Consider the following 57,671-nt stretch of genomic DNA (forward strand, 5'->3'; position numbering starts at 1 on the left):
CACCTGCGTCTCTTTGTTCTTGTTGTCGCTGGTGAACCAGTTGCCATGATCGCTGATCACGCCTATGGAGAGTACGATGCCGTCGATTTCGTCGCGTTCCAACTCCGTGAGCGCGTGCCGCAGCAGTTCGTCGTAAGGCTCGATCAGGAAGTCGCCGTCGGAGTTCTCCAGAATGCCCATTTGTGTTCCGTCGGATCGGCGGAACTTCTGCAATCTGGATGCCGCCAGGGCGACATACGCTCCTTGCTTGGCTTTTTCGATGGTTTGGGGACCTTTCCTCATCCCTCTTTCGACGCCCACGCGTTTGCACTCGACCATGGCGAACGGCTGACTGGCGAGCTGATAGATGTCGATGGTGTCGTTGGAGGTATTCGGGTACGCGTTGACAATGGACGGGAATTTCTGGTTCACCGTGTCGTCGAAGACGGTCGCCGCATTGCGTATGGAATCACCGGCGAAGGGACGATTGCTCTTTTTCTGGGCGCCGTCGCTCAGCAATCCGCTGACGGCCGCCTCAAAATCGTTCCTTTCGGCTGCCCGTGCGGTTCGGTCATCGCCACGATGAGTGATAGTGGCCAGTTTGGTGGCCGCATGCAGCGTGAACTCCACGTTGTGCCCGATGGAGGGATTCGCGTATTCGCTGAGAGAACGTTCGATGGCGGTGTTGTACTCCAATCCGTAGTCTTTCAGCAGATAGAACGTGATGATTTCCAGAACGGTTCCCAATGCCCGTCCGGCGGTTTTCTTGGCGTCTTTGCGGTTGGCGAATTCCCTGCCGGCAAGTGCCTCCTGGATGCTGTCGATGGATTCGTATGACATGATGGCCGTCCCCCTCTTCGGAGCCCCGATCTCCGATGATCGTATAGGTTGCTCACGGATGTGTGCGTAGTCAATTGTCCCATACCATTAGGGTGGCGCGTGGCCTTGCGTGTCCAACGGATGAAGCGCGTCGTCGAACCGACCAACGGTGGTGCGAAGGACAATGATGCGCCGCCGGCCGGCACCGTGTTCGCGAAGTCCCGCGCCACCAAGCGCGCCCTGCACGCGTGACGGTTCGCACGGCAATGTAACCCCGCGCCGGTAAGCGGCGCGGATGAAACGGAAGGCCCGACGGTTCACAACGAACCGTCGGGCCTTCCGCGAAGGAGAGAGAGGAAGAAGAAAGGTTGTTCAGTTATGGTTATGGGGCCGGAAGGGGTTCGGCCTCGCCGGTTCGCTCTTGTCCGTCCGATGGTCTGTTCCGTCGTGGCAGCCTGTCGTTCGCCGGTGACTACATATAACCGCGTGAACCTGTATGCGACGATGCGGGACCCATGGAAGACCAATGCGATTCACTGGGAAAAGCCGGCAAGTCGCATTGGTCTGTACCTTAGCTTCTCTCCTCCCATTCGTGCCGTCATAGGCAGTGAGCCATATACAGCGGCAGATACAGCCTGTCGCCGTCCACGCGCATGGGGCGGGGATGCAGAACATATTGCGTTCCGATACGTTTGTCAAACTTGGCTTTGAACTTATCGAGGGAAACGGTCTTATACCGTTTCGTGGACTTGACCTCCACCGGGCAGATACGGGCCTTCATCGCGGCGTTTTCATATTCGCCGACCAGTAGGAAGTCGATTTCCATCCGGTCCTCGGCTTGGCGTGAATACCGCGAGTAGAAAAACAGACGATGACCGGAGGCGCGCAATTGCTGAGCCACCACGTTCTCTACCAACATGCCCTCATTGACTTCCAGTTTGCCGAACAGCACATCCCGATACAGTTCGTTTGATGTGTATGTACGGTCGGCGAACACGTGCGTGACCAGTAGGCCGGTATCGCCCATGTAGCATTTCATGGATGAATCCTCGCTGTGAAGGCTGAGACCCACATGTGGGTCGGTTGCGTTTACGCAGCGATTGACCAGATATGACTCGTCCAGCCAGAAAAAAGCGTCGCGGTATTCTCTACCGCGTGCGTTCTCCCCCAGGTCGGCCAAGGTGAATTTCTTCTCGTGTTTGGACAGTTGACTGGGAATCTCGTCGAAGATGCGACGGACCCGTTCTTTATCGGATCCCCCATATTTTTCGATGTCTTGCGTATACAAGCGCAGAATCTGCCGCTTCGCCCGATCCGCTTTGCCCATGTCGGCTGTATCGAGATAACGCTCCACGGCCTGTGGCATGCCTCCGACCAACATGTATTCGCGGAAGAGACGTTCGGCCTTATTGTCCAGCAAAGGGGATAGCGCGCGGCGTGAATCGAATGAATGTCGTACCGCCTCGGCGAGGAGCTCCTCCCCCTTTGCCCAAAGGAATTCCTCGAAGTCCAGTGGGAACATGCTGACGGATTCCTCTTCCGAGGGGATCAGGATGTCGTCGACGTTTCGTTTGATTGAAATCAGTGAGCCGGTCTCCATGAAATCGTATCGACCATCTGCCACGAGATGCTTCACCGCGCTACGGGCGAAGGGGAACAGCTGCACTTCGTCGAATATGAACAGTGTCTCTCGCTCGTACAGGCGTACCCCGTAATACACGGAGAGGTCCATGAAGAGAGCGTCGAGGTCATCCATGTTGTTCAGGAAGGAATCTTTTACGGCCTGCGGTGCCTTTTGCCAATCAATCAGCACATGTGACCGGTATTCGTTGCGGGCGAATGTCTCGGCGATTGTGCTCTTCCCTACGCGTCGGGCTCCTTCGATCATCATCGCGGTGGAGCCGGCCGACTCGTCCTTCCAGCGTTTCAGTGCAGCATAGATTTTACGCTTGAACATATCGGCTCGCAATCGTTGGGAATATTGGAATATGACGACTATCATATCACGATTCCTAACTTAGGACGATGGAAAAATTGCACGAGTCTCAAGTTGAATATTTGCTCTATCTGCACGAATCCTAAGTTATGAGATGTCAAACAGGCAAACCAAAATCATTTCGTTCGGATGTCCTATGCGGTTCGATCGTCGCCATGATGAGGAATCGTGGCCGTTTGGTGGTCGCATGCAGCGTGAACCCCGCGTCGTGTCCGATGGCGCGATCGGCGAATTCCCTGCCGGCAAGTGCCTCCTGGATGCTGTCGATGGATTCGTATGACATGATGGCCGTCCCCTTCTTCGGAGCCCCGATCTCCGATGATCGTATAGGTTGCTCACGGATGTGTGCGTAGTTATTCGGCCTCGCCGGTTCGCTTTCGTCCGTCCGATGGTCTGTTCCGTCGTGGCGGCCTGTCGTTCGCCGGTGACTACATATAACCTCGCGAACATGTATGCGACGATGCGGGACCCATGGAAGAGCGATGCGATTCCCCGAGAAATCCCTGCAAGCCGTTGCCGGTCCGCACTGGGGAGACGTTTGACGATTCTATCGTCGCAGACACCACTTCCATGCCGGAACCACTTCGATGGTGCCGGCCGGCACGGTCACCAGACCTTCCTCTTCCAATGAGATCAGGGTTCCCGTGGAGAGACCGGCGTTGCGCATGGCGGCGTCGAGGTTGCCGATTTCGCTGCGGAATTTGGCGCTCAGATTCTGCTCGGCGAAATCGGTGACCGTCGTGGCATCCAAGCCGGTCTGCGCGGCTACCTGAATCAGTTGATACGGTTCGCCGGTCGCCTCGTCGCCGACGACAAAATCCACTTCAGGACAATTCGCAGCCGAATACGTGGCGATGGTGTTGCTGCGGTTGCCGCCGTATCGTCGTTTCAGTTCCACGAACACGGCCGTCTCCAGTCGCTGTCCTATAGCCATGTGGTTCGCCGGGGCGACGGCCAACGACAATCCCGGATCCACTGCGTAGACTTTGCTGGAGGATCGTGGATTGTCTTTGATGGAGAGCGTGAAATCGCCGACCTTGAACAGCAGATGGGCATCTTCGAAGTCGTCGAGGAGATCGTAGAGTTTGTTCCCCGAAATCGGCACTCGCATGCCGCGCAGCGCCTTGACCTGGGCGTTCACCGAGAATTTCAACCCCGTGGAGCGCAGTGCGCTGCGTGAGAAACGCGTCGCTACGCGCAATGACGTGGTCTCGAATCGTTCCAGCACGTCCTTGGTGACGATTTCATCCGCGTATCCCTGCAACAGACGCATGCGATCCAATGCGCCCATATGCTGAACTGCGGGGAACCCTCCGACGTTCAGGTATTCGGCGAAAGCCGTCTGCAGCGGTCGACGCACCGAAGACGGATATTCTCCGCCGATGTCGGTCGTGTCGATGTTCTGGAAGAGACAGTACTCCCGGAAACTCAGAGGCCACATCTCGCGGGATAGCGAACGGCCGCGGAAATTGGTGGGGATGTCGGAGGAAAGGAGCTTCGACGATGATCCGGTCAGCACGATGGTGACGTTATGCTGTTCGGCGACCCTACGCACGAAGTTCGTCCAATACGGTGCCTCCTGTATCTCATCGAACAGCAGATAGCATCCGTCAAGCGCCTCGGGCACCATGCGATAGTATTCGTCCAACAGGTCGGCGAGTGTGTGGTCGGAGAACGGCATGATGCGGTCGTCATCGAACGAGAAGTGGAGTATTCGGTTGCGTGGCACCCCGGCTTCGATGAGACGATTCATCAGCTGGTACATGGCGTAGGTCTTGCCACACCGGCGCACGCCGGTGATGGTATGTATCACATTGTTGCGTGCGGGGGCGGGGACGTCGAGTGTCGCGCTTGGCCTCTCGATGTACGTGGGGACGGCGAAGTCCAGATACTCGGCGATCAATGACGACAACGACATGGCGGACCTCATTCTTCACTGATATTCAATGAAGATTATACCGTATCTTCATTGAATATCAGCGAAGATATGACATCTGTTCCATCGGTTACGACATATATGTCAACATATCTATACTGTGCCCTATGGCTGAGGAACCTTGGAACGACGAACCGCATGACGACGGCGACGCCGGTTTCGCACCTCCCGAAGAGGATTTCGGCGGTGCGGACGGCGGCTTCGACGAACCCGCCGACGGTGCAGGCGCCGGTCGCGCGTACGACGGCGGCGACGAGCCCGCGGACCGCCCCTACCGCGGCGGCGACCGTGGCGGTCGCGCGCGCCGCGGGAACGGTCGCGGCTACGTGCCCGGTGCGACCGGCACGCCGGTGAGGGACGCGTTGTTCGACCGTGTGCCCCCGCACGACGACGACGCGGAGATGGCAGTGCTCGGCGGCATGCTCATGAGCAAGGACGCCATCGGCGAAGTCTCCCAGATGATCGAGGTCACCGACTTCTACCAGCCGAAGCACCAGACCATCTACGAGGCGATCATCAACCTGTTCTCCGCCTCGCAGCCCGTCGACGCGGTGCTCGTGGCGAACGAACTGCTCAAAAGCGGCGAACTGGAGAAGGTCGGCGGCACCGACTACCTCCATTCGCTCGTCGCCTCCGTACCCACCGCGGCGAACGCCACGTACTACGCCGAAATCGTGCATCAGCGCGCGATTCTCAGGAACGTGATCGCCGCCGGCACCAAGATCGCGCAGCTCGGCTACTCCGCCGAAGGCTCACAGGCGGAGGACGTCGTCAACCTCGCGCAGGCCGAAGTATACGAGATGAGCGTCGGCAAGGTGCGCCAGGACTACGCCGCGATCGGCCCGGTCGTGCACGACGCGCTCGACCAGCTCGACAAGCTCCAGCAGGGACTCGTCAACAAGGGCGTGCCCACCGGCTTCCGCGACATCGACGACCTCACGCAGGGCCTCCAACCCGGCCAGATGGTCGTCGTCGCCGGCCGCCCCGCCATGGGCAAGTCGACGCTCGGCATCGACTTCGCCCGCGCCGCCGCCCTCCACCACCACATGACCACCATCGTGTTCAGCTTGGAGATGAGCAAGGTGGAGCTCGCCCAGCGCATCATCTCCGCCGAGACGAACATCCCGCTCGGCGCCCTGCGCCGTGCCGACGAGATCACGCCGGAACGCTGGAACACACTGAACGGCTTCTGGTCGAAACTCGACGACGCCCCGCTGTTCATCGACGATTCGCCGAACATGAGCCTCATGGAGATTCGCGCGAAATGCCGCCGGCTCAAACAGACCAATGATCTGAAACTCGTCGTCATCGACTACCTGCAGCTCATGACCTCCGGCAAGCAGGTCGAAAGCCGCCAGCAGGAGGTCTCCGAGTTCTCCCGCGCGCTGAAGCTCCTCGCCAAGGAGCTGGAAGTGCCGGTCGTGGCGCTCTCCCAGCTGAACCGAGGCCCCGAAATGCGCAACGACAAGAAGCCGCAGCTCTCCGACCTGCGTGAATCCGGTTCGATCGAGCAGGACGCCGACGTGGTGTTCCTCGTGCACCGACCCGACTTCTACGACAAGGAGGACCGCCCGGGCGAGGCCGACATCATCATGGCGAAGCACCGTAACGGACCGACCGAGACCTTCCACCTGGCGTTCCTCGGCGCCACATCGAAATTCAAGGACATGCCGCAGGACTACAACTCCGGCGGACAGGGGGTATGAGACACATGGCATGGAATTCGTTCGCCACACCCGCCATCGGCAAAGGCGTACGCTGGGCGTCCCGCCTGCTGCACCACGGCGGATCCGCATTCCCCGGCAAGGTCATCGAGACCATCGACCCGGGCTTCCTCGCGCGCACGCTCGGGTGTCTTCCGCTCGGCGTCGTGCTCGTCTCCGGCACGAACGGCAAGACCACGACCACGCGCATGGTCGCCTCGATGCTCTCCGACCTCGGCCTCAAGGTGTTCACCAATCCGACCGGCTCGAACTTCACGCGCGGCGTCGTCTCCGCGCTGCTCCAGCAGGTCACGCTGGGCGGCCGTCTCGACGCCGACATCGCCGTCCTCGAACTCGACGAGGCGTACGCCGTGCACTTCGTCAAACAGGTCAAACCCCGCTACGCGCTCCTGCTCAACGTGATGCGCGACCAGCTCGACCGCTTCGGCGAAATCGACAACACGGCGCGACTGCTCGGCGAAGTCGCCAAGACCACAACCGGCACCGTCGTGCTCAACCGCGAGGATCCGCGCATCGCCGCGCTCGCCGCGTTGACGCCCGCAGGCACGCAGGTACGCTACTTCGGCTTGTCCGACGAGTTGAAGAAGCTCTTCCCCTCCGACGACGACATGGCCACCACCGTGAGCGTGGAAGGAGAGGCCGCCGAGACCACCCCCAGTCGGTCTGCGACCGACAGCCCCCGCCAGCGGGGGCGAGAAGAGAAGGCCGAGACGGTCCGGAAGTCGGAGGATGAGGGCGAGGCGGTGGAGTTGCCGGCGGACGTGACGTTTACGGCGTTCGGCGACCATCGGGCCACGTTCCGGTTGGACGGCGACGAGCACACGACCGACGTGAAGCTCGAAGGCGTGTACAACCTGTACAACGCGGCCGCCGCGCTCGCCGTCGTGCGCGCGGTCGTCGCCGACGCGCCGCGAGCGCGCACGGCGGCTGCGCCCGCCGGCGGCGAGGCGTTCCGCGAACGTCTCAGGCACGTCGCCGACTCGGGCACGGACGCGCTCATCCGCGCGGTCGCCCGCGTCACGCCCGCGTTCGGTCGCGGTGAGGTCATCGAAGCGGCCGGCAGTCCGGTCGAACTGCTGCTCGTCAAGAACCCGATGGGCTTCCGCCTCTCCCTGGCGAGCTTCCCGCCCGAAGGCGCGGACACGATGATCGTCATCAACGACGAATACGCGGACGGTCGCGACATGAGCTGGCTGTGGGACGTGGACTTCACCTCGCTGCGCGGGACCGGCGTCGCGCAGGTGTCCGGCGTGCGCGCATGGGACATGGCGCTGCGCCTCGCCTACGATCAGGTGCCGGTCGCCGCGACCGACACCGACATCGAATCCGCGCTGAACCTGTTCGTACACGCGAACCCGGGCACGCCGAAACACATCTACTGCACGTACACGGCGATGCTCAAGGTGCGTGCCGCGCTCGGCCGCATCGCCGACGTGGCGGACGCCGGCGTGGGGGAGTGAACGGCCGGGGCCGTAATCGGCACCGTGACCACCCTCCGGCGCTTCGCGCCACCTCCCGCCAGCGGGAGGAACAAACAAAGCCGGCCCGGTCGCCGGTAGAAGGTGACAGCCGGGAGATGCCTCCCGCCAGCGGGAGGGGCAAACAAAGCCGGCTCGGTTTCCGGTGGAAAGGCGACAGCCGGGAGATGCCTCCCGCCAGCGGGGACGGAAGACTTGGATGGAAGGAATGAAGACATGGGCAAGGTAATCGACGTGATGTCCCTCTACCCGAAGGACATGAACATCTACGGCGACTCCGGCAACGTGCTCACCATCACGCGCCGGCTCGCGCTCTACGGCTACGAGCCGCGCGTCACCGCCTACAACCAGGGCGACGAATGGCCCGAACACGTGGACATGATCCTCGGCGGCGGCGGGCAGGACACCGGCCAGAAGAAGATCATCGACGACTTCTTCCGCCGCGCCGACTTACTGCGCGCGCTCGCCACCGACGGCGTGCCCATGCTGATGATCTGCGGCATGTACCAGCTGTTCGGCGAATACTTCGAGACCGTGGACGGCACACGTCTCGACGGCATCGGCGTGATTCAGGCGCACACCGTCGGCCGCGACGTTCGCATGATCGGCAACCTCGTCGAACATTCCGACGAATTCGGGGACATCATCGGCTACGAGAACCATTCCGGGCAGACGTTCCTGCGCGCCGGCGTCGACCCGCTCGGCCGCGTGGACGAGGAGGGCCGTGGCAACAATGGCGAGGACCATACGGAAGGCGCGCGCATGAACAACGTGATCGGCACGTACATGCACGGCTCGCTCCTGCCGAAGAACCCCGCCATCGCCGACTATCTCATCCGCGTGGCCGCCGAACGCCGGTACGGCGAATTCGGCACCGCCGACCAGACCCGCGAGCAGCGCGAGGAACTCGAACGCATCGACGAAATCGCCGAACAGGCGCGCAAAGTGGCCGCGGCACGACCTCGGTAGTACGCGGTAGTAGTAGGCTAAGAGTACGTGCGCATGGCATCGAGCCGTGCGCGACCTTCACGAAGGAGGGACACTATGGCAGACTTCGATTTGGGTGACGGCCTGCGCAAGGTCGTGCTGGCGGGCATCGGCGCCCTCGCCACCGGATACGAGAAGGGCAGCGAACTCGTCGACGATCTCGTCAAGAAAGGCGAGCTGACCGTCGAACAGGGCAAGAGCCTCAACACCGAGCTCAAGCGCAAGGTGGGCGAGTCGCTCGTCAACGACGCTGCCAAGGACGACGAGAAACGCGCCGCCAAGGCCGCGGCCGCCGACGCTCCGGCCGAAGAGCCGGAGGAGCCGGCGGACAAGCCGAGCGACGAGGCCTGAGCGCCGACAGCTTCCCATCCAGTTGCGCTGACGACCGCCGGCGGATGATTCTCCACCCATGTGGGGGAATCCGCCGGCGGTCGCCGCGATTCAAGCCCGATCAAGGAGACGCACCGTGACGAACACGAACGCATCGTCGAAGCGGAAGACGAGCAGGGCGAACGGCGGACCGGCAGAGGCCTCGCCGTCGCGGTCGTCCGAGACGGCACAGTCGGCGGAACAGCCGCCGCTGCAGGAGACCGGCGCCTCGCGCATCTCCCCGGACATCCCCGTGCCCGTGCCGGTGTGGGACACCACCCAGAACGAGACCATCGGACTGTTCGGGCCGCGTCGCGACGATTTCGCCGCACGCTACCATCTCACGCGGCGAGGCAAGGCGAAACGACTCGCGCAGATCGTGCGCATCGTCAATCATTTCGACGCGCTCAAAGGCCTCACGCCCGTCAAAATGCGTCTTATGTTCGAAGCGCTCGGCCCCACGTTCGTCAAGGTCGGCCAGATTCTCTCGATGCGTTCCGAAATGCTGCCGCAGAGCTTCTGCGACGAACTCGCCAAACTGCGCGCCGACGCCGACCCCATGCCCTACGAGACCGTGCTCGACACGTTGGCCGCTGAATACGGCAGACCCGTGGACGAGATCTTCAGCCACATCGACTCCAAGCCCCTTGGTTCCGCCTCGCTCGCCCAGGTGCATCGCGCCACGCTCGTCACCGGCGAGGATGTGGCCGTCAAGGTGCAGCGCCCCGGCGTGCGCGAGACCATGGCGCAGGACGTGTCCATCATGCGTTCCATCGCCAAAGGCGCGACCAAGGTGTTCCGCAACACGCAGATCGTCGACCTGAAGGGCGTGGTCGAAGAGCTGTGGGACACATTCCAGTCCGAAACCGACTTCCTCGTGGAGGCGCGCAACCTCGCCGAATTCAAACGGTTCGCCGCGCCCTTCAAATACATGGACTGCCCGACGCCCTACCCGGACCTGTGCACTGAGCATGTGGTCGTCATGGAATACGTGGAGGGCATCTCCGTCTCCCATCCGGGCAAGCTCATCGCCGCCGGGTACGACCTCAACGACATCGGCACCAAGCTCGTCGACAACTACGCCACGCAGATCCTCGACGACGGCTTCTTCCACGCCGACCCGCACCCGGGCAACATCATCATCCGCGGCGGGCAGATCGTGCTCATCGACCTCGGCATGACCGGCCGGCTCGACGCGAAGACGCGTGCCGTGATGAAGGAGATGATCTTCGCCGTCGCCAAACAGGATTCGCCGCAACTCGCCGACGGCCTCCTGCGCTTCGCCGGCGCCGAAGCCGACCCGGCCGACTATCCGTCGCTGCTCGCCGACCTCGACACGATCGTCAAGGAGTACGGCACCGTCGACCTCGCCGATCTGGACATCGCCGCGTTCATCACGGCACTCACCAACCTCGCCGCCCGGCATGGCATCGAAGTGCCGAGCACCGTCACCACGGTGGGGCGTGCGCTCGTCACGTTGGAGGGACTGCTCGACGAGTTCATCCCCAACGTGAACATGATCGAGATCATCTCCAAGCACATCGCCACGTCGAAAAGCCCCAAGCAGATGGTCACGGACGAGCTGAAATCCCTCGGCGTGGAGGGGCATGAGGCGCTGCACAGCGCGCTCGGCGCGATGAGCGAGCTCAACGTGGCCGCCCGCATGCTCACCCGCGGGCAGCTGCGCACCAACATCGAGCTCGTCGGCTCGCAGGAGCCGTTCCAGCTGCTGAGCGACATGGTGAACAGGCTCACGATGGCGCTGATCGTGGTCGGCCTGTTCATCGGATCGTCGATCGTGTACTACGCGGGCATGAAGCCGATCATCTTCGGCATTCCGATCGTCGGATTCATGGGATACGTGGTGGCGTTCGTGCTCGGCTGCTGGATCGTCGCCGACATCTACCTGAAGGGGCGCAAACAGAAGCGACGGTGAGCGGGCTTGTCGGGGGCGCGTGGGCGACACGGTCTCCGGATCAGCCCGGGACCACCCCCACCCGCTTCGCGGGAGCCCCCGCCGGCGGGGGCGAGAAGGTATCAGCCGGTTTTCTCCGCCGCCTTCACCTGTTGTGCGGGAGCCCCCGCCGGCGGGGGCGGGGAGAATCGGTACGGTCTCCGGGCCACCTCCACCCTGCCGGCGGGGACGAGAGCGGCTGGCGGAGGAGGAATCAGCCGGCGAGGCGGTTGGAGATGAGGCGGTTGAGGCTGATGTGCTGTTCGGCGGCCTCGATGGTCAGCGCGCGGTGCAGCTCCGGGGGGATGCGCACGAGGATGCGGCCGGAGAACCGGCGTTCCGACAGCGGTTCCGGTGCCTCCTCGCCGGCCTTCGCCAGCCGCTTGACCTCGGCCTCCGCCGCGTTGCGGATGCCGACGAACGCCTCCAGCTGCGAATCGCTTTCGAACGTCACGTCCGGCAGTTCGGCGCACGAGGCGACGAAACGCTCGGACTTGCCGTCCCAGCGGATGCGGTACGCGTAATGGTTGACGTCCGGGATATTGGCGGGGGCGGTGGCGCCGGCATCCGATGCCGTGGCCATGGCCGTTTGCGCCGCGATGACGGCCGCGCCGTCCGCGCGCGCGGCGGTTTTCCGAGATTCGGTCTTCCTGTTTCCACTCATATCGTTGATGATACCACTATGCCGCCGACCGCAAGTGACGGGCGGTCGAATGTCATGATGCGCGGCAGTGGAATGTGTCCGCCACTGCGCTTCCCGAAGCGGGTGCCCCGCCTGCCGCGACCTGCGTTGGGTGTCATATACCACCCTGCACTCGTTTGCAATAATGAAAACGGTGAAAATAACACCATGTCAATAAGTCAAGAAACGCCGCAAATAAAGCCAAAGCGGCCCTGTCAATTTGACTTTATACCGGTATAAAAATATAGTGTTCCTCAACAAACGTGAACACGGCATCGGGTGAAGCGCCGCAATGTACGCCATGTCTCCGGACGACGACACGTCGGGAGGTACGGCCGCGGGACGGAACCCGATCGGGTGCGCGCAGGTGTGGGCGGCGACGCCGACGCCTACGCGCAGGGAGGAACACAATGGCGAACGGTTTCTCGTGGGGCGACGATGCGCTCACCCTACGGTTCGAATGGGGCGACGACGCGCCCGTGACCATCGCGTCGGTCACGGCGAAGGACGGTGCGAATACGGTGACCTCCGTGCTCGACCACCGCATCCCGATCGTGGAGCTGGAGGTCGCCGGCACCGGCCACTGGATCGCGTGCGACAAGCTCATCCACACCACGCTCGGCCGCGACCTGCGCTACGTCGGCCATCACGAAAGCGAGGAGCGCGGCGTCAAGCGCCTCGACATCGACGTGGCCGACACCGCCGCGCACGTCGACGTGACCGTCACCTACGAGCTGCCCGTCGGCGTGCCGATGTTCCGCACCTACGCGACCATCACCAACACCGCCGCCGCGGCCGCCGCCGACACCATCGACCCGACCGGCACCGTCAACCCGACCGCGACCCGCGCCGACGTGCCGCTGAGCATCGAACAGGTCACCAACTGGGCGAGTGCGTTCGGCGCACCCGAAGGACAGAAGGCCGACCTCGCCGCATGGGAGTCCATCGAAGGCAAGTACGACTGGCTCGCCGAAGGCCGCTGGCATGCCACGCCGCTGCGCGACTACTTCCCCGTCATGGCGCAGCAGCTCACCAACGTCGACCCGCGCGGCGAACACCGCGTCGTCTCCACCAGCACCTGGTCCACCGGCCGCTTCGCGCCGCTCGCCGTCATGGAATCCAAGCGATTCGGCCTCGCATGGCTGTTCCAGATCGAACACAACGGCGCCTGGCGCTGGGACATCGGCGAAGACACCGAAGACGCCTACATGGCCCTGACCGGCCCGACCAACGTCGACCACGGCTGGGCGAAGAACCTCGGTCCCGGCGAAAGCTTCACCACCGTGCCCGCGTCCGTCGCGCTCGCCGCCGACTTCGACGGCGTCGTACGCGCCGTGACCGCCTACCGCCGCGCGATGCGCACGCAGCCGAACCACATCGACAACGACAAGCCGCGCGTCATCTTCAACGACTACATGAACACGATCTACGGCGACCCGACCACCGCCAAGGAACTGCCGCTCATCGCGGCCGCCGCGAAGGTCGGCATCGAGATCTTCTGCATCGACTGCGGCTGGTACGACGACACCGGCAACTGGTGGCCGTCCGTCGGCGAATGGCTGCCGAGCACGACCCGTTTCCCCGGCAAGGGCGGCATGAAGGAGGTCATCGACGCGATCCGCGACGCCGGCATGGTGCCCGGACTGTGGCTGGAGCCCGAGGTCATCGGCGTGAAGAGCCCGATGGCGGCGAAGCTCCCCGACTCCGCGTTCTTCCAGCGCAACGGCCACCGCGTCGTTGAACAGGAACGCTACGTGCTCGACCTGCGCAGCCCCGAGGCGCGCCGCCACCTCGACACGGTCGTCGACCGGCTCGTCGACGACTACGGCGTCGGCTACTTCAAATTCGACTACAACGTGCAGCCCGGCATGGGCACCGACGTCGACTCCGACTCGCTCGGCGACGGACTGCTCGGCCACAACCGCGCCTACCTCGACTGGGTGGACGGCGTGCACCGCCGCCACCCCGACCTGATCCTCGAGAACTGCTCGTCCGGCGGCATGCGCGAGGACTTCGCGCAGACCTCCCGCTTCCAGGTGCAGTCCACCTCCGACCAGCAGGATTTCCGCCTCTACCCGACGATCGCCGCCACCGCGCCGATGATGGTCCTGCCCGAACAGGCCGGCAGCTGGGCCTACCCGCAGTCCACGATGGGCGTCGAGGAAAGCGCCGTCAACATCAACACCACGTTCCTCGGCCGCTACTTCCTGTCCGGATACATCAACCGCATGAGCGACGAACAGCGCACGCTCGTCGAGGAATCGATCGCGCGGTACAAGACGTACGTGCAGCCGGTCATCGCGCACGCCACGCCGTTCTGGCCGCTCGGCCTGCCCGGCTGGAACGACAAGGTCCTCGCCTACGGTCTCGCCGCGCCCGACTACGCGCTCGTCACCGTATGGGACCGCGACTCCGACGGCGGCACCGTCGCGCTCGACCTCGCGCGCTACGCGGGCCGCAAGGCGACGATCACGCCGATCTTCCCCGATCATGGCGTCGAGACGTGGCCCGTCCACTGGGACGCGGTCCACGGTACGGCGGGCGTGCAGGTTCCCGGAGACGGGTACGCCTCGCGCACGTTCCTGATCCGGCCGGAGAACTGATTCGGATCGCCGGACCACCCCCACCCGCTTCGCGGGAGCCCCCGCCGGCGGGGGCGACGACTTGCATCAACCCAACCATCAACCCAACCAACAACAAGGACACAGCAACCATGTCAACCAAAAAGAAGGACGTGAACAGCCTGGCGGTCATCCTGCCGATGCTGTCCGCCTCCCTGTTCCTCACCAGCTACAGCGTCGTCAACGGCGTCATCCCGCAGCTGGGCCGCGCGCTCAACGTCGACAACACGTCCGCCGAGCTGCTCTCCACCACGCCGTCGCTCACCGCGCTCATCACGCTGCTCATCTCCCCGGCGCTCGCCCGCTTCTTCGGTCTGAAGAAGGTCATCGGCGCCGGCCTGTTCCTCGTCGGCATCACCGCGTTCGTGCCGATGTTCGCCACCAACTTCGCCGTCGTCATGGCGGCCCGCGTGCTGTTCGGCATGGGCCTCGGCCTCTACAACTCGCTGGTCATCACGCTCATCCAGATGCTGTACTCCGGCAACCGCCGCGCCACGCTGCTCGGCATCCGCGGCGCCACCGAGAACCTCGGCCAGGCCATCATGACCGCCCTCGTCTCCGTGTTCGTGCTCATCGCCGGCTGGCAGGGCGCCTTCATCGTCTACCTGTTCGCCTTCCCGGTCCTCATCTGGTTCTGGCTCCAGGTCCCGGACGTGCACCTCGACAAGACCGGCTCCACCGACATGGACGCCGAGGAGAACGTCAACACCTACCCGGACAAGACCAGCCCGATGCTCGGCGCGTTCTGCGTGTGCGCCGCCCTGTACATGGTGTTCTTCAACTCCATCAACGTGCGCTTCGCCGAGATCGCCCAGAAGATCCTCAACGACCCGCACCACGACTCCTCCGTGATCATCTCCATCGGCATCCTGTTCGCCGTCGTGGCCGGCTTCGTCTACGGCTTCCTGGAGAAGAAGTTCGGCGACAACACCTACTACGTGGGCATGGGCATCTACTTCCTCGGCTGTCTGCTCGTCTCCTTCGCCGGCAACAACTACGCCGTGCTCGTCGCCGGGTTCTTCCTGTTCAACTTCCCCGGCCCGATCCTCGGACCGTTCCTGTGCAACCGCATCCCGAAGTACGCCACCAAGAGCTCCCAGGCGTTCTGGTCCACGATGATCATCCTGTCGTTCCACGTGGGCGTGTTCGCCTCGCCGCTCGCCATGAAGGCCATCGCCACGATCACCGGCTCCACCGATCCGGCCGCCCCGTTCCCGTGGTTCACCGTCGGCTTCGCGATCATGATCGCCGCGGTCGCCGTCTGGCAGCTGACCCACAAGAAGCCCGCCGCCAAGGCCGCCGTCGCCGCCGCGTGACGTCCGCCTCGTGACCTCCGGCAACGTGACGTCCGCCTACGCGGCGTCCATGTGATACCGCCTCCATCCCCTTCATTCAGGGCGTTCCCCCATTCAGGGGAGCGCCCTTTTCCATACGAACGATCGGTACGTTCACCCGGTGTCCCCGCAACCGCCGGCCGCCAGCCACCACCCCGCACCGGATTTACACCGGTATAAATCGGTAGCGCGGGTCGCGTAGAATGGTCGCCCGTACCGAATACCAGGAAGGAACACGCACCCCATGCCCAGAGGCAAACGCGGCAATGCCCCATCCATCCGCGACGTCGCCGCCGTGGCGGGCGTCTCCGTGCCGACGATGTCACGGTACCTGAAGGATCCGGACCGGGTGAGCGAGAAGAAACGCACCGCCATCGCCGCCGCCATCGAGAAGCTCAACTACCGGCCCAACCCGATCGCGCGCGCCCTCGCGCTCGACATGAGCGAATCCATCGCCGTGATGACCGCCGACACCACGCTGTACGGTCGCACCCAGACCATCGCCGGCGTCGAACGCATGGCGCAGGAGATCGGCTACTCGATCTCCATCTGCGTGCTCGACGCGCGCGGCGGCGACCAGCTGCTCTCCAGCGTCCGCGACTGCCTCGACCGCAGCCCTGCCGGCGTCGTCCTCATCGACTACGACCGGCTGACCGACAGCGTCATCTCGCATATCCCCGCATCCACGCCGATGACAATCGTCGGCGGCCCACGCCACGTGGATCGTGCGCAAATCCATTTGTGCGAATACGACAGCGCCTACGCGATGACGAAACGATTGCTGGAACTCGGCCACAGGACCGTCCATTACGTGTCCGTCCCCGCGGACGTGGACGCGCGCGCCGACGGCTGGCGCATGGCGTTGAGCGACGCCCAGGTGCCCGCGCCCGCGCCCGTCGCCACCACGTGGAATCCGGAGGACGCGATCGCGATCGGCCGCGAACTCGGCGGTGACGACGACGTCACCGCGATCTTCGCCGGCAACGACGAGGTGGCGATGGGACTCATGCGCGGCCTCACGCTCGCCGGCCGTCGCGTGCCGGACGATGTGAGCGTGGCCGGATTCGACGACCACACGCTTGCAAAAGTATGGAACCCGCCGCTCACCACCGTGCGCCAACGCTTCGGCGACGCGGGCGCACGCGCGGTGGAACTGCTCAAACAGCAGATCGACGACGTGATGAACGAACGACCGCGCGGCGAGGCGTGGACCACGTTCGACGAGCTCGCCGGTGAGCTCGTCGAACGTGAATCCACCGGACCCGCGCGGCGGTAGACGGCGCTAGGATTCGAGGCACAAGGCGCTAGGCGCGCGTCACGTCGATGAGCACCGCGTGCTCCGGCGCGAGCTGCGGCGGGCGTACGCCCCACTGCGCGAGCGTCGCGCCGTCCACGACCACGCCCTCGTCCGTCCACCAGCCGAGTGTGGTGCGGCAGTTCGGGCTGAACTCGTCGGCGTACAAGTCGACGCCGCCGAGCGGGCGGATCCGGTAGCGGGCGGCCGGGTCGAGTCCGGGAAGACGGATCAGGCCGTACGGATACTCCTCGGAGGAGGCGACCGCCGCGAACCGGAACACCGCGCGCGAACGGTCCGGCGCGACCAGGCCGTCGACGCGCACCGCCGGATCCGGCGTGTCCGCGTGGACGAGCGTCGCCTGCGGCAGGGCCTCGCGACGCTCCTTGTACAGTTCCACCCAACGCTTGAGCCGCGCGAGACCCGAGTCGTCCAGCTTCATGATGTTCCATTCGATGCCGAGATGGCCGAAGAACGCCATCGCCGCACGCGTGGTCAGCGACGTGGCGCGACGGGTCGCATGGTTCGGGGATTCCGAGATGTGTTCGCCGATCATCTCCGGCGGTACGATGAGCGACGTGCCGCGCTGGATGTCCGCGCGCTCCACCGGATCCGTGCAGTCCGACGCCCACACGCGCGAGCAGCGTTCCAGCACGCCCGCGTCGATGCGGCCGCCGCCCGACGAGCAGGATTCGATCTCCAATCCCGGATGGCGGGCGCGCAGCCGGTCCACGATGCCGTAGAACGCCTCCGTCTGCGCGTGCACGGCCGGACGGCCCGACGCGGGGGAGATCGGCTCGGTGAGGAACCGGTTGTGATCCCACTTGATGTAGTCGATGTGGTATTCGGAGACGAGCGTGTCGATCGCCGCCTCCACGTACCGTGCGGCCGCCGGATTCGTCAGATCGATGACCTGCTGTGCGCGTGACGCCATCGGCAGACGCGTCGCCGTGGGCTTGAGCATCCAATCCGGGTGGGCGCGCGCCACATCCGAATCCGGGCTGACCATCTCCGGCTCGAACCACAGGCCGAACTCCATGCCCAGATCATGCACGTGGTGCGCCACCGTGCCCAGACCCTCCGGCCACAGCGTCTCATCCACCTGCCAGTCGCCGAGCGCCTTCGTGTCGTCGCGACGGCCCTTGAACCAGCCGTCGTCGATCACGAAGCGCTCCACGCCCACTTCGGCAGCATGATCGGCCAACGCGATCACCTTGCCCTCGCTCTGCGCGAAGTACATCGCCTCCCACGTGTTGAGCATCACCGGACGCGGCTTCGCGAGCTCCGGATGCCGCGCGCGCAGGTACGCGTGGAAGCGCGAGGCGACGTCGTTGAGACCGTCGCCAAGCGCGACCAGCAGGCACGGCGCGTGATACGTCTCGCCCGGCTTGAGCGTGATCTCGCCCGCGTAGACGAGCTCGCCGCCGCCGATCACGCCATGCGTGTACGGCGTGCGCTCCACGAACGTCACGCTGTTGCCGCTGAACGCGACATGCGCCGAGACGACCAGACCGTGCTCGAACCCGAAGCCGCGCTCGCCGGCGGTGAGCAGCGTCGTCGCGTTGAAGTTCGGGCGGCCCATGCGCGATTCCTTGGCGAACACGCCTTCGGTGAGCTTCTGGCGTTGCAGCGCGCGTTCGCGCAGATGATGCCCGGTGCAGGATTCGACCTCGCTCACCTGCGGAGGCAGCGGGACGACCGGGGCGAGACGGTTGACGACAAGCGTCGCTTCGGCGCGGCCGTCGGTTGCGCCGACGGCGTCGTTGTCGGCCGTGGCGTCGTTGGTGATCGCGGTGTCGACGTGGACGAGGCCTTCCGGGCCGATCGCGAGCGTGCCCGTCAACGTGAGCCGCGCCTCGGCGTCCTCCGCGGTGAACGTGAACGAATCCGCCGTATGCGCGGTGTGCGTGACGGCGAATGCGGGGAACAGCTCCACGCCGCCGCGCGACAGCTGGATGGCGGGCGTGCCGGTCCAGCCCTCCGACTGCGTGGGCAGGATGGTCGGCGCCTCGCCGGTCGCGAGTCCCGCGTCGAGCGTCTGCGGGAACTGCGGGTCGGCGGCGAGCGGCGTCTCGGCCGCGGCGGAGACCGGCGACGTGGCGCGCGTGATTGCGACGATGTGGGGGAGTCGGCGCTCCTCCAATCCGATCGTCATGCGCACCGGCGTCGCGGCCGCATGTGCTCCCGTGTGGTCGTCGCCGGCCGACGACGGCTGGCTGATGGTGATGGTGGTCATCTGCATGGTGGTACCTCGTTGTCGTGGAGTGTTGTCAGGGATGAATCGTCGATGACGTGTGACGGCACTCATCATAGCGCGTGGAATCGATACCACAAAATCGTAACAGGTGTTTTCGTATGGTGATTTTGTGGGGATGGTATCGGTACCACACAATAGCGTGTGGAACTCCGTCGGATGGTTGAGTCGGCGGCTTCCTCCCGGCGGGCGGCATGGGGGAGACGGAGGCGGGGGAGGTGTGGAGGCCGGTCGTATACTGGCGGATGATGGAACGCAAACAGCAGGGAAAACGCGCGCCCGTCATCAAGGACGTCGCCGCGCTCGCCGAAGTGTCGGTGTCGACCGTGTCGCGCTATCTCAACGATTCGCCGAAGCTCAGCGACGACGCCCGCGCGCGCATCGCCCACGCCATCGCCCTGCTCGGCTACCGTCCCAGCCGCGTCGCGCGCGGACTCGTCACCTCGGCGATGAAATCGATCGCCGTGCTGTCGAGCAACACCACGCTGTACGGTTCCGCGATGACGATCCAGGGCGTCGAGGACGAGGCCCGCGCCCACGGCTATCCGGTCACCATCGCCAAACTGGACGGCGGTTCGACGGAGGCGCTGCGCGCGTCGGTCGACATGGTCATGGACTTCAATCCCAGCGGCGTAGTCGTGCTCAACTACGACGCCGCCGCGCACGAGGCGCTCGGCATGCTGCCGGACGTGGTCGCGAAAATCGCGATCGCCGGCGACCGCGTGGAGGGCGTGGCGCGGCTCGACCAGATCGACCTGTGCGAGAACCGCGCCGGCCGCGAGCTCACCGAATACCTGCTGGGACTCGGGCATGCGACCGTCACGCACGTGACGATCCCCGGCGGCGGAGGCGGCTACAGCCGCACCGCCGGCTGGGAGGAGGCGCTGCGTGCCGCCGGGCGTCCGATTCCCGACGTGCTGCACTGCACGTGGGATCCGAAGGACGCCCGCGCCATCGGGCGCAGACTTGCGCACGGCGACGCCGCCGCGCGTGGCGACGCCGGTGCCGCGCGCCGTGCGACCGCCGTGTTCGCCGGCAACGACGAGATCGCGATGGGCATCATCCGCGGTCTCGCGGACGAAGGCGTGCGCGTTCCGGAGGACGTGAGCGTCGTCGGCTTCGACGATCATCCGCTCGCCGACGTATGGTCGCCGGCGATCACCACCTGCCGTCAGGACTTCGCCGCCGCGGGCCGCCGCGCCGCCGCATTGCTCATCGAGCGCATCGAAACGGCCGTTCCGGGTCAGGGCGCGCCGGACGACCCCGGTGTTTCGGATCTTTCCGGCGTCTCCGGCGCCGACATGCCGCCCAGATTCGTTGAACTGCCCGGCGAGCTCGTCATCCGCGCCTCGGCCGCCGCGCCGCGCGTCTGACGGTCGGGCCGCGCGTTGCTCAGTCGAGCGGAAGCGTCGACTCGCGCTGGACGAGACGGCAGTGGACGTACGTCGTGCCGTGATGCGGCCGGCCGCCGATCGCATCCATCAGGCAGCGCGCCGCGACCTGGCCAATCGCCTGCGTCTCGTTGTCGACGCTGGTGAGTGAGGGGCGCGAGTTCGAGGCGAGGACATCCCAATTGTCGTGGCCGATCACCGCGACGTCGTCGGGGATGGAGACGCCCTCCTGCTTGAGCGCGTCGATGCAGCCGCGGGCGATCTGATCGCTCTGGCACACCACCGCGTCGAAGTCGACATGCTGGTCGAGCAGTAGTCGGGTGGCGGCGCGGCCCCACCCCTCGTTCCATGGGCCGAATCGCACCGGACCGGCGGGCTCCATGCCGAATTCGGACAGCGCCTCGATCGCTCCCCTGTAACGGTCCGTGGCGGCCGTGTAGCTTTCATCGCCGGCGATGATCGCGATGCGCCGCCTGCCGCAGGAGATGAGATGATTGACCGCGATGCGGCCGGCCTCCACGTTGTCGCAGGTCACCGAGCAATCGTTCTGATCCATGGAAGGGCCGTAGACGTAGACGAGCGGCACGCCCCAATCCTGTCCGAGCGATGGGCGGGGATTGGTGCCGCGTTGCACGATGAGCAATCCGTCGACCTTGAGCGACAGCAGCTTCTCCACGTGCGCGCGTTCCAGCTGCGCGTCGCCGCGCGCATTGGCGAGGAGGACCGAGGTCGATCGTGTACGCAGCTCGTTCTCCGCGCCGATGAGGATGGGGGTGGAGAATCGTCCCTGCAGGTCGGAGGTGACCAGTCCGATGAGTCCGGATGTGCCACGCGCCAGCGACTGCGCGAGCTTGTTGGGGGAGTAGTTGAGGCGACGGGCCGCGTCGAGTACGCGTCGGCGCGTCTCGTCGCTGATGCGGGGTTTGTTGTGCAGGGCCTTCGACGCGGTGGCCAACGAGACGCCCGCCATGGCCGCCACATCCTCGAGGCGAACGATCTGCCGTCTGTCCTCGGTCATCTCGTTCCTCCTTTTGCCGTCCGGCCGCCGTGGCCGTTCCGTGTATCCGTTCCGCGCGCCCGTTCCGTGTATCTCCATATGACCGTTCCAGTATAGGCCATACTGCGAAATTTTCGCAAGGGGTGTTGGTCGTGGTGACGTGATTGATGGTGTGCGTTTCTCTGGATAAATGTGCGGGAATGTCCGGTTTTCTCAATTGGAATGCGCGGGGCTGTGGATCGATGCGCGACACGCCTCATTTTTCGCGGATGTGAGGCGATTGTGATGCGGATGTCACGTGATTATGGCGTAGTCGAACCGGTTTACTGCCGCGATTTTTGCCGTTGTGGCGGTGTTCGCGGGCGTGTGTGGGGATGCGTGGCGAATGTGCGAAAGCGTTTTTGCGTTTTTGCGAAAAGTGCGCTATATTGTGAAAAGGCTTTCGCAGAGTTTCGTCAAGTCGAAGAAGGACCGGACGGGACGGCGAAAGACAGGAGGCGGAAGGTCCGCCACCGCCTCTCACAGATGAGCGGAACCATAGAGAAAGAAGCGATCATGTCTTTCAATAAGAAGATCACGCGCACGCTGGCCGGCATCGCCGCCGCCGCTATGCTGATCCCGCTGGCCGCATGCGGCGGCGGCAGCTCGAACGCCGCCGACACCTCCGACATCCCGGCCAAGGGCACCGACGACGGCACCACGATCACCATGTGGACCCGTTCCCCGCTGGAACGTCAAGCCAAGGGCGTCGTCGAAGCCTACAACAAGAGCCACAAGAACCAGGTCAAGCTTGAGATCATCCCGAACGACGACATGGAAGGCAAGGTCGGCGGCGCCACGCAGACCGACTCCCTGCCGGACATCCTCGCCGGCGATGTCGTGCGCATCCCGTACTGGGCCTCCGAAGGCATCTTCGCCGACATCACCAAGCAGATCGACGGTCTCGACAACCTCAAGGACCTGCAGCAGGGCCATATCGAGGCGGGCACCGTGGACGGAGCCAAGCACACGTTGCCGTTCATCACCGACGTCTCCGTGATGGTGTGGAACAAGAACCTCTACAAGGAGGCCGGACTCGACCCGGAGCAGGGCCCGAAGTCCATCGAACAGTTCACCGAGCAGGCCAAGAAGGTCGCCGCCCTCGATAAGGATGGCGTCGCGGGCTCCTACCTCGCCGGCCAATCCGGCGGCGCCCTCGTGTTCGACCTCTTCCCGTCCGTGTGGGCCGACGGCGAATCCGTCATGAACGCCGACGGTACCGCCGCCACGCTGAACAACGACTCCATGAAGGCCGTCCTCGAATCCTACAAGGAGCTGGCCAACACCAAGAACGGTCTCGGCGCGGGCTCCAAGGAAGAGACCGGCGCGACCTGGACCGCTCCGTTCGCGAACGGCAAGATCGGTGTCATGCCCTACCCGAACACCTCCCTCAACGACATCTTCGACGCTGAGAAGTCCGGCGGCTTCGAGGTCGGCGTGACCCCGATCCCGGGCACCAAGGAAGGCAAGACCTCGACGTTCCTCGGTGGCGACGCCATGGGCATCTCCAAGGACTCCAAGCACGTCGCGCAGGCGTGGAACTTCCTCTACTGGCTCATGCAGTCCGACACCCAGAAGGAAGTCTTCGCCGACAACGGCTACACCGCCTCCAACATCGAGACCCTGAAGACCGCCTACAAGGACGCCGATCCGCGCATCCAGACCATCAACTCCACGATCATCGACGGCAACGGCCAGACCCCGAAGTCCGCGGCCTTCAACGAAGGCTTCAACGCGGCCGGCTCCCCGTGGCAGCTGCTCGTGCAGAACGCCGTCTGGGGCAAGTCGAACCTCAAGGCCGACAACCAGGCCGTCACCGACGTCCTCGCCGGCAACTGATCCGATAGCTCCGATGATTCGATAATCCGATAATCCGGTAACGACCGCAGCTCCCCGCCCGCCGGCGGGGGCTGCCGGTCCCCTCCGTTCCCGCGTATGTGTTCCGCTGCCGGGGCTGATTCCACAACTTCCTGTTGTGCACTCTCCTTCATTCTCCTCCGGGAATCAGCCCTGATAACGGATTGCATCCGATTCGTCATCCGCCGAACCGCGTCGATCCGGCCATCCGATCCCTTCCGATCACCACTTCCATATCCATAAAGGAGCGAAGCATGTCAAGTGTTTCCAAATCCGCCGTGCCCGAGCACAAGTCCACGGCCAAGGCGCAGGCGTTCAAACGCGGCATCCTGTACGCGCTGCCCGACTGGGTCATGATCGTCGTCCTGTTCTTCGTGCCGATCGTGCTGCTGGTCATCATGGCCTGCTCGCGCTGGAGCCTGCTGGGCGGCAACCGCGGCGTCAACTTCCCGGACAACTTCGTCGAGGTCGTCAACAACAAACTGTTCTGGCCGTCGATCTGGTTCACCCTCGAATACACGGTGATCGTCACGATCTTCCTGCTCGCGCTCGGCCTCGGCATGGCCCTCATCGTGCAGGAGAGCACCAAGTGGAACAACGTGCTGAGGACCTGCTTCCTGCTGCCCTCCGCCACCGGTCTCGCCTCCGCGTCGCTGCTGTTCTACGCGCTGTACTCGCCGCAGGTCGGCCCGCTGACCAAGATCCTGAGCTCGCTCGGCCTCATCCAGGACGGCGGCTCCGTGCTCGCCACCGGCCAATCCGCGCTGTGGGCCACGATCGTCGTCATCGTCTGGCGCTTCTCCGGCTACTACATGCTGCTCATGATGATCGGCCTGCAGGCCATCCCCGGCGACCTTTACGAGGCGGCCCGCATGGACGGCGCCGGCACCTGGCGCATCTTCCGCTCCATCACCCTGCCGCTGATGAAGCCGACCATCGTGATGTGCCTCGTCTACTGCGTCACCGGTTCGATCCTCGCCTTCGACCAGTTCTTCATCCTGACCAAGGGCGGCCCGAACAACTCCACGATGACCGTCGTGCAGCTCATCTACAACTTCGCGTTCGACTCCAAGAAGGACCTCGGCATGGCCGCGGCGCTGTCGCTGATCGTGCTCGTCGCCCTCGTGATCATCAACTCCATCCAGATGCGCGGCATGCGCGACAACACCAAGTGAGAAAGGGGAGGTAACACATCATGACTACCCCGTTGTGGAAGCGCGTCATCGCCCGCGTCCTCGAAGCCGTTCTGGCCATTATCTTCATCAGCCCGCTGCTCTGGGTCGTCGTCAGCTCGTTCAGCCCGCAGAAAGGCTCCGCCCAGTCGGAAGGCTGGGGTGTGGCCAACTACCTCACGCTGTTCGGCTATCAGGAGGGACTGCCGAAGTACCTGTTCAACTCGATCGTCGTCAGCCTCGTCGCCGTGGTCTTCTCCGTGGTCGTCTGCACGCTGGCGGGCTACTCCTTCTCCCGATTCGACTATCCGGGCCGCAACCTCGGCTTCATGGTCACGCTGTCCATCCTCATGGTGCCGTACGCCTCGCTGCTGATCCCGTTGATGGTGTGGTTCAAGGACATCGGCCTCAACGACACCCTGCTCGGCGTGGGCCTCGTCATCACGTTGTTCCAGCTGCCGATGTCGACGTTCATCATGCGCAACGCGTTCGACGCCATCCCGAAGGACATGGAGGAGGCCGCCATGGTCGACGGCTGCAATTCCTTCCAGGCGTTGGTCAAGATCCTCGTGCCGGTCGTCAAGCCCTCGATGGTCACCGTCGGACTGCTCGCCTTCCTCGAAGCGTGGAACAACTTCATGATCCCGCTGTACCTGAGCTCCTCCGCGAAGAGCACCCTGCCGCTCGCGATGGTGAACATGCGCCAGCAGACGATGGGCGTCATCGACTACGGCGCCACCGAAGCCGGCGTCGTCGTCCTCCTCATCCCCTGCGCCATCCTCTTCCTCGCACTCCAGAAGTACTACGTGAAGGGCTTCATGGCCGGTGCCGTGAAGGGATGATGACTGACGTCATCATCCCTTCGGGAACAGCCCGGTGGGCTGTTCCCAGGCACCGGGCCGAGGCGCGACAGCGCCGAGGCCAGGTCTGAGCCTCGCCGAAGGCGAGTCCGTAATCGCAGGGCCGGAGGCGGTGCCGTCAAGGCTGACAAACCAGCCCCTCCGCAGGCCGGTCCGTTCCCCGGTGGACTTCAGCGGCCATCCACGCATATCCAATCCCTATCTCCACACGGCTGTGGCGTGCGATACGCCGCGTGCCGCCGCCGTCATTCATGAAAGGTCAATCATGAAGGTAACCATCACCTCACCGTTCTGGAAGCAGCGTCGCGACCAGATCGTCGAATCGGTGATTCCGTACCAGTGGGGCGTCATGAACGACGAGATCGATACCGTCGTTCCCGACGATCCCGCCGGCAACCAGCTTTCCGACAACAAAAGCCATGCGGTCGCGAACCTCAAGGTGGCCGCGGGCGAACTCGACGACGAGTTCCACGGCATGGTGTTCCAGGATTCCGACGTCTACAAGTGGCTGGAGGAGGCCGCGTACGCGCTCGCCTACCATCCGGACCCGGAGCTCAAGGCCCTGTGCGACAGGACGGTGGACCTCATCGCCCGCGCCCAGCAGCCCGACGGCTATCTGGACACCCCGTACCAGATCAGGTCGGGCATCTGGGCGAAACGCCCCCGCTTCTCGCTGATCCAGCAGAGCCATGAGATGTACGTCATGGGCCACTACATCGAAGCGGCCGTCGCCTACCATGAGGTCACCGGCAACGAGCAGGCCCTCGACGTGGCCAGACGCATGGCCGACTGCCTCGATGCCAACTTCGGCCCCGAAGACGGCAAGATCCACGGTGCCGACGGCCATCCGGAGATCGAGCTGGCCCTCGCCAAACTGTACGATGCGACCGGGGAACCGCGGTATCTTACGCTCGCGCGGTACCTCATCGACGTGCGCGGTCAGGACCCGAAGTTCTACGACAAGCAGCGCGAAGCCATGCACGGCGACAACATCTTCCCCGATCTCGGTTTCTACAAGCCCGAATACTTCCAGGCCGCCGAGCCGGTCCGCGAGCAGCAGGCCGCGAACGGCCACGCGGTGCGCGTCGGCTACCTGTGCACCGGCATCGCGCACGTCGCCCGCCTGACCGGCGACGAGGGGCTCATGGAGACGGCGAAGCGTTTTTGGCGCAACATCGTCACCAGGCGCATGTACGTGACCGGCGCGATCGGATCCACGCACGTCGGCGAATCGTTCACCTACGACTACGATTTGCCGAACGACACGATGTACGGCGAGACGTGCGCGTCCGTCGCGATGAGTATGTTCGCGCGGCAGATGCTGCTCGCCGAGCCAAAAGGCGAATATGCGGACGTGCTGGAGAAGGAGCTGTTCAACGGTGCCATCGCCGGCATTTCGCTCGACGGCAAACAGTACTACTACGTCAACGCGTTGGAGACCACGCCCGATGGCCTGGCCAACCCGGACCGTCACCACGTGCTCTCGCACCGCGTCGATTGGTTCGGCTGCGCCTGCTGCCCGGCGAACATCGCCCGCCTCATCGCCTCCGTGGACCGCTACATCTATACGGTGCGCGACGGCGGCGCCACGGTGCTCAGCCACCAGTTCATCGCGAACGAGGCGTCGTTCGGGAACGGTCTCGCCGTGACGCAGGAGTCGAACTTCCCGTGGGACGGCCACGTGGCCTTCCACGTGTCCCTGCCGGCGGACGCCGCCACTCCGGTGCGGTTCGGCGTGCGCGTCCCCGCGTGGTCCGCGTCCGCGTTCACGCTGCAGCGGGACGGCGAGCCCGTCGCCGCTTCCGTGCAGGACGGTTTCGTCTACTTCGACGTCGCGCCGGGCGACGCGTTCGGCCTTACGCTCGAACTGGACATGTCGGTGAAATTCGTGCGCGCCAACTCGCACGTGCGCTCCGATGCCGGACAGGTGGCCGTGATGCGCGGTCCGCTCGTCTACTGCGCCGAGCAGGTCGACAACGAGGGCGACCTGTGGTCGTATCGTCTGGCCGACGGCGTGACCGGCGCGTCCGCCGACGTGGCGTTCGAACCGGGCCTATTGGGCGGCGTGGACACGATCGCGCTGCCCGCGGTGCGCGAGGCGGCCGATGACGACGATGCCCCGCTCTACCTGCCTGCCGATGAGCCGCGCCATGGCGAGGCCGCGACGCTCAGGCTGGTGCCGTACTACTCGTGGGCGAACCGCGAGGTCGGCCAGATGTGCGTGTTCCAGCGCAGGTAATCCGCCGGATGGTGGCCGTCACGTCTGTGTGGCGAGACGGCCACCTTGCCTACCGTCGCGAACGTACGCTGAGTGTGACTCAGCGTACGTTCGCGACGGTAGGGATGAAAATGACCGTCGTCGGCGTACGCCTGCGTGCTGTCGTGCTGTCGGACGGCACGGGCTCGCTACCGCAGCGGCAACGTGGATTCGCGCTGGATCAGACGGCACGGCACGTATTCGATGCCGTGATGCGGGTGTCCGTTGATCGCATCGAGCAGCTTGCGTGCCGCGATATGCCCGATCTCCTCCACCGGATTGACAATCGAGGTGAGTGGCGGTACGGAATCGAGTGTGAGCACCTGCCAGTCGTCGTGGCCGATCACCGCCACGTCGCGCGGTACCTCAAGCCCCTCCTGCCGCAATACGGTGAGGCATCCGCGCGCGATTTGGTCGTTCTGGCAGACCACGCCGTCGAAGTCGACATGCTGGTCGATGAGCAGTCGTGTGGCTGCGCGGCCCCAGCTTTCCGACCATTCGTTGAAACGCACCGGTCCCGCCGGTTCCAGTCCGGCGTCGTGCAGCGCCTGCATCGTTCCCTTGAGACGGTCCGTGGCGGCGTCGAACGTCTCGTTGCCGCCGATGACCGCGATTCTGCTTTTGCCGCAGGAGAGGAGATGCTCGACGGCAAGCCGCCCCGCCTGCACGTTGTCGCAGGTCACCGAACACTCATCCGGATCTTCGCTGGGGGCGAGAGCATAAACGACCGGAATGTCGGTTTCCTGCCTCACCGACGGGCGCGGGTTGGTCTCCTGTCCGGCCATGAGGATGCCGTCAGCGTTCCTGGACGCGAAGAAGGCGAGGCCGTTGCGCTCCAGCTGCGTGTCGCCTCGCGCGTTGTTGAGCATCACCGTGTTCGAGGTGCCGGCGAGCTCGTCCTCCGCCCCGATGAGGATCGGTATGCTCCAGCGTCCCACCAGATCGGAGGTGATCACGCCGATTGAACCTGAACGCGTCGTATCGTCCGAGGCTGTGGGGTTTTCCGGGGAGGCTGCGGACGATGCCGGGATGTATCCGATACGCTGTGCCGTGGCGAGTACTTTCGCACGCGTCGTTTCGCTGACACGGGGCTGGTGGTTCAGAGCCTTCGACGCCGTCGCCAGCGAAACCCCCGCGGCCGCGGCCACGTCAGCCAAGGTGGTTTTGCGCGGGGAGGCGTTCTCGCGTCTACGTTCGGCGGCATTCATCGGTATGGTTCCTTTGCGGCGTGACGGTGGTGATATTGGCCTCCATTGTATCGCCTGCGCCGGGGGCTGTGAAAACTTTTCGCGTGTTTTTTCGCACTTCCGTGCGAATGTTCCGTCGGCGTTCTTGATGGTCAGTGTTTCTGACGGTCGATGTTTTTGACGGTCAACGTTCTTGACATGACGGTGGATAACCCGCTTCCATCCACACGCCATCCACAACACGCCCGGAGGCGGGGGCTCTTTCCACAACGCCCGTTCGCGATGGCGGCGCAGGCGCGCGAAGGCGCACGCTGGAGGAGCCGAGGAAATCGGCGGGACCGGGACGGCGAATCCCGGCCGGATCGTTTCCCTCGGTCCATAACCGAACAGCCACCACACGACCATCGCGGGCACGCGCCCGCGGACAGCAACGGCGCCGGCGAGGAAGCCGGCCGGAAAGGACCTCACATGGGCATCCAACAAGCGCTGGTGACCGTCACCGGCAATCTCGGGGCGGACCCCGTCCCCTTCACCACGGGCGCGGGAGTCCCCGCATGCTCGTTCCGTCTCGGCGTCACGCCGCGGTTCTACGACCAGAACGCCGGGCAATGGCGCGACCGCGGCACCTCATGGGTGGGCGTATGCGCCTACCGCTCGCTCGCGAAGAACATCCTCGGCTCGCTCAACAAAGGCGATCCGGCGATCGTCACCGGCACGCTGCGCGTCGAACGTTGGCAGAAGGACGGCGCCGACCGCAGCTCGCCCGTCATCGACGCGTCGGCAGTCGGTCCAGACCTGAGTCAAGGCATCGCGCGAATCAACAAGCTCAACCGCAACCAGCCCAGTGCGGACGCATCGGCGAACGGCGGTGGTGCCGGCGGCGTGGCGCCTCCTGCGAACGGCGGCATGCCGGCGAACGGGAGCGTGCCGGCGAACGGCATCGCGGATCCGATGAACCCCGCGATTCCGCCGAACCGAGCCAGCATGGGCGCTGCCGTGGCGGGCGTGACCATCGACACGAGCGGCGTCGGCGGTGGTGTCGCCGGGGCCGCCGCGACGGGCGATGCCACGGGCAACGGGAACGGCGCCGGCGCGCCTGTCGGCTCGGCGACCAGCGTTTCCTCCACGTCCGGTGATGGTGGAGTCGCCGTCGACCCCGCCACCGGCGAGGTGGGTGAACCGGATGAGCCCGACGATTTCGACACTCCGGCGATGTGATCGCCTATCCGTGGACGGCGGCATCGCTTTGTCGTGGTGCCGCCGTCCACACCACTAATGCTCAGCGATACTAACGCTTGACGATACTAACGGGTGGCGATAGTATGTATATACAGACTCGAGACAAGAAACTGAAGGATTTCCTATTCGGCGGCGAATACCCGAAATGGTATCCCATCGAATGCGCGCGCCAATTGGCATGGCGCCTGCAGTTACTCAAATCTGCCCAGACGCTGAACGATCTTCGTACGCCGCCAGGCAATAGGCTGGAACGGTTAAGCGGAAATCTGAAGGGCTACTGGAGTATCCGGGTAAATCGGCAATATCGTCGTCTCATCTTCCGATGGGACGCAGTGGAAAAGGAGGCCTATGATGTCTACTTCGACGACTATCACCGGTAGGGATTTGCTCGCCACGCCCGGCGAGATCCTCAAGGAGGAGTTCATGGAGCCGCTGGGCATCAGCAACTATCGGCTCGCCAAGGCAATCGGCGTCTCCGAAACCGCGGTGGGGGAGATCATCAAGGGCAAGCGCGGCATCAGCGTGGCGATGGCCCACCGGCTCGGCAAGGCGCTCAACACCTCCGCCGAATTCTGGATGAACCTCCAGCGCGACTACGAGATCTTCACCTTCGACCCCTCCACGGTGGAGAACATCCAGCCGCTGGTCCCACAGCAACCGCTCGTGACCGAGTAGGCGACGCCCCCTCCACCCGGGAGCCCCGGAAAGCCGGACTGAGGGGGCAAACGTTCGAACATGCGTCACATACGTACGCTGACGTCTGCACTTTGTTGCCTACTGACTCGCCCGATTTGCTTATCGTCGGGGTGGGTGCCGCACACATTGCGGGCATGTATCGCCGACTGATCGCCTTCAGCGGATGATTGATGCATGTTTCGAGGCATGGTTGACATTCCGTTGCCCTGTTTTGCCGCGCCGTCGTGTCACACAATGTCAACGCAAGCCGTCTCGGACCGTTGCGTTGCACGGCCGCGTGCCACACAAGCTGTTCCGGACCGTTGCATGGCACGGTGATGCGCCACGCAACGGTCATTTCGCGTGATTCGCGCTTGCGTGGCGCGCTATCAGGCGAAAACCGTGCCACACAAGTGCGAATCGTTCAATTCACCGGTAGTGTGGCATCGCACCGTGCCACGCAATCCCCGAATCCCTCGGATTCGCGTTGCATGGCACGAAAAACGCGAGAATGCACGATATAGCAAGCCACGCAACGCCCGTACGGCGTTTTGGGCGGAAGTGTGGCACACCACCGTGCCACACTTCCCGCACCGACCCATAGTGTGGCACGACTCCCCGGGTCAAGAGCCGATGGGAATGCGAATGGCGCGGATTCCCATCGGCCCGCGGAGTATGCCCGCGGAGTATGCTCACCGGAATCCAACATACGTGGATATGGTGAGTCAGGCTCCCTTAACGGGGAGCGGTGTCCGCCGCGTCTCATTGTTTTACCAGATGCGCACGCGCGACTCCGGCGCGAGGTACATCGCATCGCCCGGCTTCACGTCGAAGGCCTTGTAGAACAGGTCCACGTTGCGCACGATGCCGTTCGTGCGGCACTCGGCGGGGGAGTGCGGATCGATTTGGAGGTACTGTTCGGCGAGTTCGTCGCGGTTCTTGGTGCGCCAGATCGAGGCGTAGCTCAGGAAGAAGCGCTGCAGGCCGGTGAAGCCGTCGAGCTCCGGCGCGGTCGCGAGCGATGTCTCGATCGCCGCGGCGGAACCGTCCTCGGGGCGGCCGGCGGCCTTGTCCAGCGCGAACGCGTACGCCTTCAACGCGATGTTCACGCCGCCCAGATCGCCGATGTTCTCTCCGATCGTCAACGCGCCGTTCACGTGCGGGGCCTTGTCCGGCTCGTCCGCGTACTTCTCCGCCAACTGGCGAGGCACGAACGCGTTGTACTGTTCGATCAGTGCCTTCGTGCGCGCTTCGAAGTTCGCCTTGTCCTCCGCGGTCCACCAGTCGTTGAGCTTGCCGTCGCCGTCGTACTGCGCGCCCTGATCGTCGAACCCATGACCGATCTCGTGGCCGATCACCGCGCCGATGCCGCCGTAGTTGGCCGCATCCTCCGCATCCGGGTCGAAGAACGGGGGCTGCAGGATCGCCGCGGGGAACACGATTACGTTCATCGTCGGCTCATAGTAGGCGTTCACCGTCTGCGGGTTCATCAGCCACTCGTCCTTGTCGACAGGCTTGCCGGCCTTGCCCAGCTCGTAGCCCATCACGTACAGGGCCACGGCCTTCATGTTGTCGGCGAACACCGCATCCTCGTGCACGTCCAGCGCCGCGTAATCGCGCCAATGGTTCGTGTAACCGATCTTCGGCGTGAACTTGGAGAGCTTCTCCAACGCCTTCGCCTTCGTGTCCTCGCCCAGCCAATCCGAATTCGTGATCGACACGCGGTATGCGTCGATCAGATTCGCGACCAGCTGCTCCATGCGCTGCTTCGAGCTTTCCGGGAAGTGACGCTTTACGTATTCGCGGCCCACATCCTCGCCGCACACGCCGTTGACCATGCTCACGCCGCGCTTCCAACGCACACGCTGCTTCTTCTGACCGGACAATACCTTGCCGAAGAAGTCGAAGTTCGTCCTGTCGAACTCATGCGACAGGTAGGAGGCCGCGCCGACGATCATATGGACGCGCGCCCACAGCTTGAGGTCCTCCAGATCGGCCGCATCCCAGAACGCGTCGAGACCCGTCAGGAAGCTCGGCTCGTGCACGATCACGCGGCCGAAGATCGCGCGGAAGTCGAGCGGCTGCACGCTCGCCGCTGGCTTGGCGTCGTAACCTGCCTGACAGGCGTCGATCCACGCGCCGATGTCGAAGTGCGTGAGCATCGTGGCCAGATCGGCGAAATTGGTGGGATTGTAGGTCTTCACCGAATCGCGCGTCGCCACATTGTCCCAATGGTTCGCGGCGATGCGGGTCTCCACGTCGAGGAAACGGCGGGCCATGTCGAGAGCGGCCTCGCTCGGCGTCGGAATCGGCGCCTCGTCGGCATCCTCATCGGAGACGTCGCCGTGCGTCGGAATCTCGTCGTCGACATTCGGATTGTCCTCGGCCGCCGGCGCGTAGCCGGCGTTCACGAGCTGGGTGGCGACCATGCGCACGTACGCCTCGCGCACCGGCGCGTAATGGTCCTCACGATAGTATGCCTCGTCCGGCAGCAGCAGACCGGCCTGCTCGATGTGCAGGATGTTGTGGTCCGGATCGCCCGGATCGCCGTAGACGGCGACGCCGAGGATGTCCGAACCGCCCTCGGCGTTGAGCTCGCCGAGCGCGCGCGTCATCTCGGCCTTGCTCGTCACGGCGTCGATGATGTCGAGCGCCGGCTTGATCGGCGCGATGCCGGCCTTCTCGATCGCCTCGGTATTGAGGAACGAACGGTACAGGGCGCGCGACTTAGCACCCGGCGCGGCAATGTCGACGCCGGCCGCGTTCTCATCCTCGAGGATGTCGCGGATCTGGTTCTCCGCATCCTCGGCGAGCTTGTCGAACGAACCGTAGCGGGAACGGTCGTCGGGCAGACGATACGTGTCGATCCACGGGCCGTTCACGTAACGGAACAGATCGTCGGAAGGCTTGACGACGCCGGAGAACGACGCCGGGTCGATGCCGGACTTGAGCGCGCCGGCGGCGGTTGCAGATGTTTCACTCATAGGGCCAAGCCTAGTCGGTGCGCCGCCGGCGGGCCGTCAGACGCCCGCGAGCGGCTTGACGACGTCGGCTTGGCCGAGACGCGCGGACACCGCTTCGACGATCGCGTTCACGTTCTTCGTGTTCTTGCCGTAGTCGATGAGACCGAAATTCAGCTTCGACGTGACCGTGACCCACGTGCGGCCGTCAGGCCCCTGCGTCACCTGCGCCCACGCCTTCTCACCCCACGAGGTGAGACTGATGCCCTTGACGTATGTGACCGTCCACGTGTTCGAATCGGCCGCGCCCGGCTCGAAGCCGTCCAACGACTGGCTGATTTGCGCCAGTGCGTCGAACACCTCCTTCGGCTGCTGCGTGAACGCCACCGTGATCGACTTACCTGCTCCCCATCCCATGAGACACGCTCCTTCGTCGTCTCGTCGTTGCCGCACCGACTTCGTGCGTGCTCCTACTATCCCACGATTCCGCCGCGCCGACAGGGAGGCGGGCCGGCGCGGCGGATGAACAATGGGTGAATCATTGTGTGGGCGCCCTCGGGCTTGGAACCGCCCGCGGTTTGGGAACCACCCTCAGTCTCGCTACGCGAGCCAGCTCCCGCCAGCGGGAGCGGGACGGGCAGGGCGGGAGCTGGCTGGAGCGGGGCGGGGTGTATACCGCCCATTTCACCACTCCAGAGCGCGAGCCGGCTTCCGCCGGCTGGGGCAGTGACAGGGGGAGCGGGGCCGCTACAGGAGGACGATCTGACGGTTGAGGATCGCGTCGTTGTTCTTCGTCGGCACTGTCTTCCAATCGACCGAACCGAAATCGCCGTGACCCGCGTGACGGTCCACGTACTTGCGCATCCATTCGAAGCACTGCTGCGTCTGGATCGCATCGCTCAGGGCGCGGTGTTCCTCGTTCTCGGCGATGTCGAAGCGCTGGATCAGATCGAGCAGACGATGATGGCGTTCACGCGTGAACAGCGTGCGGCTGATCTGCATCGTATCGAAATCCACGCAGGAGAACGGGCCGTCCAGCACCTTGCGCGCGTTCCAGTCAAGGAAGCTCAGATCGAAGCGGATGTTGTGACCGATCAGCGGCTCGGCCACGGCCACGCCCGTTCCGGTCGTGATGCGTTCGTTGGTTTCCCCGCCGTTTTCTGTATCCTCCGCGCCCTGCGCGAGCCAGGCAACGAACTCGGGCAGCACCTGGTCGATCGGGTCGAGGCCCGCGACCATATCATCGGTGATGCCGGTGAGCTTCACCACCGCCGCGGGAATCGGACGCAGCGGGTTCACCAGACGCTGGAAACGGTCCACGATGCGACGGTCACGCACACGCACCGCGCCGATCTCCGTGATCGCGCAGCTGTTCGGGTAGAAGCCGGTCGTCTCCAGATCGAGCGCCACATAATCGGACGGGAAGCCCGCCACACGGGAGGAATCCGCGGCGGCTGCCTCGAGATCGGAATGCTGGTCGAAAACGGTGGTGCCGGAAACGGTCACGGCTGCTCCTTACTCACAAGGTCATATTCATCAAGTCGTATGCACTGGTCACGCGCGTCAGTTATGCGCGGGTCAGGCCGTTCACGCCGTCACGCACGCCTGCGCGGTCGCGGACCATCCGCTATCACGACGGCCTATCATGCGCACTCCATGGTAGACGAGCCACCGGGACACGGAACACCTGTACCGGTTCTCGCCGGCACCGCGTGTCACTCGCGGCATTGTACGGTCGCGGTGCCGGTGGCAACGCGGTCCGGCACGACAAAAGAAAAGCCCGGCGGGAATGCCGGGCTTTGAGAGAGAAGAAGAGAAGAAGGGGTTCAGTTATGTGGCCTTGAATGGCCTGAACCCATACAACCGCGCGATATTCAACGACATATGCGAATCATCTGGGAAAACCGTGTGAGATGCGGCGTCGTTCATGCCGGTATTCCCTTTCCTGGCCCGTCGAGACGGCGAACGTGCATGGTTTTGAGGCGAACGTGTATGGTCCAAGGTGTGACGTGTATGGTTTCCGAGGCCTTGTGCATGGTTCGGGAGGCCTTGTGCAGGCCGTTGGAACGAACGTGCGGGGTGCGGTGCTGAAGAGCGCTGTTACGGAGGAGTAGCTGCCTACGCAAAAGCCCGGAATTCCGACAATCCACGTTCCGTCTGCCGATGCGTGGATGCCGTTCTTCAGACCCACACCATACAGGTTGCCTCCACCGGACTACACGTTCATGTCGAAACCATGCAGGTTCGTGCCGAAACCATGCAGGTTGGTTCCTAATGCCCATTCGCGTCCTTAACCACACGCGTCATCCATATAATCCGGATTATTCGAACTGGCATCGGTCCCGACGACGGACGATATGATGCGCCGGCACCTCCTATAGTTGGAATGTCATGCTGCCGTCACCGGCAGACGGCGCGCAAACGGAGACGGCCAAAGCGAAAGGCGAGCAATGAAACGGATCGTGGCGGGAATCGTGGCGCATGTGGACGCCGGTAAGACCACACTCTCCGAAGCGTTGCTCTACCGCACCGGCGAAATCCGCAAACTCGGCCGCGTCGACCACGGCGACGCCTTCCTCGACACCGACAGCCTTGAAAAAGCGCGCGGCATCACCATCTCCGCGCATCAGGCGCTCGTCGACTACGGCGACCTGAAACTCACCCTGCTCGACACCCCCGGCCACGTCGACTTCGCCGCCGAAACCGAACGCGTGCTGCGCGCCCTCGACTACGCGATCCTCGTCGTCTCCGGCACCGACGGCGTGCAGGGCCACACCGAAACGCTCTGGCGGCTGCTCGCCCGCTACCAAGTGCCCACGTTCGTCTTCGTCAACAAATGCGACGCCGCCGGATTCGACCGTGGCGCGGCGCTCGCAGACCTGCGCCGCCGTCTCGGCGACGCGGTGTACCCGTTGCCGCTGCCCGGTTCGGCCAATGAAATCGATGACGAGCATGGTGGAATCACGGATGCTGCCGGCACTGGAATCGACGCTATGATTTCTGACGTCACCCCCGTCGACCTTGGCGACGCCGCCGAGGACATCGCCACGCTTGACGAATCCGCGATGGACGAATACCTCGAGACCGGTATGTTGACCGTCGGCACGCTGCGCGGCATGATCGCGAATCGTGAGTTGTTCCCCGTGAGCTTCGGCTCCGCGTTGAAGCTCGACGGCGTGAGGGAATTCCTCGACTCGCTCGACGCGTACACGCGCGAGACCGCGTGGCCGGATGCGTTCGGCGCGCGTGTGTTCAAGATCTCGCATGACGACAAGCACAACCGGCTCACCTGGCTGCGCGTGACCGGCGGCACGCTGAAGGCCAAGTCGATGGTCACGCTCGGCGGCGGTGCCAACACCGACAACGCGCCTGCTGATGCCGGCGACGCGACGACGGCTGAACCCACCCCCGAGAAGATCGACCAGGTGCGCGTCTACAACGGCGCGCGCTTCGAAATCGCCACCGAACTGCCGGCTGGCGCGGTATGCGCGGTCACTGGTCTCGAACGCACGTTCCCGGGTGCCGGGCTCGGTGCGGAGCCGGCGGCGGAAAGCCCCGAAATGCAGCCGGTCCTCACCTACACGGTGCTGCCTCCGGACGCCGCGGGCGCGACGGGCGACAAGACCGCCATGGGAACAGGCCCCGGCTACACTGCGGATACCTCCCAGACCGCCATCGGCGGCACCTCCGGCCCCGAGTCCACCGCCCCGACCCCACGCTTCGACGATCTCACCCTGCACAAGGTGATCGCCGCGCTACGTGAGCTCGAGGACGAGGACCCGCTGCTCCACGTCGTGTGGGTGGAACGGCTGCAGGAGCTCCACGTGCAGCTGATGGGCGCCGTGCAGCTCGAGATCATCCAGCAGACCCTCCACGACCGGTTCGGCCTCGACGTGGCGTTCGGCCCCGGTTCGATCCTCTACCGCGAGACCATCACCAAGCCCATCGAAGGCGTCGGTCATTTCGAGCCGCTACGCCATTACGCGGAGGCGCACATCCTGCTCGAACCGGGCGAACCGGGCAGCGGCGTCACGGTGGCGTCCGCGTTGAGCGTCAACGAACTCGACCGCAACTGGCAGCGGCTCATCCTCACGCATCTGACCGAACGCGAGCATCTGGGCGTACTCACCGGCTCGCCGCTCACGGACGTGAAAATGACGCTCGTCGCCGCCCGAGCGCACCTGAAGCACACGGAGGGCGGCGACTTCCGGCAGGCCACCTACCGTGCCATCCGGCAGGGGCTGATGGAGGCGCGCGCCGGCGTGGCCGGCCGCCCGGTCATCGGCGAGGACACGGCGCGGCCTGCGTACGAGTCGCCGGAGGAGGACGAGACGGACGACGGCGAGAACGACAAGGCCCGCGGCAAGGGCAGCGGCGGCGTCGGCGACCGCGACGTCGCCGCGATGGTGAAGGCCGTCGCCGCCGATCCGGGCAACTGCGTGCTGCTGGAACCGTGGTACCGGTTCCGTCTCGAAGTGCCGTCCGACATGATCGGGCGCGCGATGGCCGACATCCAGCGCATGTCCGGCACGTTCGAGGCGCCCGCGGACGACGGCGACTATGCGGTCGTCGAAGGCGAGGCGCCGGTGAGCGAGATGCGCGACTATGCGATGGACGTGAACGCGTACACGCACGGCCGTGGACGGTTCTCCGCCACATTCGGCGGATACAAGCCGTGCCATGACGCGGCGCGCGTGATCGAGGAGACCGCGTACGACCCGGAATCCGATGTGGAGAACACACCCGATTCGGTGTTCTGCGCGCACGGCGCCGGATACCCGGTCAAATGGTACAAAGTCCCCGAATTCGCCCACGTCGACTACGCGACCGCCCTGTAGAGCTCTTTCAGGATTCCTTTGTCAGGCTCCCCGCGTCCTACCAGATCTGCGGCCGCACGAACCCGTGGCGTTCGAGGAACCGCTGCACGTCGCGCAGCTCGTCCATGTTGATGGAGTGCGCCATGCCCGGGTACACGTGCTCGTCGAGCGTGCCGTGCGTGCGCCAGAACGCGCTCATCGCCGTCACATCCGACTTGGGGAAGATGTCGTCGATCGCGCCGTGGCCGTAGAAGACCGGCGGCTTCGCGCCCGCGCCAGCGAGCGTCGCGTCGCCGGGCAGGTCGCCGGGGGCGAGCCAGCCGGAGAAGCTGACGGCCGCCGCGTAGCGCGCCGGGTCGAAGCGCAGCATGTGCGCGGCGAGCAGGCCGCCCTGCGAGAAGCCCATCGTGACGACCGTGCGGTCGGCGGGGATGTTCGCGCGCACCCAGTCGTCGATCGCCTGCGCCGCCTCCTTCGCCTGACGGGTCAGGGATTCGCCCTCCGGCACGCCCTCGTGCGCCCAGTCGCCGAACCAGGTGCCGCCCATGCCGTAGGGGATCGGGGCCCTGAGGCTCGCGTAGTCGGCGGAACCGGCGCCGCAGTAGCGCAGCAGGTCGGGCAGATCGTATTCGTTGGAACCCCATCCGTGCAGCAGCACGAACACGGGGGAGCCGGTGGCGCCGGAGCCCGAGCCGGCGCCGTTCAGACGCGTCAAAGCCTTCGTGATCTTCATGCCTCCCAGTGTAGGCCGGCGGTAGCCTCGCCCCGCTCCCGCCGGCGGGAGCTGGCCCGCGAAGCGGGACTGAGGGTGGTGGACGCCGGTTCGCATCGGGACCACCCCCACCCGGCTGCCGCCGGGAGCCCCCGCCGGCGGGGGCGTGCGCGTGAATCCGCTGCTGCGCCGGGAGCCTTGCCGGTGGGGTGTGTGAGAAACCGGGCGTGCGAAGAACCGTGCGTGCGGGGAACCGTGCGTGCGGGGAACCGATCCGACGATAACAACCCATAAGGAAGCCGTATAGCAACGCCGTGGGATTACGCGAAAACGTTGGTTATGCTCGGTAGCAGCCGTGCGGGGAACGGCCCCGCGCAATGCCACGCGAACACGATAGGGGGTGCGCAATGACCAGGTTCAACACTCAGCTCGTCCACGGCCTTCCGGTCGGCGATAACGCCACCGGCGCCGTGAACCCGCCGATCTACAACTCCACGACATATGCCTTCGAGAAGGTCGGGTCCATGCCCCGCTACGATTACGCGCGCAGCGGCAACCCGACCCGCGAGTTCCTGGAGAACCAGATCGCGCAGCTCGAGCACGGCACGCGCGGTTTCGCGTTCGCGTCCGGCCTGGCCGCGATCCACGCCGTGCTGAGCGTGTTCAAGCCGGGCGACCGCATCGTCGTCGGCAAGAACATCTACGGCGGCACCTATTCGCTGTTCCATGAATACTTCGCCGACCGTGGCCTCACGTTCGACGCGGTCGACACCCATGACGCCGCCGCGCTGGAGGCCGCCGTCGCCGGCGACCGCGCCCAGGGCGTCCAGCCCGCGAAGGCCGTCTACTTCGAGGTACTCACCAATCCGCTGCTCGACGTGAACGACGTGCGCGCCATCGCGAACATCGCGCACCGTCACGGCGCGATCGCCATCGTCGACAATACGTTCGTCACCCCGTACCTGCAGCGTCCGCTCGACTTGGGCGCCGACGTGGTCCTCCACTCCGCGACCAAGTATCTCGCCGGCCATTCCGACGTGAACGCGGGTCTTGTGGTCACGCTCGGCGAGAAGATCGGCCAGCAGATCTACTTCGCACAGAACCGTTTCGGCGGCGTGCTCGCGCCGGCCGAATGCGACGCGGTGCGCCGCGGCATCCAGACGCTTGCCCTGCGTATGGACCGCCAGCAGGCGAACGCGAAGGCCGTCGCCCAGTATCTGCTCGCGCATCCGCTCGTCAAGACCGTCAACTATCCGGGGCTGCCCGGCCGCGAACGTGAGCTCGCCGCCAAGGGCCTGAGGGGCGCGGGCGGCGTGCTGAGCTTCGAGGTCGTGCCCGGCGTCGACCCGGCCGACGTGCTCGACAACCTGCACGTGTTCCGTCTGGCCGTCTCGCTCGGCGCGGTCGAAAGCCTCGCGGAGCTGCCGTGTCGCATGACGCATTTCGAACTGCCGCGCGAGGAGCGTCTCAAGGTCGGCATCACCGACGAACTGGTGCGCCTGTCCATCGGCATCGAGGATGCGGCCGACCTGATCGAGGATCTCGGCCAGGCGTTCGACATCGCCTACGAGCAGTACATCAGGCGTCACGCCGACGTCGACGTGTTCGGCGAACTCACCGCCGGCGTCCTCGCCTAGTCTCGCCTAGCGTTTGCGCTCCCGCCGGCGGGAGCTGGCCGCGAAGCGGACTGAGGGTGGTCTGGCGGGAAACGTACGCGCAACCACCCCCACCCGGCCATGCCGGGAGCCCCCGCCAGCGGGGGCGGTCTCTTGATTATGCGCGGCACGTCCTCGGCGGCCAACGGCTACCAGCGGGCGGTTTCCGTGGTCCGGCTATGGTCCAGCTGCGGCACGTTGGTTTTCTCAGATCAGCCCGTCCTCTTCGAGCGCGGCGGCCATGCGGTCGAACGCCTCGACGAGCAGCGGGCGCGGCATCGCGACGTTGAACCGCACGCAGCCGCGCCCGGCCTCGCCGCATTCGCGTCCGTCGGTGAGCGCCACGTGAGCGCGCTTCAGGAAATACCCAGCAGGATCGTCCAATCCGAGCGGCGAGAAGTCGAGCCATGCGATGTACGTGCCCTGCGGCCGCGCATACCGCACCGCCGAGAGCCGCCCGCGCATCGCGGCATCGACCACGTCGAAATTGCCTTTCAGATAATCGAGCACGCCGTCCAGCCATGCCGACCCGCCGTCATAGGCGGCGACCGCCGCATACGCGCCGATCGTGGCCGTCTGGTGTTCGGACATCTCCGCGTCGCGGATCCACATCGCCATATCCGCCGGATTCGTGAGGATCACCTGCGCGCATTTCGTTCCGGCGATGTTGAACGCCTTCGACGCGCTCGTCGCCGTGAACGCCTGCATCGCCGTGCGTTCGTCGATCGATGCGAACGGCACGTGCCGGGCACCATCGTAGACGAACGGCGCGTGGATCTCGTCGGAGAAGATGCGCACGTCGTACCGGTCGGCGAGCGCGGACAGCCGCAGCATCTCGTCGCGCGTCAGCACCTTGCCAATCGGATTATGCGGGTTGCACAGCACGAACGCGTGGCAGCCGCCCGCGAACGCGCGTTCGATCGCGTCGAAATCGAACAGCCATCCCGCGCCGTCGCCGCCGTCCTCGCCGTCACGCAGCATCGGAATCTCGATCACGTCGACGCCGCACAGTCCCGGCACGCTCAGGAACGGCATGTACGCGGGCGTCGGCACGACGATCGCGTTGCCCTCGCCGACGATCTCGTTCAGGAAGACCTCATACGCCTCCATCACGTCCGGCACGGTGCGGATGACCGCCGGGTCGACGGTCCAGTCGTAACGCAGCTGCCATGCGGCGCACGCGCGCGCCACCTCGCGCTTCAACGGGTCCGACAGGTAGCCGGTCGCGCCGCGCGTCGCCGCGTCGGCGATCGCGCGTGCGACGCACGGCGCGAGACCGAAGTCCATTTCCGCGATGAACGCGCCGATCGCGCCCGGGAACCGCGTCCACTTGTCCGAGCCGATGCGCGCGAGGTCGTCCGCCGTGAGCGCGTCGATCGCCGCCGCGTCGAACGCCGGCATGGTCGCGCCGCACGTGCGTGCGTGCGCGCCGCAGCCGGCGGTTCCGGCGGTGATGGTGTCGTGAGATTCCGTGACGTCGGCGGCCGTGCGCGCCTCGTCGATGATGGTGCCGTTCATGCTCATGGCGTCCATTGTCCGCGCGACGACGATGCCGTTCAACGCCGCCGCACCGAGGAATCGTGATGGCGTTCGCGCAATTGCTTATCGCGACGAACGTGACGGGCGCGGTAGACGCGACGCGGCATCGCCGTGACGTCACTGCGCGGTCAGATACGTGACCGCCGTGCGTTTGAGCTCGCGCACCAGCGCGTCCACCGCCGGGCGGTGGTCGCCGGTGCGCGTCACCACGCCCACTTCGCGTGTCGCGTAGTCGTCGGCGATCGGGCAGGCGACCAGATCCTCGCCCAGATTGATGTGCGTGTCGAGTTCCGGCACGAGCGAGACGCCCATGCCCACTTCGACGAGATTCTGCGTCGCCCAGTAGTCGTCCGTCGCATGGACGACGTCCGGCGTGAACCCGGCGCGCGACGCGAGTTTGACGAGATTCGCACGGCAGGTCGGACAGCCGGCGATCCATGATTCATCCTTCGCGGCCGCCAGCGAGACCGGCTTGCGGTCCTCCTCGTAGCGGCGCGCCACGTCGCTCGACCGGCGCACGAGCAGACGCAGCGGGTCCGCGCCGAGCGAATGGAACGTGAGGTCGTCGCCCAACGGGAGGAACGACGGGATGGAACTGTAGCGGAACACGGCGGCCGCGTCCGCCTTGCCGCGCGCCACTTGCACGATCGCCTCCGGCGGCTCCATCTGCGTGAGGCTCAGCTTCACGTCGGTGAACATGCCCAGTTTGACCACGGCGCGCGCCGCGATCGTCGAACAGATCGACGGCGGCGCGATCAGCGACAGATGCGAGTAGCGGCGTTCGCGATAGTCCTCCAATTCGCGCGAGGCGTGTTCGAGGCGTTCCGCGATCGACTCGCCGTGGCGGGCGAGCATCGCGCCCGTCGCCGTGAGCCGCACGCCGTGCGACGTGCGTTCCACGAGTGTCGTGCCGCATTGCGCCTCCAGCTTCTTGATCTGCTGGCTGATCGCCGGCTGCGACCAGCCGAGCGCCTTCGCCGTGGCCGAGAACGAACCGTAGCGTTCGATCTGCCACAGGGTGACCAGCGACTGCGGGTTCAGTTCCGTCATAAGCGACTCGATTCGTTGAGGATGGGTGGATGGTGCGGTGTGTGAGCGGTGTGTGGCATGGGGTGATGCCGTCGGCTAGTTTTCGTTCGTCAGATAGGTGTGTGCGGAAATGAACGAGGCGTGCTTCCCTCGGAAATCCACATCTCCACGATAGACCACGGAACGCTGTTCCGGCGGGATGCCGAGTCCGTCTCCCACGGGCGTGAGATTCTTGCAGAAATCATCGCGGGCCGTCTGTCCGGATTTGATTTCGATGAGCCGCGGATGCAGGGCGTCGGTCATGTCCATGAGGTCGATTTCCACGCCGTTGGTGTCGCGGTAGAAGAACAGGTGAGGCTCCTTGTCCGCGTTGAAGTACCGTTTGATGGTCTCCCCGATGATGAGGTTCTCGAACACTTCGCCGCGCTGTGGATGATGGATGAGCGTCTCCGCGCTGTCGATGCCGAGCAGGTAATTCAGCAGTCCGGTGTCGTGGAAGTAGAGTTTCGGTGTCTTGATCAGACGTTTGCGCGCGTTCGACGCGTATGGTGCTAGCAGGAAAACGATGTAGCTGGATGTGAGAATGGATAGCCACGCCTTCGCGGTTTTACTGCTGACACCGGCTTCCGCCCCCAGTTTGCTGAAATTGACGAGCTGACCGGCGCTCTGCGCGCACAGGCGCAGAAACGTGCGGAACGATTGCAGGTTGCGTACGTCGAGGATATCCGCCACGTCGCGCTGTATATAGGTGGTGATGTAGCTGCGGTAATACACGGATTCGGGGATGTCCACCTCGTACAGGTGAGGGTATCCGCCGCGGAACATGAACGCGTCGACGGTAAGCGAGGGGTTGGCCTGAGTGGCTTCGGCATAGCTCAACGGCAGCAGCTGCATGATGCCGACCCTGCCGGCCAGTGATTCGTCCACATGCTTGAGCATGAGAAAATTCTGGGAACCGGACAGGAGATATTGGCCCATGTCATGTCGTTCATCGGATGCGGCCTGGATTTCCGGGAACAGGTCGGGAGCGTATTGCGCTTCGTCGATGAACAGATGCGAGGGACGGGATCGGATGAATCCGACCGGATCCTCCTGTGCGCCTGTCCGGATGTTCCTGGTCTCCAGATTGAGATAGTCGTAATCAGGGAACGCATGGCGGAGCAGCGTGGATTTGCCGCTTTGCCTTGGGCCCATGACCGATACCACGGGGAACCATGTCGCCATCTGGCGTGCGCGTGCCGTAAGCGTGCGTGGGATCATCGCTGATGCCTTTCCTGCAGGTTCGTCGATTGCCGAGAATGGATATGTAGATTCGGAAGTGGGACTTATGATAATCGGGAAGTGGGACTTATGATAATCAGGAAGTGGGATTGCTGATGATTCATCAGTGGAAAGCATGCGGATTCATCAGTGGGCTGGTGTGGTTGCACGGCGCGATAATGTCCATGACGAAATCGTTCTCCGGCCTTGTACGCGATGTTGTGATCGATCGTTGAGCACTGTGAGCATGTGCGTCCAGAGACGAGAAGGTGCCGGGGGGCGTCTTCTCTCCGGGCCGCGGGCGGTAAGCCAGACGAATTCCAAGCATGAGGCGGTTTGCTCTCCGGTGCATATGTGCCGGCACTCGTGTCTACCGCTTATTCTGTTGGTATGACTTCAAAGACCATCGCGCAGATCCGCAACGAGGCTGCGGCGTCGCTTTCGCCGAAGCGGCAGCAGCAGTGGGAGCAGTTTCTGACTCCCATGCCCGTTGCCGAACAGGCGGTGGGTCTGTTCACTCCGACCGATGATCCGGTACGGATCCTCGACCTGGGTTCCGGTTCGGGCATTCTCAGTGCGGTGACAGCCAGCCGGTCGGCGAGTGGCAGCAGCGTCGTCGCCATCGAACAGGACACCGAGCTTGCGCGGGCTTCCGAATCATCGTTGCGTCAGGTCTGCGACGATGTCGAGGTCATCAACAAATCGGTGTTCGACGTGCTGCTGGATGCTCGGTTCGACCGCGTGATCCTGAACCCGCCGTATAAGAAGATCAGCCCGACCGTTATCTCCACAAGCGGCGGTGGCGTGAAGGTCACGAACCTGTACACGGCGTTTCTGGTGATGGCGATTCAGGCGATGGATGATGGCGGCGAGTGCGTCGCCATCATCCCGCGTTCATGGATGAACGGTGACTACTTCAAGGATTTCCGCAAGTGGATGCTGAACGAGTGCAGTCTCGACGTGCTGGCCGTATATGGGTCGCGTCACGAGCATTTCAAGGACATGAACATCCTGCAGGAGATCATGCTGGTGAAGATGTCCAAGCGTCAACAGGCCGAGAAGGTCACGGTGTATGCCGAAGCTTCTCCTGTCGAGCCGCTGGAAGATCAGCCGCATGAGTCGGTGGCGTTGAAAGCGTTGCTCATGGGGCGTGACCGCATCGTTCGCGTCCGGCAACAGGATCCGCGGCTATCCGGTTTCAAGACGATGGCCGATCAGGGTTTGTGGGTGTCCACGGGCAAACTGGTATGGTTCCGCAATCGTGATGTGCTGTCGGATGTCGAGGACCCGAACGGGCACCCGTTATATTGGTCGGATAACCAGAACGGCATGATGACCCTGCATCCGGTCGAGTGTGACCGCGAGCAGTGGGTGACCGAGAAAGCCGATACGCGCAATATCGTGTTGCCGGCTGGCAGCTATTGTCTGGTGAACCGTTTTTCCGCCAAGGAGCAGCAGCGCCGCATTCATGCGTCGTACTTGCATAGTGGCGTGGAGTTCGTGGCCGACAACAAGCTGAATTACGTGCATCAGGGCACGTCACGGCATACGGTGCCATTGGACGATAGAGTCGCGCGTGGCCTGACGTTGTGGTTGTCGTCCTCGATCGTCGATGAATGGTACCGGCAGGTATCCGGCAGCACGCAGGTCAACGCGACCGATCTGCGGCAGCTGCCGTGCCCATCGAAGGCTCAACTGGCTGTGTTGGCCGATAGCTTGCCTGTCGATAATGACGTAAGTCAGAGCCGTATCGACGAGACGATTGGAAGGCTGTTCTCATGGGTGCAAGCAAGCTGATCGATGAAGCGCTGGAAGCATTGCGTGATTTCGAAGTCGGCAAGGACCAGCTGAACGAGCGCAGCGCCATGACCTTGCTGGCGTTGCTGCATCTTAAGGAGAGCGATTCGTGGGAGCAGGCCACGAATCCGATGATGGGCACGCGGGCGATCATGGACTGGATTCGCGATGAGTTCGGCGTGGATTACAAGCCGAACACGCGTGAGACGATTCGACGATTCACACTGCATCAGTTCGTCATGGCCGGAATCGTCGAGGAGAACGCCGACCGGCCCGATCGTCCCATCAATTCACCGAAATGGAACTATCGTGTCACGGATGCGGCGCTTGAGGTGCTCCGCAATCACGATGCCACGGCGTTCAAGTCGGACCTTGAACGGTTTCTCCTTGAACATGTCTCCTATGCGTCGCTGATCGAAGAACGGCGCAATCTGCCGAAGACACCGGTGACGCTGCCGTCCGGTTCGGCGCTGGAGCTGTCGCCCGGAGGACAGTCGGTGCTCATCAAGGCGATGGTGGAGGAGATGCTGCCGCGATTCGCTCCCGGATGTCAGATCGTCTATATCGATGACACCGACCATAAGCATGGCGTGATTGATGCCGAACTCATGGACCAGCTGGGCATCGGTCTCAAAGCCCGTGAGAAAGCCCCCGATGTGATTGCATGGGACGCGAAGCGCGGCTGGTTGTTCCTCATGGAAGCCGCCAGCACGCACGGGCCAGTTGATGTGACTCGCAAGGCCGAGCTGCATGACCTGTTCACGGAGCAATGGGACAAGGTCGTGCTCGTCTCCTGCTTCCCTGACCGTAGGACCATGCAGAAGTATCTCGCCCTGATCGCTTGGGAAACGGAAGCGTGGTGCGCGGATACCCCCGACCATATGATGCACTTCGACGGGTCACGCTTCATGGGGCCATACGGGGATTAGGCCTCCTGTCGTGTTGTTCGGCCATGGCGTCGGGCGCGGATAGCGGTTCATAAACGGGGTGGATAGCGGGGATAGCGGTCCATAAGGAGGCCGTATAGCCACGCCGTGATTTCGCCTGTTGCGGCATGGTACCTTCTAGGTACACGCGGAAAACGCGTTGGAAACACAAGGATTCCGGCCGACGGGGGACGTTCGGGCGGAATCGGGGACAGGGGGTCACCATGAAAGGCACGAACCGTATCGGCATATCCGCCATACCATGTCGCACCGCACGAATGTGATGGCCTGCGGCCGGGGAACCAATCCTCCGGGCCGCGGGCGGTAAACCAGACGAATCCCAAGCATGGGACGGGCTTTCCGGCGTAAGGGGAGCCGGAAGACGATCATTTCCGTTCCCATCCCATGCGCAGGAGCCGGCGTCGCGGGACACCATACGAGGGGAATCCTCGCGACGATTCCGACTTCAAATCCAGCCGTGTACGCTGCAAGGCCCTGCGCGAGCCATACCCGCGCAGGGCCTTGGCGTGAGCACGCCGCGCGAGGAGTCGCGCGACGATCCGCAACGGCGCATCACACATCACGCATCACACGCACAGTCATCGCACAGTCATCACGACCGGCGACGACAACGACACATACGGGGACACAACACACTCATGGCACAGAACCAACTCTTCGACCTGACCGGTCAGGTGGCGCTCGTCACCGGCGCCGGCTCCGGGCTCGGTCGCGACGCGGCACGCGCGTACGCCGCCTCCGGCGCGGCCGTGGCGCTGCTCGACGTCAACACGGACGGCATCAACGCCTTGGAAAGGGAACTGACGGATGCGGGGCATCGTGCGCTCGCCATCACCACCGACGTAGCCTCCGAGGAGCAGGTGCGCGATGCGATTGACACCGCGAAGGAGACGCTCGGCGACATCGACATCGTCCTCAACGACGCCGGCATCTTCGCCCGTGACAGCGCCGAGACGTTCACCGACGAGGAGTGGGACCGCGTCTTCGCCGTCAACCTCAAGAGCATCCTGCTCACCACGCGATACGTGATCGACGGGTTCAAGGCACGCGGATACGGCAAGATCGTCAACATCTCCTCCGTGAACGCGCGGTACGTGGAGGCCGACGACACCTATGTGCGTGACTCCTACTATTCGTCCAAAGCCGCCGTGCTTGGTCTCACCCGAGCGCTGGCCGCACGATACGCCAAGTACGGCGTAACCGTGAACGCCATCGGACCGGGATTGTTCAAGACCGGAATCACCGCGAACAACTTCGAGGCGGAGGGCTTCGCCGAAGCCTACAACAAGGTCAATCCCTCCGGCCGTTACGGGCGCGACGGGGAACTGAACGGCACTGTACTGTTCCTCTCCTCCCACGCCTCCGACTACGTGCAGGGACAGTTCATCATCGTCGACGGCGGCTACTCGCTGGTCTGAGACCGGGCCCGAGACTCCGAGACATCAACGAGACATATACGGACAAAGGACAACCACATCATGGCGATTCTCAACTGGAACCTCAAGAAGACGGCCGCGGCGGCGCTCGCCACCCTGCTGGTCGTCGGCGGTCTGAGCGGCTGCGGCACCTCCGCCAACGCGGAGGAGAGCAACGCACAGACCATCCGCGTCGGCGTCGGCAACGCCTGGGCCCCCTACGACTATGTGGACGAGAACGGCAAGGCCGCGGGCTACGAGGTCGAAGTGCTCAAGAAGATCGACGAGAAACTGCCCGAATACAAGTTCGACATCCAGCCGGCCGCCTTCGACACGCTGCTGGTCTCGCTCGACGCCGGCAAACTGGATCTCATCGCGCACACGTGGCGTCTCAACGAACAGCGTGAGAAGAAGTACAACTGGACCAAGCAGTCCGATTTGCGCAGTGTGGTGCGCATCGTCACCTCGAAGAAGAGCAAGGTGAAGTACAACAGCATCGCCGACTTCGCCGGGCACTCCGTGTACGCGGCGGTGGGCGAGTCCACGTCGCAGCAGATGGAGGAGTACAACAAGCAGCACCCGGACAACCCGATTAAGATCGTATACGCCAACGCGAACGTCACCACCGAACAACGCTACACGGCGCTCGCGCAGGGCAAGGTGGATGCCTGGTACTGCCCCGAACCGGTCCTCAACGACATGAACAAGAACTTCGGCGGCGGGCTCAAGGCCGTCGGCAAGCCGCTGGAACAGAAGAACACCACGTTCTTCACCCAGAAGGGCGAAAAGCAGACCAAGCTCACCAACGCCATCGACGGAGCCCTGAAGGAGCTGCGCGCCGACGGCACGCTCAAGAAGCTCGGCGAGCAGTATCTCGGCGGCGACTTCTCCCAGCAGCTGAGCGCGTCCGAGGAGTACTGATGGGCGGCGAAGTGCAATTGTTCTCGTTCGATCGGCTTGAGAACGTGTTCCCCAAAGTCCTCGGGGCCTTGCCGGTCACGTTGCTCATCGTGGTGACGGCGCTCGCCATCGGAGGCCTGCTTGGTCTGTTCATTGCCTTCGTGCGCGTGCATCACATTCCCGTACTGGACCAGCTGGCCGTCGTCTACATTTCGTTCGTGCGCAGCACCCCCGAAATCGTCCAGCTGTTCATCGTCTACTATGGGGTGCCGCTCATCGCGCAGGCGCTGACCGGCGTGGACCTGAGCGCGGTCGAGGCATTGTACTTCGTGCTCATCGCCTTCGGCATCAACCAGTCGGCCTATCTCGCGGAATTGTTCCGTGGCGGTTTCGAGGCGGTCCCCGCCGGCCAATACGAGGCGGGTGATGCCGTCGGCCTGACCAGATTCCAGACGTTCCGCCGGGTGATCGTCCCCCAGGCCGTGCAGCTCATCATCCCCGGTCTCGGCATCACCATCATCGCCCTGTTCCGCAACACGTCGATCGCCGCCACGCTCGGCGTCGCCGACATGATGGGCAAGGCCGGTCTCATCGGCGCCGCCACCTACCACTATCTCGAACCGTATGTGGCGGCGACGGTGATCTTCCTCGTCATCAGCATCGCGTTGGAGCTGCTGTTCCGGCAGCTCAACAAGCGCGTGGTCTTCGGAAGGAGGCAGACGGCATGAGACCGTTCTCCAGTCAGCAGTTCGTCGACAGTCTCGTCGCCGCGAGCCATTTCATCCCGCAGACGTTGCTGCTCATCGCGGTGCCGTTCGTCGTGAGCATCGCGATCGGATTCGTCGTCGCCGTGATCCGCGTCTGGCGGATTCCCGTCCTTGCGCCGGTCCTCCAAGTGCTCACGACCATCATCCGCGGCATTCCCGTCTACCTGCTGTTGGTCATCGCCAACCTTCTGTACGACCTGTATTTCGACACGATCGCCGAGCATTTCGGATGGGCGGCGCGCAAATCAGGCGCGGGACTGCTGAACCTGTCCATCGTCATCCTGAGCATCGCGTTCATCCCGGCGGCCGCCGAATTCCTCCGCGGCGCGATGCTCGCAGTGCCGGCAAGCCAGTACGAGGCCGGCTACGCCTCCGGACTCACCCGGTTGCAGATCCTGCGCAGAATCGTGATTCCACAGATGATTCCCGAAGCCATCCCCAGCATCTCCAACATGCTGATCTCCCTCATCAAGGCGTCGGCGCTCACTAGCGCCATCGGCGTGATGGACATCCTCAACGAGTCCATCCGCTCCGCCAGCTACAACTACAACCTGCTCGAAGCGTATCTGGCCGCGGCCCTGCTGTACTGGGGGCTCGCCGTGGGCATCGAACTGCTGATGAAGGCCGCGGAATTGCGCGCCGGACGATTCAAAAAGGCGTTGGCCGCCTGAACCGGGCCGATGCGGAAAGCGAGACAGAACACCATGATCGAAATCCAGCATGTCAGCAAGTCATTCGGCGGCAACCAAGTATTGAAGGACGTCAGTCTGAGTCTTGAACACGGCCAGGTGGTCGCGATCCTCGGCCCGTCCGGCTCGGGCAAGACCACGTTCCTCAGGAGCCTCAACTTCCTGGAGCGCGCCGACAGCGGAACCCTGCGTCTCGGCGACGACGTCTACGACCTGCATTCCGCCAACAAGAAGCAGGTGCTTGAAGTCCGCCGCAAGACCGGATTCGTGTTCCAGCACTACAACCTGTTCGCCAACATGACCGCGCTGGGCAACGTCATGGAAGGACTCGTCACCGCGCGCAAAGTGCCGAAGAAGGAGGCGGAGCGCATCGCCAAGGAGGCGCTTGACAAGGTAGGGCTCTCCGACCGCTACGACTACTATCCCGCCCAACTGTCCGGAGGCCAGCAGCAGCGTGTGAGCATCGCGCGTGCCATCGCCACGAATCCCGAGGTGATCCTGTTCGACGAGCCCACGTCGGCACTCGACCCCGAACTGATCGGCGAAGTGCTCGCCGTCATGCAGGATCTCGCCCAATCGGGTACCACGATGATCGTCGTCACGCACGAGATGGGCTTCGCCCGCAACGTGGCCGACAAGGTGCTGTTCATGGAAGGCGGCGTCGTGGTCGAGGAGGGGACCCCCGACCGGATCTTCAACCATGCCAGGCAGGAGCGTACGCGCGAGTTCCTGCAGCGCGTGAGCGGCGTGCCGGCCGCCTCCGGCATCCCGGTGGCCACCGCCAAGGCTGCCTGAACGCCGGCCTCCTATATCGCGCATATCCGAGACATACCGCAGAAGGGGATAAATCATGACCATCGCCGACGAAACGACCGCGGTGAAGCGGCAGACCACCACCGCCGTGGACGCCGCGCTGCACGAACTGTACGACGCGCTGCCCGAAGGCGTCATCTCCGTATGGGGCGACGACATCGCCGCGCACGCGCAGGACTTCTCGATCTTCTCGCCGCACCGCACGTCCGCGTTGCTCCTGCCGGAGACCGTGGATCAGGTGCGGCGGATACTCGCCATCGCCAACAAGCATGCGGTGCCGGTATTCACGTGGGGGCGTGGAACCGGCATGGCGGGCAGCGCCACACCTACGCGCGACGGCTTCATCCTGTCCACCGAACGCCTCAACCGCATTCTCGACATCAACACGGTCGACGAGACCGTCACCGTCGAAGCCGGCGTCATCACCGCGGACATCAACAAGGCCGTCGAACGATACGGACTGTTCTACGCGCCCGATCCGGCCAGCGCCGCGATCTCCAGCATCGGAGGCAACATCGCCACCAACGCCGGGGGATTCCATTGCGTCAAATACGGAGTGACCAAGGATTCCGTGCTGTCCCTCACCGTGGTGCTCGCCGACGGCAGCGTCATCACCACCGGGCGCCACACCATCAAGAACGTGTCCGGGCTCGACGTGACATCCCTGTTCGTCGGGTCGGAGGGGCTGCTGGGCGTGGTCGTCCAGGCCACGCTGCGACTGCGTCCGCGTCCGACCACCACCGCGACGGTCGTCGGATTCGTGCCGCGCATCGAAGACACCGGCAAAGGCGTGGAGGCCGTGGTCGGCAGCCGCGTGCAGCCGTCGGTGTGCGAGATGCTCGAATTCCTGCCGCAGATCCGTGAATCCGCGCGGTTCGCGCCGGTCGTCGGCGACGCGCAGTGGATGCTGCTCATCCAGACCGACGGCGAAGGCGCGGCCGCGGACGCCGCCAAGCTCACGGCCGCATTGGAGAGCGTCGGCGCCACCGCGGTACAGGTCACCGATCCGGACGAGGTCGACTGGCTGTTCGAACTGCGCCGTTCCGGAAAACCGTATCCGACCGACGCGTGGCTCGCAGGCGGCGACGTCGCGGTGCCGCTGTCGAAACTCGCCGGATTCCTCGCAACGATCACCGGCATCGCCGAACGACGCGGATTGACTTACCAGATCGTCGCGCACGTGGGCGACGGCAACCTCCACTCCGCGTTCTTCGCGCCGAAGAGCGAATACGACACCTATCCGGAGATCCTCAACGAGGCGCATCGCGAAATGGTCCAGGAGGCGCTCGCCATCGGCGGCACCCTCACCGGGGAGCACGGCATCGGTCTGGAACTGAAGGCGTACCTCGCCGACCAGATCGGCGAACGCAATCTCGAACTGCAGCGCGCCATCAAACGCGTATACGACCCGAAGGGGATTCTCAACCCCGGAAAGTGGCTGTGACCATGGCAGAGTATTCCGCACTGTTCCGGCGTCTCGACGCCAAGTCGCCGTTCTCGTCCGGCAACGACATCGATCCCATCGAAACCAAGCTGCTGCCGTTCGACATCGGCATCCCGGATCTCTCCCTGCTCCCCGGCGACGATTACGCACGGGCCGCGGCCGAAGTGTTCGGCGGCCCACGGTTCAATGAAGCGGTCTCCTATTCGGCGTACGAGGGCATCACACGGCTACGCGAACAGGTGGCGCTGCGCCGCCATACGAACGTCGAGAACGTGTTCATCACGACCGGCGCCACGCAAGGCATCTTCCTGACCATATCCGCGTACGTCGATCCCGGCGACGTGGTCGTGGTCGAGAATCCCACGTTCCCGTTCGCGTTGAAGGCGCTCAGGCTCGCCGGCGCGGATATCCGCACCGTACCCACCGGACCGCGGGGATTGGATGTGGATGCGTTGGAGGAGCTTCTCGAATCCGGTGTGAACGTCAGACTCGTCTACACGGTGTCCGACTTCCAGAACCCCACGGGCGTGACCTTGTCCGCCAGGTCCAAGGCGCGACTGCTGGATCTGGCGGAACGATACGATTTCGTCATCGCCGCCGACAGCCCGTACCGCGACCTCTGGTTCGACCAGCCGCCGGCGGAATTCCCCCAGGAAGAGCGTGAGCTCAAGGACGGAGGCCATCTCGTCGAGATCGGTTCGTTCTCCAAAACGCTCGGCCCCGGGTGGCGCGTCGGCTGGAACATCGCCGACGCCGCCACGGTGGAACGCTTCGCCGCCTACCGCACCAGCGCCGAAGTCCATCCCTCCGGAGTCGCCCAATCCATCGTCTCCACCCTGCTCGGATGGGACGGCTGGTATGACGGGCTCGTCGCGAAACAACGCGAAACCTACCGGCGCAAGGCGTACGCCCTCTACGACACCCTCATCGACGTCTTCGGCGCGGACATCGTCGTAAGGCGTCCGGAAGGCGGATACTTCCTGTGGGCGCAGTTCCCGGAACGGTTGGATCCGGCGGCTGACGGGCGCCGTCGGGAACTGGCCCGACGCAACGTCCGCGTCGTGCAGGGCGACTCCTTCTATCCGTACGACACCGGGTCGCGGGCGTTGCGACTCGCGTTCTCGTTCCTCCCCGAAGAGGACCTCATCGAAGGGTCACGGCGCATCGGCCAGTCATTGCTCGGCTGAGTCGTCGATCGGACCGGCTCCGGTTTCCTTTCCCGTCGCCTCTTCACCCATCATCATTCAACCCATACGGTCGTTTCGGCCATGCACAGCGCCGGCGTCTCATGACTGCGCGCATCGCATCACGATCCACACCACGACAACACAGGAGTTCAGCCATGGCGGACACCATCATCGACAGCACCCGTCCCTTCGACTATCTGAACGAGTTCCTCGGACTCGCACGTTCCGGCGCGCAATGGCTGGAAACGCACGCCAAGCGCGATGAAGACGGCATCTACTGGGACTACGAGCCGGAGGCGGGCACCCCCGGCGGACACTCATTGTTCAGCGGCGACGGCGGAGTGGCGTTGGCGTTCCTCCAGCTTTGGCAGGAGACCGGTGAACGGCATTATCTGGATGTCGCCGTCGAGCAGGCCGAAGCACATGTGAAGCGGTACCGGCGTGGCACGTTGGCCCCGGAACGGGCGCAACGCGGTCTCGCCGGGCTGGAGAAGATCCCGGGCAACGAGTGGAGCTACTATCTCGGCGTCACCGGTCCCGCCTACGTCGTGCTCGAAGTCGGACGCAACGCCGAACGGCGTGATCTGGTCGACGCGGGACTGGCGATCCTCGACGACGTCATCGCACATGCACAGCCCGCCGGAAACGACGGCGAAGGCGTGCAATGGTCCGGAGAACCGGGAATCCTGCTCGATGGCGGCATCATCGTCGTGCTCGCGTGGGCGTATGAGACGTTCGGGCGCAAGGAGTATGCGACGGTCATCGAGCATGCCGCCGAAGCCGTGCTCGCCAAAGCGATTCATCATGGTGAGGACGGGCAGGGGCATGCCGTCCTCTCCTGGCAGGGCTTGAACTCCACCACACTCGGCGCGCCGGCCTCCGTCGAATGGCCCGGATTCGAATTCGGTACCGCGGGCGTCGGCTTCCTGCTCACGCGCGCATGGCAGGTCACCGGACGTAGGGAGTTCCTCGACGCCGCGCTCGCCGGCAAAGCCTACCTCGACTCCATCGCCGTACCCGTGGGGAAGGGGCGTCTGATCCCGTACCGCACGGACCGCGGCGACCTGTTCTATCTCGGCAACTGCCACGGTCCTTCGGGCACGTCGCGCTTCGCGCAGGAGCTGGCCGTCGCCACCGGCGAATCGCAGTACCTCGATTGGCGTGACGACCTGTACCGCGGGCTCGTCGCCACCGGTGCGCCGCAGACCCATTCCGTGGGTTACTGGCACACGTCCACGTTGTGCTGCGGCACGGCGGCCATCGCGCACTTCGGCATCGCGCTCTGGTCGGCGACCGGCGGCGACGCGCATCGGGACTTCGCCTTGGGGGCTGCGCGGCAGCTCGCCGGCGAATCCTTCCTGGAGAACGGGCCGGCGCACTGGCCGGACGCGTTCGTGCGCGTCGAACCGGATTACGTGTCGTCGCGCAGCTCCTACCTGGCCGGTGTGGCAGGCATCGTCGCCGTGCTCGTCGAGGCGGCGCGACTTGCGCGCGGTGCGAAGCCGTCCCTGCGCCTGCCGGAGGATCCCTACCCGCGCGAGGCGTAAGGAAGACGTAGAACGCTCGTAGGCATTCCCTAGCGCACATTTCTTAGGTACATCGGTCATTTCTTAGGTAGGTATTCCCGGCGGAGCGGGGCCGGAATCAAGAGGATTCCGGCCCCGTTTTCGCGACGGAGGTACCTAAGAAGCGTCGGATGTGCCTAAGAAACGCGCAAAGGGACGGTGGCAAGCCGGGAACTCCGCCGAGTTCACCTCCGACTTCGCGGCGCCATGCACGAAACCGACGGTATGGCGCCACCGGATTTGCCACGAAACCGACGGTATGGCGCTGCCAGCTCTTCCCATGACCAACCCCATAACCAACCCTTATAGTCGCGCACCGGAAATCGCGATACCTGTGCGACGATTCGCGAGTACGTTGTCTGATAGCGTTCGAAACAGTGTTATCGCGGGCGGTCGGATCATGCCCGCCGATTCGAGTCGGTGCCAAGTGAAGGGAATCATCCATGGCGGTCAATGTGTCGGTCAATTCGGGTAACGGCAAGTCAGGCGGTGCGGCGGCCTCCACCGCAACCGCCTCCACTGCAACCGCCATCACCGGCGAGCTTCCCGCCGACGCGGCCTTCGCCACGCGCGCCATCCACGCGGGCTACGTCCCGGCCGACAACGGCCGTGCCGCCGTGCCGCCCATCTACGCGTCCGCCGCATTCGACCTGGGCGACGCGTCGCGCGGCGACGCGCTCGCGGCCGGCGAACTCGACGGATTCGAATACTCGCGCGTCGCCAACCCCACCGTCGACGCGTTGGAACGCCGCGTCGCCGCGCTCGAAGGCGGCATCGGCGCGGTCGCGGTCGGTTCCGGCATGGCGGCCGTCACGTACGCGCTCATGTGCGCGGGCGAGGGCGGCGGCCGCATCATCGCCCCCTCCAACCTGTACGGCGCGAGCGTCGACGCGCTCGGCGACTTCCTCCCACAGTTCGGCATCCACACGGATTTCGTGAAGAACGTGAACGACCTCGACGAGGTCGCCTCGAAGATCGGCCCCGACACGCGCGCCATCTTCGCCGAGACCGTCGCCAACCCGTCCACCGAGCTGCTCGACATCGAACCGTTGGCGCGTCTCGCGCACGAGCATG

The 57,671-nt window shown here is 64.3% G+C and carries 44 protein-coding genes and 2 pseudogenes (2 of these 46 running past the window's edge); 31 read left to right on the forward strand and 15 right to left on the reverse strand.

Annotated features, from left to right (window positions below; all coding sequences use genetic code 11):
- Positions 1-819, reverse strand: partial view of a hypothetical protein gene (locus BSTEL_RS07495; RefSeq protein WP_034528958.1) — the 5' portion only. It extends 339 nt beyond the left edge of the window; the window shows 819 of its 1,158 coding nt (coding positions 1-819); its start codon is at positions 817-819; the stop codon falls past the left edge of the window.
- A 99-nt stretch (positions 820-918) separates the two neighbouring features.
- On the opposite strand from BSTEL_RS07495, the gene BSTEL_RS12895 reads away from it, so the two are divergent.
- A complete protein-coding gene (locus BSTEL_RS12895) occupies positions 919-1,050 on the forward strand; it encodes a hypothetical protein (RefSeq protein WP_274518543.1) in 132 nt (43 codons plus the stop codon).
- A 346-nt stretch (positions 1,051-1,396) separates the two neighbouring features.
- Here the strand turns inward: BSTEL_RS12895 and BSTEL_RS07500 are convergent, their stop codons facing one another.
- The 3 genes from BSTEL_RS07500 to BSTEL_RS07510 form a co-directional block, all read right to left on the reverse strand.
- Positions 1,397-2,755, reverse strand: coding sequence for an ATP-binding protein (locus BSTEL_RS07500; protein ID WP_034529186.1), 1,359 nt, complete (start codon positions 2,753-2,755; stop codon positions 1,397-1,399).
- A gap of 136 nt (positions 2,756-2,891) precedes the next feature.
- Entirely contained in the window at positions 2,892-3,077 is a 186-nt protein-coding gene (locus tag BSTEL_RS07505; protein ID WP_034528961.1) for a hypothetical protein, read from the reverse strand.
- 264 nt (positions 3,078-3,341) lie between these two features.
- Positions 3,342-4,712 (reverse strand): ATP-binding protein, encoded by a 1,371-nt coding sequence (locus BSTEL_RS07510; RefSeq protein WP_034528964.1) that lies wholly within the window; start codon positions 4,710-4,712, stop codon positions 3,342-3,344.
- A 125-nt stretch (positions 4,713-4,837) separates the two neighbouring features.
- Between BSTEL_RS07510 and dnaB the strand changes: the two genes are divergently transcribed.
- From dnaB to BSTEL_RS07535, 5 genes are all read left to right on the forward strand, one after another.
- Positions 4,838-6,436 (forward strand): replicative DNA helicase, encoded by a 1,599-nt coding sequence (gene dnaB / locus BSTEL_RS07515; RefSeq protein WP_420796398.1) that lies wholly within the window; start codon positions 4,838-4,840, stop codon positions 6,434-6,436.
- A 5-nt stretch (positions 6,437-6,441) separates the two neighbouring features.
- Complete coding sequence (locus BSTEL_RS07520; RefSeq protein ID WP_034528966.1) at positions 6,442-7,914, forward strand: Mur ligase family protein; 1,473 nt, start codon at positions 6,442-6,444, stop codon at positions 7,912-7,914.
- A 234-nt stretch (positions 7,915-8,148) separates the two neighbouring features.
- A complete protein-coding gene (locus BSTEL_RS07525; RefSeq protein WP_034528969.1) occupies positions 8,149-8,901 on the forward strand; it encodes a type 1 glutamine amidotransferase in 753 nt (250 codons plus the stop codon).
- Between the two features lie 75 nt (positions 8,902-8,976).
- The gene (locus BSTEL_RS07530; RefSeq protein ID WP_034528972.1) at positions 8,977-9,270 is read left to right on the forward strand and encodes a phasin family protein; all 294 of its coding nucleotides are present in this window, start codon (positions 8,977-8,979) and stop codon (positions 9,268-9,270) included.
- Positions 9,271-9,523: 253 nt separating this feature from the next.
- The gene (locus BSTEL_RS07535) at positions 9,524-11,224 is read left to right on the forward strand and encodes an ABC1 kinase family protein (protein WP_238567667.1); all 1,701 of its coding nucleotides are present in this window, start codon (positions 9,524-9,526) and stop codon (positions 11,222-11,224) included.
- Between the two features lie 232 nt (positions 11,225-11,456).
- On the opposite strand, the gene BSTEL_RS07540 is transcribed toward BSTEL_RS07535, so the two are convergent.
- The gene (locus tag BSTEL_RS07540; protein WP_202962076.1) at positions 11,457-11,906 is read right to left on the reverse strand and encodes a type II toxin-antitoxin system HicB family antitoxin; all 450 of its coding nucleotides are present in this window, start codon (positions 11,904-11,906) and stop codon (positions 11,457-11,459) included.
- Between the two features lie 428 nt (positions 11,907-12,334).
- Here BSTEL_RS07540 and BSTEL_RS07545 point away from each other — a divergent pair, with 428 nt between their 5' ends.
- From BSTEL_RS07545 to BSTEL_RS07555, 4 genes and pseudogenes are all read left to right on the forward strand, one after another.
- Entirely contained in the window at positions 12,335-14,527 is a 2,193-nt protein-coding gene (locus BSTEL_RS07545; RefSeq protein WP_034528975.1) for a glycoside hydrolase family 36 protein, read from the forward strand.
- A gap of 158 nt (positions 14,528-14,685) precedes the next feature.
- Positions 14,686-15,159: pseudogene (locus BSTEL_RS13030) on the forward strand (MFS transporter); the annotation flags it as partial.
- A 144-nt stretch (positions 15,160-15,303) separates the two neighbouring features.
- A pseudogene (locus BSTEL_RS13035) lies at positions 15,304-15,861 on the forward strand (MFS transporter); the annotation flags it as partial.
- Between the two features lie 262 nt (positions 15,862-16,123).
- Positions 16,124-17,155 carry a LacI family DNA-binding transcriptional regulator gene (locus BSTEL_RS07555; RefSeq protein WP_034528981.1) on the forward strand — a complete coding sequence of 344 codons (1,032 nt, stop codon included), beginning with the start codon at positions 16,124-16,126 and terminating at the stop codon, positions 17,153-17,155.
- 28 nt (positions 17,156-17,183) lie between these two features.
- Here BSTEL_RS07555 and BSTEL_RS07560 read toward each other — a convergent pair whose 3' ends face one another.
- Positions 17,184-19,415 (reverse strand): alpha-galactosidase, encoded by a 2,232-nt coding sequence (locus BSTEL_RS07560; protein WP_238567657.1) that lies wholly within the window; start codon positions 19,413-19,415, stop codon positions 17,184-17,186.
- A gap of 260 nt (positions 19,416-19,675) precedes the next feature.
- Here BSTEL_RS07560 and BSTEL_RS07565 point away from each other — a divergent pair, with 260 nt between their 5' ends.
- Entirely contained in the window at positions 19,676-20,800 is a 1,125-nt protein-coding gene (locus BSTEL_RS07565; protein WP_084686186.1) for a LacI family DNA-binding transcriptional regulator, read from the forward strand.
- Positions 20,801-20,819: 19 nt separating this feature from the next.
- Here BSTEL_RS07565 and BSTEL_RS07570 read toward each other — a convergent pair whose 3' ends face one another.
- Positions 20,820-21,836, reverse strand: coding sequence for a LacI family DNA-binding transcriptional regulator (locus tag BSTEL_RS07570; protein ID WP_034528985.1), 1,017 nt, complete (start codon positions 21,834-21,836; stop codon positions 20,820-20,822).
- A 531-nt stretch (positions 21,837-22,367) separates the two neighbouring features.
- On the opposite strand from BSTEL_RS07570, the gene BSTEL_RS07575 reads away from it, so the two are divergent.
- The 4 genes from BSTEL_RS07575 to BSTEL_RS07590 all read left to right on the forward strand — a co-directional run bounded on the left by BSTEL_RS07575 (position 22,368) and on the right by BSTEL_RS07590 (position 27,982).
- Complete coding sequence (locus BSTEL_RS07575) at positions 22,368-23,693, forward strand: extracellular solute-binding protein (RefSeq protein ID WP_034529201.1); 1,326 nt, start codon at positions 22,368-22,370, stop codon at positions 23,691-23,693.
- A 272-nt stretch (positions 23,694-23,965) separates the two neighbouring features.
- Positions 23,966-24,886, forward strand: coding sequence for a carbohydrate ABC transporter permease (locus BSTEL_RS07580; protein WP_034528988.1), 921 nt, complete (start codon positions 23,966-23,968; stop codon positions 24,884-24,886).
- A 20-nt stretch (positions 24,887-24,906) separates the two neighbouring features.
- Positions 24,907-25,725, forward strand: coding sequence for a carbohydrate ABC transporter permease (locus BSTEL_RS07585; RefSeq protein ID WP_034528991.1), 819 nt, complete (start codon positions 24,907-24,909; stop codon positions 25,723-25,725).
- A gap of 283 nt (positions 25,726-26,008) precedes the next feature.
- Complete coding sequence (locus BSTEL_RS07590) at positions 26,009-27,982, forward strand: glycoside hydrolase family 127 protein (protein WP_034528994.1); 1,974 nt, start codon at positions 26,009-26,011, stop codon at positions 27,980-27,982.
- A gap of 167 nt (positions 27,983-28,149) precedes the next feature.
- On the opposite strand, the gene BSTEL_RS07595 is transcribed toward BSTEL_RS07590, so the two are convergent.
- Positions 28,150-29,208, reverse strand: coding sequence for a LacI family DNA-binding transcriptional regulator (locus tag BSTEL_RS07595; protein WP_051922950.1), 1,059 nt, complete (start codon positions 29,206-29,208; stop codon positions 28,150-28,152).
- A 447-nt stretch (positions 29,209-29,655) separates the two neighbouring features.
- On the opposite strand from BSTEL_RS07595, the gene BSTEL_RS11475 reads away from it, so the two are divergent.
- From BSTEL_RS11475 to BSTEL_RS07610, 3 genes are all read left to right on the forward strand, one after another.
- Positions 29,656-30,405: a single-stranded DNA-binding protein gene (locus BSTEL_RS11475; RefSeq protein WP_051922951.1), complete on the forward strand. Its 750-nt coding sequence runs from the start codon at positions 29,656-29,658 to the stop codon at positions 30,403-30,405.
- Positions 30,406-30,509: 104 nt separating this feature from the next.
- Complete coding sequence (locus BSTEL_RS07605) at positions 30,510-30,806, forward strand: type II toxin-antitoxin system RelE/ParE family toxin (protein ID WP_034528998.1); 297 nt, start codon at positions 30,510-30,512, stop codon at positions 30,804-30,806.
- Positions 30,778-31,101, forward strand: a complete 324-nt coding sequence (locus tag BSTEL_RS07610; protein ID WP_051922952.1) for a HigA family addiction module antitoxin — start codon at positions 30,778-30,780, stop codon at positions 31,099-31,101. Before BSTEL_RS07605 ends, BSTEL_RS07610 begins: the two co-directional genes overlap by 29 nt.
- Before the next feature lie 770 nt (positions 31,102-31,871).
- Here BSTEL_RS07610 and BSTEL_RS07615 read toward each other — a convergent pair.
- From BSTEL_RS07615 to BSTEL_RS07625, 3 genes are all read right to left on the reverse strand, one after another.
- Complete coding sequence (locus tag BSTEL_RS07615; RefSeq protein WP_034529003.1) at positions 31,872-34,085, reverse strand: M13 family metallopeptidase; 2,214 nt, start codon at positions 34,083-34,085, stop codon at positions 31,872-31,874.
- A gap of 36 nt (positions 34,086-34,121) precedes the next feature.
- Positions 34,122-34,478: a hypothetical protein gene (locus BSTEL_RS07620; RefSeq protein ID WP_034529008.1), complete on the reverse strand. Its 357-nt coding sequence runs from the start codon at positions 34,476-34,478 to the stop codon at positions 34,122-34,124.
- Positions 34,479-34,808: 330 nt separating this feature from the next.
- Entirely contained in the window at positions 34,809-35,567 is a 759-nt protein-coding gene (locus BSTEL_RS07625) for a 3'-5' exonuclease (protein WP_034529012.1), read from the reverse strand.
- Positions 35,568-36,511: 944 nt separating this feature from the next.
- Between BSTEL_RS07625 and BSTEL_RS07630 the strand changes: the two genes are divergently transcribed.
- Positions 36,512-38,899: a GTP-binding protein gene (locus BSTEL_RS07630; protein ID WP_034529017.1), complete on the forward strand. Its 2,388-nt coding sequence runs from the start codon at positions 36,512-36,514 to the stop codon at positions 38,897-38,899.
- Between the two features lie 37 nt (positions 38,900-38,936).
- Here the strand turns inward: BSTEL_RS07630 and BSTEL_RS07635 are convergent, their stop codons facing one another.
- Complete coding sequence (locus BSTEL_RS07635; protein WP_034529021.1) at positions 38,937-39,611, reverse strand: alpha/beta hydrolase; 675 nt, start codon at positions 39,609-39,611, stop codon at positions 38,937-38,939.
- A gap of 386 nt (positions 39,612-39,997) precedes the next feature.
- On the opposite strand from BSTEL_RS07635, the gene BSTEL_RS07640 reads away from it, so the two are divergent.
- Positions 39,998-41,227: a trans-sulfuration enzyme family protein gene (locus BSTEL_RS07640; RefSeq protein WP_034529025.1), complete on the forward strand. Its 1,230-nt coding sequence runs from the start codon at positions 39,998-40,000 to the stop codon at positions 41,225-41,227.
- A gap of 225 nt (positions 41,228-41,452) precedes the next feature.
- Here the strand turns inward: BSTEL_RS07640 and BSTEL_RS07645 are convergent, their stop codons facing one another.
- The 3 genes from BSTEL_RS07645 to BSTEL_RS07655 form a co-directional block, all read right to left on the reverse strand.
- Positions 41,453-42,646 carry a MalY/PatB family protein gene (locus tag BSTEL_RS07645; RefSeq protein ID WP_034529210.1) on the reverse strand — a complete coding sequence of 398 codons (1,194 nt, stop codon included), beginning with the start codon at positions 42,644-42,646 and terminating at the stop codon, positions 41,453-41,455.
- 255 nt (positions 42,647-42,901) lie between these two features.
- Positions 42,902-43,834, reverse strand: a complete 933-nt coding sequence (locus tag BSTEL_RS07650; protein WP_034529027.1) for a LysR family transcriptional regulator — start codon at positions 43,832-43,834, stop codon at positions 42,902-42,904.
- A gap of 75 nt (positions 43,835-43,909) precedes the next feature.
- Positions 43,910-45,007 carry an ATP-binding protein gene (locus tag BSTEL_RS07655; RefSeq protein ID WP_238567660.1) on the reverse strand — a complete coding sequence of 366 codons (1,098 nt, stop codon included), beginning with the start codon at positions 45,005-45,007 and terminating at the stop codon, positions 43,910-43,912.
- 456 nt (positions 45,008-45,463) lie between these two features.
- On the opposite strand from BSTEL_RS07655, the gene BSTEL_RS07660 reads away from it, so the two are divergent.
- The 11 genes from BSTEL_RS07660 to BSTEL_RS07715 form a co-directional block, all read left to right on the forward strand.
- Positions 45,464-46,870 carry an Eco57I restriction-modification methylase domain-containing protein gene (locus tag BSTEL_RS07660; protein ID WP_034529032.1) on the forward strand — a complete coding sequence of 469 codons (1,407 nt, stop codon included), beginning with the start codon at positions 45,464-45,466 and terminating at the stop codon, positions 46,868-46,870.
- Entirely contained in the window at positions 46,852-47,799 is a 948-nt protein-coding gene (locus BSTEL_RS07665; RefSeq protein ID WP_034529034.1) for a BsuBI/PstI family type II restriction endonuclease, read from the forward strand. The genes BSTEL_RS07660 and BSTEL_RS07665 overlap by 19 nt, the downstream gene beginning before the upstream one ends.
- A gap of 656 nt (positions 47,800-48,455) precedes the next feature.
- Entirely contained in the window at positions 48,456-49,235 is a 780-nt protein-coding gene (locus tag BSTEL_RS07670; RefSeq protein WP_034529035.1) for an SDR family NAD(P)-dependent oxidoreductase, read from the forward strand.
- Positions 49,236-49,295: 60 nt separating this feature from the next.
- Positions 49,296-50,153, forward strand: a complete 858-nt coding sequence (locus BSTEL_RS07675; protein WP_034529037.1) for a transporter substrate-binding domain-containing protein — start codon at positions 49,296-49,298, stop codon at positions 50,151-50,153.
- On the forward strand, positions 50,153-50,860 hold the full coding sequence (locus BSTEL_RS07680) for an amino acid ABC transporter permease (protein ID WP_034529039.1): 708 nt from the start codon (positions 50,153-50,155) through the stop codon (positions 50,858-50,860). The genes BSTEL_RS07675 and BSTEL_RS07680 overlap by 1 nt, the downstream gene beginning before the upstream one ends.
- Positions 50,857-51,570 carry an ABC transporter permease subunit gene (locus tag BSTEL_RS07685; RefSeq protein ID WP_051922953.1) on the forward strand — a complete coding sequence of 238 codons (714 nt, stop codon included), beginning with the start codon at positions 50,857-50,859 and terminating at the stop codon, positions 51,568-51,570. The genes BSTEL_RS07680 and BSTEL_RS07685 overlap by 4 nt, the downstream gene beginning before the upstream one ends.
- A gap of 33 nt (positions 51,571-51,603) precedes the next feature.
- Positions 51,604-52,383 (forward strand): amino acid ABC transporter ATP-binding protein, encoded by a 780-nt coding sequence (locus BSTEL_RS07690; RefSeq protein ID WP_034529215.1) that lies wholly within the window; start codon positions 51,604-51,606, stop codon positions 52,381-52,383.
- 55 nt (positions 52,384-52,438) lie between these two features.
- Positions 52,439-53,845, forward strand: a complete 1,407-nt coding sequence (locus BSTEL_RS07695; RefSeq protein WP_084686176.1) for an FAD-binding oxidoreductase — start codon at positions 52,439-52,441, stop codon at positions 53,843-53,845.
- A gap of 2 nt (positions 53,846-53,847) precedes the next feature.
- Positions 53,848-55,032 carry an aminotransferase-like domain-containing protein gene (locus BSTEL_RS11480; protein WP_051922954.1) on the forward strand — a complete coding sequence of 395 codons (1,185 nt, stop codon included), beginning with the start codon at positions 53,848-53,850 and terminating at the stop codon, positions 55,030-55,032.
- Between the two features lie 155 nt (positions 55,033-55,187).
- Positions 55,188-56,579, forward strand: coding sequence for a lanthionine synthetase LanC family protein (locus BSTEL_RS07710; RefSeq protein WP_034529045.1), 1,392 nt, complete (start codon positions 55,188-55,190; stop codon positions 56,577-56,579).
- A gap of 461 nt (positions 56,580-57,040) precedes the next feature.
- Positions 57,041-57,671, forward strand: the 5' end (the start) of a protein-coding gene (locus BSTEL_RS07715; RefSeq protein WP_084686178.1) for an O-acetylhomoserine aminocarboxypropyltransferase/cysteine synthase family protein. 770 nt of this gene lie beyond the right edge of the window; only the first 631 of its 1,401 coding nucleotides appear in the window; the start codon lies at positions 57,041-57,043; its stop codon lies beyond the right edge, outside the window.

It is taken from the genome of Bifidobacterium stellenboschense, assembly GCF_000741785.1.
GTDB lineage: Bacteria > Actinomycetota > Actinomycetes > Actinomycetales > Bifidobacteriaceae > Bifidobacterium > Bifidobacterium stellenboschense.

Coding starts and splice junctions, on each gene's coding strand:
- BSTEL_RS07500 (WP_034529186.1), bottom strand. CDS start 2,755: ATGTTCAAGCGTAAAATCTATGCTGCACTGAAACGCTGGAAGGACGAG.
- BSTEL_RS07505 (WP_034528961.1), bottom strand. CDS start 3,077: ATGTCATACGAATCCATCGACAGCATCCAGGAGGCACTTGCCGGCAGG.
- BSTEL_RS07510 (WP_034528964.1), bottom strand. CDS start 4,712: ATGTCGTTGTCGTCATTGATCGCCGAGTATCTGGACTTCGCCGTCCCC.
- dnaB (WP_420796398.1), top strand. CDS start 4,838: ATGGCTGAGGAACCTTGGAACGACGAACCGCATGACGACGGCGACGCC.
- BSTEL_RS07520 (WP_034528966.1), top strand. CDS start 6,442: ATGGCATGGAATTCGTTCGCCACACCCGCCATCGGCAAAGGCGTACGC.
- BSTEL_RS07525 (WP_034528969.1), top strand. CDS start 8,149: ATGGGCAAGGTAATCGACGTGATGTCCCTCTACCCGAAGGACATGAAC.
- BSTEL_RS07530 (WP_034528972.1), top strand. CDS start 8,977: ATGGCAGACTTCGATTTGGGTGACGGCCTGCGCAAGGTCGTGCTGGCG.
- BSTEL_RS07540 (WP_202962076.1), bottom strand. CDS start 11,906: ATGAGTGGAAACAGGAAGACCGAATCTCGGAAAACCGCCGCGCGCGCG.
- BSTEL_RS07545 (WP_034528975.1), top strand. CDS start 12,335: ATGGCGAACGGTTTCTCGTGGGGCGACGATGCGCTCACCCTACGGTTC.
- BSTEL_RS07555 (WP_034528981.1), top strand. CDS start 16,124: ATGCCCAGAGGCAAACGCGGCAATGCCCCATCCATCCGCGACGTCGCC.
- BSTEL_RS07560 (WP_238567657.1), bottom strand. CDS start 19,415: ATGCAGATGACCACCATCACCATCAGCCAGCCGTCGTCGGCCGGCGAC.
- BSTEL_RS07565 (WP_084686186.1), top strand. CDS start 19,676: ATGGAACGCAAACAGCAGGGAAAACGCGCGCCCGTCATCAAGGACGTC.
- BSTEL_RS07570 (WP_034528985.1), bottom strand. CDS start 21,836: ATGACCGAGGACAGACGGCAGATCGTTCGCCTCGAGGATGTGGCGGCC.
- BSTEL_RS07580 (WP_034528988.1), top strand. CDS start 23,966: ATGTCAAGTGTTTCCAAATCCGCCGTGCCCGAGCACAAGTCCACGGCC.
- BSTEL_RS07585 (WP_034528991.1), top strand. CDS start 24,907: ATGACTACCCCGTTGTGGAAGCGCGTCATCGCCCGCGTCCTCGAAGCC.
- BSTEL_RS07590 (WP_034528994.1), top strand. CDS start 26,009: ATGAAGGTAACCATCACCTCACCGTTCTGGAAGCAGCGTCGCGACCAG.
- BSTEL_RS07595 (WP_051922950.1), bottom strand. CDS start 29,208: ATGAATGCCGCCGAACGTAGACGCGAGAACGCCTCCCCGCGCAAAACC.
- BSTEL_RS11475 (WP_051922951.1), top strand. CDS start 29,656: ATGGGCATCCAACAAGCGCTGGTGACCGTCACCGGCAATCTCGGGGCG.
- BSTEL_RS07605 (WP_034528998.1), top strand. CDS start 30,510: ATGTATATACAGACTCGAGACAAGAAACTGAAGGATTTCCTATTCGGC.
- BSTEL_RS07610 (WP_051922952.1), top strand. CDS start 30,778: ATGTCTACTTCGACGACTATCACCGGTAGGGATTTGCTCGCCACGCCC.
- BSTEL_RS07615 (WP_034529003.1), bottom strand. CDS start 34,085: ATGAGTGAAACATCTGCAACCGCCGCCGGCGCGCTCAAGTCCGGCATC.
- BSTEL_RS07620 (WP_034529008.1), bottom strand. CDS start 34,478: ATGGGATGGGGAGCAGGTAAGTCGATCACGGTGGCGTTCACGCAGCAG.
- BSTEL_RS07630 (WP_034529017.1), top strand. CDS start 36,512: ATGAAACGGATCGTGGCGGGAATCGTGGCGCATGTGGACGCCGGTAAG.
- BSTEL_RS07635 (WP_034529021.1), bottom strand. CDS start 39,611: ATGAAGATCACGAAGGCTTTGACGCGTCTGAACGGCGCCGGCTCGGGC.
- BSTEL_RS07640 (WP_034529025.1), top strand. CDS start 39,998: ATGACCAGGTTCAACACTCAGCTCGTCCACGGCCTTCCGGTCGGCGAT.
- BSTEL_RS07645 (WP_034529210.1), bottom strand. CDS start 42,646: ATGCCGGCGTTCGACGCGGCGGCGATCGACGCGCTCACGGCGGACGAC.
- BSTEL_RS07650 (WP_034529027.1), bottom strand. CDS start 43,834: ATGACGGAACTGAACCCGCAGTCGCTGGTCACCCTGTGGCAGATCGAA.
- BSTEL_RS07655 (WP_238567660.1), bottom strand. CDS start 45,007: ATGGGCCCAAGGCAAAGCGGCAAATCCACGCTGCTCCGCCATGCGTTC.
- BSTEL_RS07660 (WP_034529032.1), top strand. CDS start 45,464: ATGACTTCAAAGACCATCGCGCAGATCCGCAACGAGGCTGCGGCGTCG.
- BSTEL_RS07665 (WP_034529034.1), top strand. CDS start 46,852: ATGGGTGCAAGCAAGCTGATCGATGAAGCGCTGGAAGCATTGCGTGAT.
- BSTEL_RS07670 (WP_034529035.1), top strand. CDS start 48,456: ATGGCACAGAACCAACTCTTCGACCTGACCGGTCAGGTGGCGCTCGTC.
- BSTEL_RS07675 (WP_034529037.1), top strand. CDS start 49,296: ATGGCGATTCTCAACTGGAACCTCAAGAAGACGGCCGCGGCGGCGCTC.
- BSTEL_RS07680 (WP_034529039.1), top strand. CDS start 50,153: ATGGGCGGCGAAGTGCAATTGTTCTCGTTCGATCGGCTTGAGAACGTG.
- BSTEL_RS07685 (WP_051922953.1), top strand. CDS start 50,857: ATGAGACCGTTCTCCAGTCAGCAGTTCGTCGACAGTCTCGTCGCCGCG.
- BSTEL_RS07690 (WP_034529215.1), top strand. CDS start 51,604: ATGATCGAAATCCAGCATGTCAGCAAGTCATTCGGCGGCAACCAAGTA.
- BSTEL_RS07695 (WP_084686176.1), top strand. CDS start 52,439: ATGACCATCGCCGACGAAACGACCGCGGTGAAGCGGCAGACCACCACC.
- BSTEL_RS11480 (WP_051922954.1), top strand. CDS start 53,848: ATGGCAGAGTATTCCGCACTGTTCCGGCGTCTCGACGCCAAGTCGCCG.
- BSTEL_RS07710 (WP_034529045.1), top strand. CDS start 55,188: ATGGCGGACACCATCATCGACAGCACCCGTCCCTTCGACTATCTGAAC.